The organism is Herbaspirillum robiniae, assembly GCF_002213415.1.
Classification (GTDB): Bacteria; Pseudomonadota; Gammaproteobacteria; order Burkholderiales; family Burkholderiaceae_D; genus Herbaspirillum; species Herbaspirillum robiniae.
In genome coordinates this window covers 1-56,887 of the sequence record NZ_NJGU01000007.1, presented here as the reverse complement: position 1 = coordinate 56,887, position 56,887 = coordinate 1, and the positions used below count along the sequence as shown (strand labels likewise).

Here is a 56,887-nt window from a genome sequence, read left to right as displayed (position 1 = left end):
AATTGGCGCAATGGCAACAGCAGCATCCCGAACGCAAGGTCGGCCCGATCGCGGTGAACCAGATCGTGCACCAGTCCAACGACCGCCTGGCGCAGGACGTCGCGGTGTGCGTGAAGCACCAGGTGCCCATCATCATCTCCAGCCTGCGTGCGCCGCCCAAGGAGATGCTGGACGCGGTGCACAGCTACGGCGGCATCGTGCTGCATGACGTGATCTCGCTGCGCCACGCCGAGAAGGCGCTGGAAGCCGGCGTGGACGGCCTGATCCTGGTGGCGGCCGGCGCCGGCGGCCATGCCGGCCCGCTGTCGCCGTTCGCGCTGGTGGGCGAGGTGCGCAAGATGTTCAAGGGCCCGCTGGTGCTGTCGGGCGCGATCGCCACCGGCGACGCCGTGCTGGGCGCGCAGGCCATGGGCGCCGACTTCGCCTACATCGGCTCGCGCTGGCTGGCGACCAAGGAGTCCAACGTCGACGAGGCCTACCGCCAGGCCATCGTCGAGTCGACCGCGGCCGACGTGGTCTACACCAACCTGTTCACCGGCGTGCACGGCAACTACCTGAAGAAGTCCATCGTCAACGCCGGCCTCGACCCCGACAACCTGCCCGAGGCCGACAAGACCAAGATGAATTTCGGCTCCGGCGGCACCACCAAGGCCAAGGCCTGGCGCGACATCTGGGGCGCCGGCCAGGGCGTGGGCCTGATGGACGACGTACCCACCGTGGCCGAGCTGGTGGACCGCCTGGAAGCGGAATACCGCGCGGCGCGCACGCGACTCTCGCTGTAAGGCCTCCCCGGACTGCGCAGTCCGGGCAGCGGGCTGCCAACAAAAAAAGACAAGGCGGATCACAGGTCCGCCTTTGTCTTTTCTTGCATACGCTTATGCGTGGACTGGAACCGCAAGGCCTAAGGCGACATCAAAGCGGTACAAACCCGCAGGATTTCGCTCCCCCTCCCCACTTCCTACCGCCGATGTGCGATTCGTCCGTCGGACAAATCCCCCATTTTTCACGCAAGTTGTAACGGTCGGCACTTCTTGTGCAGCGCCCGGTCGTATTTGTTCGCTTACACCTTCCGCACGGCGCGCGCAGTTCAACGATGGCGCCACGGGAGATCCGGCAACACCGGATCCTGCCGCGCACGGCGAAGGCGCAGAGCACCGACACTTGACGCGAGGAAAATATGACCAGCTTTCTCAGAACCAGAAAAGATCGTCATCCGAAACATGACAAACCGCGCCTGCCGCATGAGCACGATCAGAATTTCGATCGCCAGGATCCGGCGCGCAGCGGCCACAAGGTGGAGCGGCATGAAATCCGCCACGCCTACAACGACATCCGCGAGGGCCAGGTGGATACCGACCTGCGCGGCACCGGCGGCCTGGACGAGGCCAACAAGGGCCCGGGACGGCGCGCCGCCGGGGCGCCGCCGAAGGAGCCGGATGAAGGTTGAAGAAGAAGGAGCGGGACAAGTCCCGCTGCGGTAGCAGGCGGGCGGCCCGGTCCGCAAAGCCAGGGACAGGCAGCAGACATCAAGACAAAGCAAAAGGCGGCAGGAATTCTCCTGCCGCCTTTGTTTTTTGTGCAAGCGACGACGCCGCTATGGCGGCGGGTTCTACAAACCGGACTGCGCCAGCCAGTCGCCGATGATGCCGAACAGTTCGCCCGGCTTCTCCATCGGCGTCATGTGGCCGCAATCGGCCACGATCTCGAAGCGCGCCTGCGCGATCTGGCGCGCCATTTCCTCGGACTCTTCCACCGAGCGCAATTTGTCCTGGTCGCTGGCCACGATCAGCACCGGACAGCGCAACTGCTTCAGCACCTCGGCATTGCTGTCGCGCAGCGTCTGCAGCTGGCGCAGGAACACCTCCTTGCCGTTGGCCAGCGCCATCGCCTGCAGCCGGTCCAGCAGCGCGCGGTCGGTGCTGCGCGCCGGATGCAGCGACGACGCCAGCGCGCGCGACGTCAGCCCCTTGAAGGGCGTGCGCTGGGCGATATCGAGCTGGGCCTTGGTCGACACCGACTCCTGTTCGGTCTGCGGGCGCGAGGAGGTATTGAGCAAGGCCAGCCCCAGCACGCGCTCGGGCGCCTTCAACGCCACCGCCTGGGCGACGAAGCCGCCCATCGAGAAACCGAACAGCACGAACTGCTCCGGCGCCTGGCGCAGCACGGCGTCGGCCATGGCCTGGATGCCGATGTCCTGGCCCAGGTCGCCGAAGGTCAGCGCGCCCAGCGTGGCCAGGTCGCTTCGCATGTCGTCCCACAGGTGCTCGTTGAGCATGAAGCCTGGCAGCAGAACCAGGTTGCGCATGATATCCCTCCCTTGCCGCGCACCCGCCGTCCGTTCAGGAGCGGCGGGCAAAGCCGCTATTTTATTTCGATTTCATTTCTTTTCCGCGGCGGGCCTGGCGCGGCGCGGGCCGGCGCGGTGCTGCTCGAGGATCTTGTCCAGCTTCCAGCTGATGCTGCTGCCGTCGGCCGGCGGGTTGGCCACCGGCGTGCCGACGATGCGGATGCGATAGGCGGTGCCGGTCTTAAAGTGGAAGCCGTCGATGGGCGCATACCAGAGCTCCCACGGCCCCTTGGGCTCGCGCCGCACCTGCAGGCACTGCATGGGCGCCACGCCGGTGCAGCGCGCGCGCACGGGCGCCACGTACAGTTCGGCCACCTGCGCGTCCGGCGCGGTAGCAGGGCGCGCCGGAGCGGACTGCGGCTCTTCACCCGGCGCGCGATATTGCTGGACGTTGCCGGCCGCGTCACGCAGCGTCAGCACGCCCGCGCTGAGCTGATAGGCGCGCACCGCCAACAGCGAGGCGAGGTAGGCCGACTCGAATTGCATCAACGGCGGCAGGCAGGCCATGCGGGTGCTTGCGGCCCTGTCGAAGGCGATGCCGCCCGGCACGGTGAGCGCGTAGGCGGCGTTGAAACGGTTGCAGCCGGCGCGGCCGCTGACGTTGCCGCCGGCATTGCCGCTGCCGCCCTGGGCTGCGAAATGCAGCACCACGGGCTCGCCGCCGTTGTCCTGCGGCAGGCTGCCGCCGCTCCATTGCACCAGTTGCCAGTCGTTGGCCGTCAATGCGGGATCGCCCGCCGCCGGCTGTTGCGCGCCTGGCGATGACGCCGGCGCCTGTGCCGCGGCTTGCGGCGCGCCGCCGCCGGCCGGCGCGGCGCAGGCGCCCAGCAGGCAAAGCAGCGCCACGCCTGCCAGCGCGCGCGGGAGGAACTGCGGTAAGGAGAGGGAGCCGGGTTGCGAGGGCATGGTGTTCCTTTCGTTTTCTTGTCATGGAGCGCGTTCAGACTGCCGCCCCGAATAGCGCGTTCCGCCAAGTTTTTCGAGACTACACCAGTGGCGCCCGGTTCATTCCAGCCATTGCGCCCGGCTGCTGCACAGGGCGATGGCCAGGCACAGCGCGCCGAGGAAGGCCAGCCCCGCCTGCAGACCCCAGCCGTGCACCAGGAAACCGACCGCCGGCGGGCCGATCAGGCTGCCGCTGTAACCCAGCGTGGCCACCGCCGCCAGCGCGGTGGAACCGTGCCGGCCGGCGGCGCTGAAGACGAACGGGAACACCGCCGCCACGCCGGCGCCGGCGATCGCGAAGCCGAGGATGGCCACCCCCATCGACTGCGCCATCACCGCGATGCCGATGCCGACGGCCGCGCCCAGCGTGCCCAGCGCCACGATGCGGCGCGCGTGGTAGCGCTGCTTGAGGCGGTCGCCGACCATGCGGACCGACAGCATCATGCCGGCGAAGGCGGCATAGGCCAGCGGCGTGCCGCCGTCGGTGGCGTGGATGTGGTCCTTCATGTAGATGCCGCTCCAGTCGGCGACCGAGCCCTCGACGATGGCGCCGCAGAATCCGATCACGCCCAGCACCACCAGGTGTCCGTGCGGAATGGCGAAGATCTTGCGGTGCGGGTCGTGCTCGGGCTTGTCGTCGGGCATGGCCTGGTAGGCGGCATACAGCGGCCACAGGAACAGCGCCGACACCAGCAGGAAATGCCACACCGGCGCGATGCCCAGGCCGGCGATGCCGCTGGCGATCAGCGCGCCGGAGAAGGTGCCCACGCAGAACCAGCCGTGCAGCATCGACATGATGGGGCGCCCGGCGTCCTTCTCGGCCTGCGCGCCCAGCGCGTTGATGGCCACGTCGAAGCAGCTGGAGGCCGCGCCGTAGAACACGCTGACCGCCATCAGGCTCCACAGCCCCGGCGCCAGGCCCAGCAGCGGCAGCGACACCAGCAGCGCCAGCCCGGCATAGAGGGTACTGTGGCGCGCGCCGTAGTGCCCGGTCAGCCAGGCCGCCAGCGGAAACGAGCCGACCGCGCCGATGCCGCCGCACAGCAGCACCAGGGCCAGCGTGGCGGCGTCCAGCTGCAGGTGGTCGCGGATGGCGGGAATGCGCGCCGCCCAGCTGGCGAACACGATGCCCAGCAGCAGGAAGAACAGGGGAATGGCGATCTGGCGCCAGCGCGCCTGGCCGATCAGGCCGGCGCGCGAAGTGGAAAGCTTGGTTGTCATCGATACGTCATGAAGGTAAACTGCCTCGGCATTGCAGCCGCTATTATCCGACAACCGGGAAAGCTCCGAAAAAAGGAGTGTGGTCGGCCGGCGGCGAGGCTGCCGTCAGACGGCGGCAGCGCTCAGAGGTTCACGGCAGGCGCCGCGCATACTGCCACGCCACCCCAGCCGCTTCTGATCCTCGTGCCACAGGGCTCCACATCGGCTCCACATCGGCGCCGCACGGGCTCGCGCTGCAATCTTGCAGGGACAGGGATGCCAGTTTCAGAACCAAACCAGATTTACCAGGAAATCGTCGATGCGCTGATCGCCATGCATCGGCTCACCGACGGCTATACGCCGGGCCATGAAGACCGCACGGCCGAACTGTGCGTGAAGATCGCCGAACGCCTCGGCCTGCCGCGCGAACGCATCGACGTGCTGCACATGGCGGCTCAGGTGCACGACATCGGCAAGGCCAGGATCTCGCTGGAGCTGCTCAACAAACCCGGCCGCATCACCGACGAGGAATACGCCGTGCTCAAGACGCACGTGCAGATCGGCTACGACGTCTTGAGGCATATCAGCTTCCCGTTCAACCTGGCCGAGATCGTCTGGTGCCACCACGAGTACCTGGACGGCAGCGGCTATCCGCGCGGCGTGACGGCCGAGGCGATTCCGCTGGAGTCGCGCATCCTGACGGTGTCCGACATCGTCGAGTCGATCTCGGCCGACCGCCCCTACCGCAAGTCGCTGGGCATGCAGGTGGCGCTGGATGAAATCCGCCGCCTGCGCGGCACGCGCCTGGACCCGGTGGTGGTGGACGCCTGCCTCGAGGTGATCGACCTGAAACTGTGGCACGAAGGCGCCGCCTGAACTTCGCCTGCCGCATGTGAACGCGGCCGTTCGGCTACACTTGGGCCCACAAGAACGATACTGGCCCCGGAGACGCCGCCCCATGCCGACCACCAAGGAACCCGAGTCGCAGGACTTCATCCTGCGCCACCCCATCCTCACCGCCCTGGCCCTGTCATTGGGCACCGCCGTCGCGCTCGGCGTGGCGCGCTTTTCCTATGCGCTGCTGCTGGCGCCGATGCGCGCCGACCTCGGCTGGCCCTACCTGATCGCCGGCGGCATGAACACCGGCAACGCGCTGGGCTACCTGCTGGGCGCGCTGGTCACGCCGCTGCTGATGCGGCGCTACCGGGCTCATCGCGTGCTGGTGGCCGGCGCCTTCGGCACGGCGCTGCTGACCTTCGTCCCCGGCTTCGTCACCGACACCGCGACGCAACTGGCGCTGCGGGTGGCCACCGGCATCACCAGCGCCTTCATCTTCGTCTCCGGCGGCCTGCTGGTGAGTCGCCTGGCGGCGCTGCACGCGCAGCGCGCCGGCTTGCTGCTGGGCCTGTATTACGGCGGCACCGGCATCGGCATCGCGGTGGCTTCGCTGCTGGTGCCGCCGGTCATGCAGGCGGCCGCCGCGCACGGCGCGCCGCATCCCTGGCAATGGGCGTGGCTGCTGCTGGGCGCGCTGGCGCTGGTGGCCAGCGTGTTCATGGCGCTGCCGGTGCGGCATATCCCGTCGCCGCCGGCGCAGGCTTCGGCGCGCGGCGGCTTTCGCGCGCGCAGCCTGATGTTCGGCCTGCTGGGTTATCTGTTCTTCGGGCTCGGCTACATCGGCTACATGACCTTCGTCATCGCGCTGCTGAAGGAACAGGGCATGCCGCCCGAGCGCATCACGCTGTTCTTTGCGCTGCTGGGCGTGGCGACCTTCGCCTCCTCACGGATCTGGGCGCGCATGCTGGACCGCTTCCGCGGCGGCCAGTCGCTGGCCATCCTCAACAGCCTCTTGTGCGTGGCCACGCTGCTGCCGGCCTTCACGGCGGAACCTGCGGCGGTGTTCGCCTCGGGCATCCTGTTCGGCGCCTGCTTCCTGTCGGCGGTGGCCTCGACCACCGCGATGGTGCGCCACAACCTGCCGCAGGCCGACTGGCCGGCCGGCATCAGCGCCTTCACCATCATCTTCGCCGCCGGCCAGATCGTCGGCCCGACCATCGTCGGCTGGATCGCCGACGGCGCCGGCGGGCTGCAGCGCGGGCTGGTGTTCTCCGCGCTGACGCTGCTGACGGGCGCGGCGCTGGCGTGGCGGCAGCGGGCCCTGCCCAGCCCCGCCTGAACCGCGCCAGGTTCGAGGCAAAAAGAAAGCGGCCCGCGGGCCGCTTTTTCTTTTCGCATTACCGGCGCCGGATCAGGCCAGGTGCTTCTTCAGCGACGCCACCAGCGTGCCGCAAGCCTCGTCGGTGCCGATGGTGATGCGCAGGAACTGGTTGATGCGCGCGCTGGTGAAGTGACGCACGATGATGCCGTCGCCGCGCAGCGATGCCGCCAGTTTGGCCGCGTCATGTTGCGCATGGCGCGCGAACACGAAGTTGGCCGCCGAGGGCAGCACCTCGAAACCGAGTTGCGTGAGCGAGGCCACCAGCTTCTCGCGGCTGGCGACGACCATGCCGCAGGTCTTGCGGAAATATTCCTCGTCTTCGATGGCGGCGGTGGCGCCGGCGATCGCCGGGCGGTCCAGCGGATAGGAGTTGAAGCTGTTCTTGACGCGCTCCAGCGCGGCGATCAGGTCGGCATGGCCGATCGCGAAGCCCACGCGCATGCCGGCCAGCGCGCGCGACTTGGAGAAGGTCTGCACCACCAGCAGGTTGGGATAGCGCTGCACCAGCGGGATCGCGGTCTCGCCGCCGAAGTCGATGTAGGCCTCGTCGACCACCACCACGCGTTCCGGATTGCCCTGCAGGATGCGCTCGATCTCGGCCAGTCCCATCAGGCAGCCGGTGGGCGCGTTCGGGTTGGGGAAGATGATGCCGCCGATGGCCTCGCCATGGCCGAGATAATCGTCGGCGCGGATGGTGAAATCCGCAGCCAGCGGCACCGCGCGGTACTCGACCTGGTACAGGCCGGAGTAGGTCGGATAGAAGCTGTAGGTGATGTCCGGGAACAGGATGGGCTTGCCATGCTGCAGCAGCGCGTGGAAGGCATGCGCCAGCACCTCGTCGGAACCGTTGCCCACGAACACCTCGCGCGCCGTGATGCCGTCGGCGGCATGGCGCGCGGCGATGGCCAGCTTGAGCGGCTCGGCGTCCGGGTTGGGATACAGGCGCAGGCTGTCGCCCACCTCGCGCGCGATGGCCTCGAGCGCGCGCGGCGAGGGGCCGTAGGGGCTCTCGTTGGTGTTCAGCTTGACCAGGTTGGCGATCTTGGGCTGCTCGCCCGGCGTATAGGGCGTCAGGCGGCTGACGATGGGACTCCAGAACTTGCTCATGGGGAAATCGGCCCGCGCGGGGCGCTGCAAAATGAAGAATCGAAGAGGAAAGCGCAGATGGTAGCAAACTTGCGCCGCACGGGCGGCGCTCGCCTCAGAAATAGGGCCGGTAGCGCGGCCGGCGACCGGCGTCGGCGGCGCGTGCAGGAGCGCTTGGCGCGGGCGATGCGCTCAGCAGCGAAATGGCGCGCGCGGCCACCTCGGCCGGCAGGCCGATGACATCCTGGCAAGCCCGCGCCAGCGCCGTGGCCGAAGCGAAGCCGGCGTCGGCGAAGTCGGCCGCGGCGTCATCCATGCGCGCCAGCGCGGCCAGCGCCCAGGCCACGCGCTGCTCGCGCACCAGGCTGCGCAGCGACTCGCCCTCGGCGAACAGCAGCGCGCGCAGCCGGGCCGGCGTGAGCTGCCACAGCCGGGCGATGCGCGCGGCGCTCCAGTCGGCGGCGGGCTCGGCGAAGATGGCCGCGGCCAGCTTGCGCGTCCACGGCTTGCTGGCGTCGGCGGCGCGTTCCATCTCGGCGTTGGCATCGGGCTCCAGCGCCAGCGACCAGACCGCGGGCCGGGCCGCGCCCGGCGCCAGGCGCGGATGAGCGAGGCAGGAGAAACGCACGAAAGGCGGCACGGTAAAGCTCTCGCCCTCGCGCAGCTCGATGGCCACACCGCCGCTCTTGAGCGTGGCGCCGCCCTTCCACACCTTCACGCGCGCGGGCGCGGCAAAACGCAGTTCGCGCAGCTGCAGGTGGTGGTGGGTGACGATGGCCATGGCGTCAAGGAAATGGAAGAAATGGAAGCGTCAACGATGTTAAGCCAGGCGCGGCGCGCAGACTGTCGCCGCGGCGACCATGCATGTTCTCACAACGAGGCCATGCCGAAGGCGCGCAGGCCGTCGAGGTCGACCACGCGGATGCTCTGGTAGGAAATCTCCACCAACCCCAGCTCGGCCAGCCGGCGCATGGCCTGGTTCACGCGCTGGCGCGACAGCCCGGTCAACAGGCCGATCTCCTCCTGCGACAGCTCCAGCACCTTGGACGTGCGCGGATAGAGCATGGGATGGAACAGCTGGGCGATGGCCTGGGCCACGCGGGCATCGACGTCGAGCAGGCGTTCGTTTTGCACGGTGGCGATGAACTGGCCCATGCGCTCGTTCAACTGGCGGATCACGAAGGCGTTGAAGGGCAGGCTCTCGGCCATCAGGCGATGGAAGGTATCGGCCGGCACCAGCAGGATCTGCGAGGCGCGCACCGCGATCACGTCGTAGCGGCGCGGCTCGCGCTTGATGACGCTGCCCTCGCCGCACCAGCCGCCTTCGGGCACGCCGGACAAGGTGCTGCTGCGTCCGTCCACGTTGTAGACGGCGAGCTTGATCAGGCCCTCATGCACGCCCACCCAGTACTCGGACAGCTCGCCGCGCCGCGCGATAAACGAGTCGGCAAAAAAGCGCGCCAGCTGCGTGGTGGCGGCCGCCAATTTGCGGTGCTCGGGAGACAGGGCGTTGAACCAGTCGTGCTGCTGTAGATGTTGCTCCATCGCTTGCGCCATTGCTCGGGGGACGGCGGCCATTGTCGCACGGCCGCCTTGTCGTCGTGATGACAAAGCGCAAGCCGCCATCGGTGCTACCCTAGGGAAAACACAAGCGCGGCCGAAAAAAGACCGCGCGTGGCACGCCCCTTTCCAGAAGATTCAAGACACGCAGCAAGGAGACAAGCATGGCAGACTTCGACACCGGCCTCGGCCGCAACGCCGCCAATTACGCGGCGCTCACGCCCCTCGACTTCATCGCGCGCGCCGCCGAGGTGTACGGCGCGCGCACCGCCATCGTACATGGCGGGTTGCGCCAGGACTGGGCCGACACCTACCGCCGCACGCGCCGCCTGGCCAGCGCCCTGCGCAAGCTGGGCATCGGCAAGAACGACACGGTGTCGGCCATGCTGCCCAACACGCCGGCGATGGTGGAAGCGCACTTCGGCGTGCCGATGGCGGGCGCGGTGCTCAACGCGCTCAACATCCGCCTGGATACGGAATCGATCGCCTTCATGCTGCGCCATGGCGAAGCCAAGGTGCTGCTGATCGACAGCGAATTCGCCGCGATGGCGCGCCAGCTGAAGGAGCAACTGCCGGCGCTGAAGATCGTCGAGGTCTACGACGAGCTGGGCCCGCCGCCGGTGGCCGGCGAGCGCTTCGGCGAACTCGAGTACGAAACCCTGCTGGCCGGCGGCGACGAGAATTTCGCCTGGCAACTGCCGGCCGACGAGTGGGACGCGATCGCGCTCAACTACACCTCCGGCACCACCGGCGACCCCAAGGGCGTGGTCTATCACCATCGCGGCGCGGCCATCAACGCCATCTCCAACATCCTCGAATGGGACATGCCCAAGCACCCGGTCTACCTGTGGACGCTGCCCATGTTCCACTGCAACGGCTGGTGCTTCCCGTGGACGGTGGCCGCGCGCGCGGGCGTGAACGTGTGCCTGCGCAAGTTCGAGCCCAAGCTGGTGTTCGACCTGATCCGCGAGCATGGCGTCAGCCACTATTGCGCCGCGCCCATCGTGCACGCGGCGCTGGCCAATGCGCCGGAGAACTGGCGCGAAGGCATCCGCGGCCCGGTGCGCGGCATGGTGGCGGGCGCGCCGCCGCCGGCGGCGGTGCTGGCGAAGATGGAGGCGATGGATTTCGAACTGGCGCACGTCTACGGCCTGACCGAAGTCTACGGCCCGGCGGCGGTGTGCGCCGAGCAGGACGATTGGGCGGCGAAGTCGGTGGATGAGCGCGCGGTGCTGAAGTCGCGCCAGGGCGTGCGCTATCACCTGCAGAGCGGCGTCACCGTGCTCTCGCCCGAGACCATGGCGCCGGTCAGGGCCGACGGCGAAGAGATCGGCGAGATCATGTTCCGCGGGAACATCTGCATGAAGGGCTACCTGAAGAACGACAAGGCCACGCAGGAAGCCTTCGCCGGCGGCTGGTTCCACACCGGCGACCTAGGTGTGATGAGCGCCGACGGCTACATCAAGATCAAGGACCGCAGCAAGGACATCATCATCTCCGGCGGCGAGAACATCTCCAGCGTCGAGGTGGAAGACGTGCTGTACCGCCATCCCTCGGTGCTGGCCGCCGCCGTGGTGGCGCAGCCGGACGAGAAATGGGGCGAGACGCCGTGCGCCTTCGTCGAGCTGAAGGAAGGCGCGCAGGTGCAGGCGCAGGACCTGATCGATTTCTGCCGCAGCCACCTGGCCGCCTTCAAGGCGCCCAAGGCGGTCTACTTCGGACCGCTGCCCAAGACCTCCACCGGCAAGATCCAGAAGTTCGAGCTGCGCAAGCGGATGAAGTCCAACAGCGCGATCGACGTCTGAACTCCCGGACCCGTCGCGCGCCGCTCAGGCCTTGCGCACGGCGATGTGATAAATGCCCCAGGGGCACAGGCCGAAGCGTTCGGATACCGGACGCGCGGCCATGTCGGGGAAGGCGTCCGCCTCGTACACCGCCCATAGCGGGCCCAGACCGCCCAGCGGCATGGGCTTGCCGTCGAGATGGGTGGCGACGATGAAGCGGTACTTCAGCGCGTCCTCGCGCGACACCATCACCGCGTAGCCGTCGATGGCGCGCAGCACATAGCCTTCCGCCTTCGGATCGGCGCCGGCGGCGCGCATGACGTCGGCCAGCAGCGGACCGCGCAATGCGTGGCGCTTGCCGTCGTATTCCAGCGTGGGACGGATCTCGACTGCCGGCAATGCCGCCAGGGCGGCGAAGTCGAACGCGTGGGCGCGCTCGAACTCCAGTTTCTGCTTGTGCATCATCTGGTCCAGCGCGTGGTCGATCGGACCGCGGTTGGGCCGGGCGATCTCACCGGTCACGGTCAGCAGCACCGGGCCGGGCGAAACCGCCCGGGGCGCGGCCGCTGCCGGCAGGGCCGCCGTTGCGGCCAGCGCGGATGCGGCGGCGCGCAGGAAATTGCGTTTTGTCATCTCCAGGTTCCTCTCAATGGCGTGGCCCGGGCGTCCTGCCCGCCGGCTCACCGCATTGTAGGGCTTCCCGGGTTCGGCGTTGCGGCCTGCCCCGCTTCCGGCCGCTTGCGCGCCGGCGGCGGCTCTTCATAGGTCTGCAGCGGCACCCAGCGCTGGTCCTGCGCCTCGTAGACGGTGAACACCGGGCTGCGCGGATTGCCGACGGCGTCGAAGGCCACCGGCCCGGTCAGCCCGCGAAAGCTGATCTGGTGCAGGGTATCGACCAGCCTGCGCGGATTGGCGCTGCCGTTGTGGCGCATCGCCGCCACCAGCACCTGCGCGGCGTCGTAGGCGAAGGGCGTGAGCCCGTAGAGATACAGGCCGAAGCGCTGGTTGTACTCTTCCTCGAAGCGACGCCAGCCGGCCATGCCCGTCACCGGCGCCCCGGATTCGATGGCGATCACCTCGTTGGCGGCGGAACGCGCGGCGATCAGGAAGGTGGCGCCGACCACCCCGGCCGAGGCCATCATCAGGCGCAGCCCCCCGCCCTCCTGCTGGATGATCTGCGCCAGCAGCACGGCCTGCGCGCTGTAGCCGCCGAAGAACAGCGCCTCCGCGCCCTGCTGCTTCATGCGCCTGACCATCTGGCGCAGATCGGTGGTGTAGCTGACGCGCTCGCGCGCGACCACCCGCGCGCCGGCCTGGCGCGCCTGCTCGAAGAAGCTGGCGGCTACCGCCGTGCCATATACCGACCCGTTGTCGATCACGCCGAAGCGGCGCACGTTCATCACGCGCACCGTGTAGTCGGCCAGGTTGGCGCTGGCGCGGTCGTCGTGCCCGATCATGCGGAAAAATGAGGAATAGCCCTGTTCGGACAGCGTGGCGGCGCTGGCCGCCGGCGTGATCATGGCCACGCCGGCGTCGGAATAGATCTTCGCCACGGCCTGGGCGGTGCCGGAATGGGAGGTGCCGATCACCGCCACCACGCCGGCCTGCAGCAACTGCCGCGCGACGGTGGCCGAGGTCTGCGGGTCGTTGCGGTCGTCCTGGCGCAGCAGGCGGAAGAACACGCGCTGCCCGCCGAGCTTGGGATTTTGCCGGTTGATCTCGCCCAGCGCCATTTCGGCGGCATTGGCCAGGCTCTTGCCGAAGGCCTCCGACACGCCGCTCAGCGCGCCGGAAAAGCCGATCAGGATCGTCTTGACCGGCTCTTCCGGCTCGGCCGCGGCGCCGGCCGGCGACAGCGGCAGGCCGGCGAGCATGAGGATGAGGAGTTTCTTGTGGAAGCAATAGATGCCGGGCATGCGGACCTCCGAGACCCGGCCCAGGCGACGCGCCGCCGCATCTGCGACGACGGGCATGCGGACCGGAAAACCGAGAAAGGTAGCCGTTCCCGCAAGGCGATAAATCGTCCTGGCAAAAGATTCGAAAAATATCGAATTCAAACGAAGAAATTATTTCCGCATAACAAAAAAGCGGAGCCGAAGCTCCGCTTTTTGCTTGCCTGCGCGGCGCGACGCAGATCAGTCGCGCGGCGGGCGACCGCGCCAGTAACCGGCCAGCAGCGAACCCGAGAGGTTGTGCCAGACCGAGAACAGCGCGCCCGGCAGGGCCGCCACCGGCGTGAAGTACAGCTTGCCCAGCGCGGCGGCCAGGCCGGAGTTCTGCATGCCGACCTCGATGGCCAGCGTGCGGCACACGGCCTCGTCGAAGCCCAGCAGGCGACCGCCCCAGTAACCGCCCAGCAAACCCAGGCCGTTGTGCAGGATCACGCCCACCAGCACCACCAGGCCGACCGAAGCGATGCTGGCCTGGCTGCCGGCCACGACCGCGGCGATGATCAGCAGGATGGCGACCATCGACACCAGCGACAGGTAGGGTTCGATGCGACGGATGAAGCCGCCGGCGAAGATGTTCAGGATCAGGCCGACCACGATGGGCACCACCACGATCTGCACGATGGACATCAGCATGGCGTGGGCGTCGAAGTGGATCGATGCGTCCACATACAGCTCGGTCAGCATCGGCGTGGCGAACACCGACACCAGCGCCGACAGCGTGGAGATGGTGACCGACAGCGCGACGTCGCCGCGCGAGAGGTAGATCATCACGTTGGAGGCGGTGCCGGAGGCGACCGAGCCCACCAGCACCATGCCGGCGGTCAGGTCGGGCGGCATGCGCAGCACCTTGGCGATGACCCAGGCGGCCAGCGGCATGACCAGGTAGTGCAGGATGATGCCGGCGGCGACCGGCGCGGGGCGCTTGATGATGCGCTTGAAATCGTCGACGGTCAGCGTCACGCCCATGGTCAGCATGATCAGGGTCAGCAGCTGGGTGACGTATTTGCCGATCGGCGTAAAGGTGGGCGGCGTGAAGTAGGCGGCGGCGGAAAGCAGCAGCGCCCACACGGGGAACAGGCGGGTGATGGTGGCGAGCATGGTGGAAACCGGATGAGTGAGTACTGCCCCGCGCTTTCACTGAAAGGCACGGGAGGCGCGTTTAGTTATAGGAATGATCGCGGGTTGCGCGGACAACAGACTCGTAGGCTCTGCATCGCACCTATGCGGCGGCGGCCTCTTCTCGTTATGGCGCCTTGTGGGCGCAAGGGCGTGATTCTACCCGCCGCGCGCGATTCCTGCCGGGGCCGGCGCGATCGTCAGCCGGCGGGGTCGCATTTGAAGGTCAGCAGCGCCTTGGGCGGCAGCACCACCGGCAAGCCGTCGGAGCGCTCGCTGCCGACCACGCGCATGCGCCGGCCGAGGTTCTTGCAATAGGCATCGGCCTGCTGCAATCCCTGGATCGCCACGCCGTCATTGCCGCGCCACCTCGAGCTGGCGGTCAGCATGTAGGTGTCGCGGTCCAGCTGCGTGACGCCGCTGGAAGATGCGCACGCCGACAACACCATCGCCGCCGCGGCCGTCGCCAGATATCGTCCCTTCATTGCCGTTCCCCGCCGAGTTCTTGTCTGCGCCGATGTTAGCCGGGGGCGGCTGTGGCGTCATGTGTCCCTACAACTCTTTACATTGTGGTGGGTGTGGCGGGGCTGGCTGACGTCGGTAGATGCGGCTTCGCACGGGCGAGCTTCAGGGAAGCGCGACGAACGACACTGGATCCCGGCCTTCGCCGGGATGACGGAGAAGACAAGATAGCGAGCCACAAAATCGATGCCGCAGGCGAGCAGCAAGCACCGCGAGGCCGAAGGCGAGCCGGACACAAGGCAAAGCCGCAGGCGAGCCGGATTCGAAGTCCGCTTCTGCCCAGCCGCTGAACCGCACGGAAAAATGGATCAGAAAGGAGGCCGGAGCGTAGCGACTTGCCTCCTTTCCCATTTTTCCGTGCGGTTCAGCGGGCACCCCGAAGGGGCTGGGCGGTAGCGGCCGCCTTTCTTTGCTTACTTTCTTTGGCGGAGCAAAGAAAGTGAGCGGCTGCCGGGCCGCCCCCGGCGCTCCGTTTCGACCGGAGAAAGATAGGCATGGAGCCAGTACATCTGCAGGCAGCAAGACCAGACTACCCCGACGAACAACCGCATATACACTGACTTCGATACGCCGCATACGCGGCTACTCAGTCCGAACGGAGTTCTCGGAGGCGCGACGAACGACGCTGGATCCCGGCCTTCGCCGGGATGACGGATTACATGGGATAGCGAGCCTGCACATCGATGCCGCAGGCGAGACGAATTGAAAAAGGTCGCGAACCACAGACCCGATGCCGCAGGCGAGCAGCAAGCACCGCGAGGCCGCAGGCGAGCCGGATCGGAAGTCCGCTTCTGCCCAGCCGCTGAACCGCACGGAAAAATGGATCAGAAAGGAGGCCGGAGCGTAGCGACTTGCCTCCTTTCCCATTTTTCCGCGCGGTTCAGCGGGGACCCCGAAGGGGCTGGGCGGTAGCGGCCGCCTTTCTTTGCTTACTTTCTTTGGCGGAGCAAAGAAAGTGAGCGGCTGCCGGGCCGCCCCCGGCGCTCCCCTGCGACCGGAGAAAGATAGGCATAGAGCCAGTACACCGGCATCCAGCAAGACCAGACTACCCGAGCGTCAAACAACCGCATGCACGCTGACTTCGATACGCCGCGATGCGGCTACTCAGTCCGAACGGAGTTCTCGGAGGCGCGACGAACGACGCTGGATCCCGGCCTTCGCCGGGATGACGGATTACATGGGATAGCGAGCCTGTACATCGATGCCGCAGGCGAGACGAATTGAAAAAGGTCGCGAACCACAGACCCGATGCCGCAGGCGAGCAGCAAGCACCGCGAGGCCGAAGGCGAGCCGGATTGGAAGTCCGCTTCTGCCCAGCCGCTGAACCGTGCGGAAAAATGGATCAGAAAGGAGGCCGGAGCGTAGCGACTTGCCTCCTTTCCCATTTTTCCGCGCGGTTCAGCGGGGACCCCGAAGGGGCTGGGCGGTAGCGGCCGCCTTCTTTTGCTTACTTTTCTTGGCGGAGCAAGAAAAGTGAGCGGCTGCCGGGCCGCCCCCGGCGCTCCCCTGCGACCGGAGAAAGATAAGCATAGAGCCAGTACATCTGCATGCAGCAAGACCAGACTACCCGAGCGTCAAACAACCGTATGCACGCTGACTTCGATACGCCGCGATGCGGCTACTCAGTCCGAACGGAGTTCTCGGAGGCACGACGAACGACGCTGGATCCCGGCCTTCGCCGGGATGACGGATTGCATTGGATAGTGAGCCACTGCGCCTTGCACTTTGCACTTTGCGCTTTGCGCTTTGAGCCTTGAGCCTTGAGCTTTGAGCCACAGAGCCACTAAGCCACGACCCCGATGCCGCAAACAAACCTCAATCCCCCCAAAGACAAAGGCAAGAAAAATCAAAAGAGAGGGCAAAGAAAAAACCAGGCACCCACAAACCAGACAACATCAAACCGACAGCCCCCCCCACAACCCGCCCCCAAAAAAGAAAAACGCCGCTGAACCCTCCAGCGGCGTTTCCCCAGCAAGCAAAGAAGATCAGCGCGTAATCGGCTTATAACGAATCCGCTTCGGCTTGGCAGCCTCCTCACCCAGGCGCTTCTTCTTGTCAGCCTCATACTCCTGATAGTTGCCGTCAAAGAAAGTCACCTGCGAATCGCCCTCGAACGCGATGATGTGCGTCGCGATACGGTCCAGGAACCAGCGATCGTGGGAGATCACCAGCACGGTGCCGGCGAACTCCAGCAGCGCGTCTTCCAGCGCGCGCAGGGTTTCCACGTCCAGGTCGTTGGACGGTTCGTCCAGCAGCAGCACGTTGCCGCCCTGCAGCAGCGTCTTGGCCAGGTGCAGGCGGCCGCGTTCGCCGCCCGACAGGTTGCCGACGATCTTCTGCTGGTCGCCGCCCTTGAAGTTGAAGCGGCCCAGGTAGGCGCGCGACGGCATCTCGAAACGACCCACGGTCAGGATGTCGGCGCCGCCGGACACATCTTCGAACACGGTCTTCTTGTTGCCCAGGTCTTCGCGCGACTGATCCACCAGCGACACCTTGACGGTGGGGCCCAGCACCAGTTCGCCGGCGTCCGGCGTCTCGCGGCCGGCCAGCATGCGGAACAGGGTCGACTTACCGGCGCCGTTGGGACCGATGATGCCGACGATGGCGCCGGCGGGGATCTTGAAGTTCAGGTTGTCGATCAAGAGGCGATCGCCATAGCCCTTGGAGACGCCCTTGAACTCGATCACTTCATTGCCCAGGCGCTCGGCCACGGGAATGAAGATTTCCTGGGTCTCGTTGCGCTTCTGGTATTCGTATTCGGACAGTTCGTTGAAGCGGGCCAGACGCGCCTTGCTCTTGGCCTGGCGGCCCTTGGGGTTCTGGCGCACCCACTCCAGTTCCTTGGCGATGGTCTTCTGGCGCGCCGATTCGCTGGCCTCTTCCTGCTTCAGGCGGGCTTCCTTCTGCTCCAGCCAGGACGAGTAGTTGCCCTTCCAGGGAATGCCGTGGCCGCGGTCCAGTTCCAGGATCCACTCGGCGGCGTTGTCGAGGAAGTAGCGATCGTGGGTGATGGCCACCACGGTGCCGGGGAAGCGCTGCAGGAACTGCTCCAGCCAGTCCACCGATTCGGCGTCCAGGTGGTTGGTCGGCTCGTCCAGCAGCAGCATGTCGGGCTTGGACAGCAGCAGCTTGCACAGCGCCACGCGACGCTTCTCGCCGCCCGACAGCACGCCGATGACGGCATCCCACGGCGGCAGGCGCAGCGCGTCGGCGGCCATTTCCAGCTGCTGGTTCAGGCTGTTGCCGTCGGCGGCGGCGATGATCGCCTCCAGGCGCGCCTGCTCGGTGGCCAGCGCGTCGAAGTCGGCGTCTTCCTCGGCATAGGCGGCATACACCGCGTCCAGCTTGGCCTGGGCTTCGAACACTTCACCCAGCGCGCTTTCCACTTCCTGGCGCACGGTCTTCTCGGCGTCCAGCTGCGGCTCCTGCGGCAGGTAGCCGATGTTCAGGTTGGGCATCGGGATCGCTTCGCCTTCGATTTCCTTGTCGATGCCGGCCATGATCTTGAGCAGGGTCGACTTGCCCGAGCCGTTCAGGCCGAGCACGCCGATCTTGGCGCCGGGGAAGAAGGACAGGGAGATGTCCTTCAGGATCTGCCGCTTCGGCGGCACGATCTTGCCGACGCGGTTCATAGTGAATACGTATTGAGCCATGTTGTGTAGGGATGCCAGTAAGGGGAAAACGGTTGCCTGCGGTCGCTCAGGTGCTGCCGGCCGTGCTTTCGGCACGCGCGCGCCAGAAACGCCACAAGCCTTCGGCGGAGTATACCGCGAGCGCCAGCCAGATCACGCAAAAGCCGATGGCGCGGTTGCCGGTGAACGGCTCGTCGTACAGCAACACGCCGGTCAGCAGCTGGATGGTGGGCGAAATGTATTGCATCAAACCCAACATCGACAGCGGAATGCGGCGCGCGCCCTGGGCGAACAGCAGCAGCGGCACCGCCGTGATCGGCCCGGCCAGGGCCAGCAGCACCTGCACGCCGGCCGGGGCGCCGGTGAAACTGTTGCTGCCGCGCCAGCTGTCGACGCCCAGCACCAGCAGCACCAGCGGCAGCATCAGCAGGGTTTCCATCGACAGGCCCTCCAGCGCGCCCAGGTGGGCGATCTTGCGCAGCAGGCCATACAAGGCGAAGGTGGTGGCGATCACCAGCGAGATCCACGGCAGGCTGCCGTTGGCCACCGTCAGCCACAGCACCGCGCCCAGGGCCATGGACACCGCCAGCCACTGCAGCGGCCGCATGCGCTCCTTGAGGATCAGGTAGCCCATGAACACGCTCATCAGCGGGCTCATGAAGTAGCCCAGGCTGGTGTCGACGATGCGCCCGTCGTTGACCGCCCACACGTACAGCGTCCAGTTGCCCGAGAGCAGCAGCGCCGACAACAGGAAGCTCAGCACTACCAGCGGCCGGCGCAGCGCCTGCCCCAGCCATGCCCACTGGCGCCGCCACAGCAGCACCCCGGCCAGGAACACGAAGGACCAGAACAGCCGGTGGACGACGATATCGAAGGAGGGAATTTCCCTGAGCAACTTGAAGTACAGCGGAAACAGCCCCCACAGGACGGAGGCGGATACGGCGTAAAGCATGGCGGCGACAATGGATTCGGTGGGCGGCTGCCTGTGTTTTGCGGGCCGGCAGCGCAACTTGCGCAAGGACGTGCGGCCCAGGTTGTATGACAGCCCGGCGGAAGCGACATTATTGCAGGATTCCCCGCGGCCGGCTTGCGCCGCCTCAAGCGCGCCGCGCGGATTACTCCGGCAGGCGCACCGCGACGCGCGCGCGCAGCGCCACCACTTCGCAGTCCTCGTCGCGCGCGGCGCGCTCTATCACCAGGATGTCGGCGGCGCCGATGGTGATCAGCGGGTGGTGCCAGACCCCGCGCCTGAGCGTGACGCCCTGGCCCGGCTCGACGATGAAGGCGACGATCGCGGCCTCGTCGGGCGCGGCCCCGGCGCCGGCCAGCACCGCCAGGCAGCGCCCGGCGCCCAGCGGCACGAAGCTCTGGCTGCCCAGCAGGTGACGCTCGAAGGCGCGCAGCGGATAGGGCGCGCGGTGCGTGTGTTGGTCGGTGCGAAAGATCGCCACGCAGGCGCGCCCGTCGCCCTGCTCCACATCCAGGTGGGCGACGCCGTCGAAGCGGCGCGTGGTGCCGAAGTTGATGGCGCGCTCGTTTGCGCCCGGGGCGATCAGATCGCCGTAGGGCGCGAAAGCCTCGCGCGTGAGCGCTTGCGCCAGGACGATGCGCGCGGCCTCAGGCGCACTCATGCATCAGCCTCGCGGCGAAGCGGATCAGCGAACGGTCGCTGCCGGCCGGCGCGATCACCGAGAAGCCGAACGGCGCCTCGTCCAGGCGCATCAGCGGCAGGGAGATCTGCGGGAAGCCCGACAGGCCGGCCAGGCACAGCATGCGGATGGCCTGGTTGCGGTAGTTTTCCAGCGACTGCTCGGAATCGGTCAGCAGCGGCGCGATGTCGGGCACGGTGGGCATCAGCAGCACGCCATCGCGGCCGAGCAGGCGCGCGAAGTCCTCGCGGAAGGCGGCGCGCACCGCCGAGTGCTGCTGCATCTGCTGCGGCGTGATGGTGGCCGACCAGGCGAAACGCTCGGCCACGCCCGGGCCGAGCTGGAAGTCATGACGGCGGATGTTCTCGCCGTGGGTCTGCCACGCTTCATAACCCTGGATATGGCGGAAAGCCCAGTACAGCGCGTCGAAGGACGGGCTGGCGGTCTTCACCGGCAGCGGCGTGCCGATGGCGCCGGCCAGGCGGTCCAGCGTCTCCGAGAACACGCCCTGCACGCGCGGCTCCAGCAGCGCCAGCACGTCGGCCGCCACCAGGACGCGCGGCGTCTCGGGCAGCGGCGCGCTGTCGGCGCCCAGCAGCACGTCGCCCACGCGCGAGAAGGCGTCCATGTCGCGCGCGAACCAGCCGCAGGTGTCAAAGCCGGGCGCCAGGTCCATCACGCCGGCCAGCGATACGCGCGCGTGCGTGGGACGCAGGCCGATCAGGCCGCAGTGGCTGGCCGGGGCGCGCACCGAACCGCCGGTGTCGGTGCCCAGCGCGATATCGGCCAGGCCGTTGGACACCGCCGAGGCCGAACCGGAACTGGAGCCTCCGGGGATGCGGTCGGGCGCGCCGCCGTTGCGCGGCGTGCCGAAGTGGGCGTTCTTGCCGTTCATCGAGAAGGCCAGCTCGTCGGTGCAGACCTTGCCGGCAAAGCGCGCGCCGGCCTGCGCCAGCGCCTGCACCGCCGCCGCCGACTGCGTCTTCACGCCCGACAGCGCCAGCATGTGCGGATTGCCGCAGCCGGTCGGATAGCCGGCGACGTCGAAGATGTCTTTCACCGCCAGGCGCAATCCGGCCAGCGGGCCGCTGCCGGAAGAGGCCACCGGAACGAAGGGATAGGGAACGAAACAGCGGGCGGAAGATGCGTCGGCGGTCATGCGGATTCCTTATGCGGATGGTCGGTGGAAGACGGTGCGCTCGATGCGGCCCGGCGCGGCGGATACGGATCAGGCGGGCGCAAACTGCAGCTCCTGCGCGCGCAGGCAGCGCACAGTATGCGCCGGCCCCAGCGTTTGTTCCGGCGGCTGCCGGTTGCGGCAGTCGGCGGCGGCATGCGCGCAGCGTTCGGCGAAGGCGCAGCCCGGCGGCAGGTTGGCCAGGTCAGGCGGCGAGCCGGGAATGGTCTGCAGGCGCTGGCCCTTTTGCATCGCGCCGTGGCTGCGGCTTTGCAGCAGCGCCATGGTGTAGGGATGGCGCGGCTGCGTGAGCAGCTCGGCCGCCGGCCCCTGTTCGACGATGCGCCCGGCGTACATCACCGCGATGCGGTCAGCCACTTCCACCGCCGCCCCGATGTCGTGCGTGACGAAGATGATCGACAGGCCCAGCTCGCGCTGCAGTTCGCGCAACAGCAGCAGGATCTGGATCTGCACCGTGGCGTCGAGCGCGGTGGTGGGCTCGTCGGCCAGCAGCACCCTGGGCGCGCACGACAGCGCCAGGGCGATCATCGCGCGCTGGCGCATGCCGCCGGACATCTCGTGCGGATAGGCGTCCAGCCGGCGCTCGGGACTGGGGATGCGCACCTTCTCGAACAGCGCCAGCGCCTGCGCGCGGGCCTCGGTGGCGGACACCTTCTTGTGGCGGCGGATGGTCTCGACGATTTGGCGACCGACGGTGTAGACCGGATCCAGCGCCAGGAGCGGCTCCTGGAAGATCATCGCCACGGTGTCGCCGCGCAGGTCGGACAGCGCGCGCTGCGACATCTTCAGCACGTCCTGCCCGGCCACTTCAAGCGCGCCTTCCAGCGTGGTGCGGCGCTCCGGATGCAGGCGCATGATGGAGCGCAGCGTGACGCTCTTGCCCGAGCCCGACTCGCCGATCAGCGCCACCACCTCGCCTTCGCCCACCTCCAGGTCGACGCCGCTGACGGCGCGGATGGTCTTGCCGGGCGCCTTGAAGGTCACGCGCAGGTCGCGCAGGCTGACCATGCTCCTGGTCTCAGCCATGGGAGGCCTCCTTGTCTTGTGCATGCATCGCCATGCCGGCATCGAAGGCGCCGGCGTCGTAACCGCTGCCCGGCTCGTAGCGCAGGCAGGCCACGCCGTGGCCGTCCCCGCCCTCGACGAAGGCGGGAGCGCGCAGCTTGCAGACTTCCTGCGCGAACTGGCAGCGCGTATGGAAGCGGCAGCCCGGCGGCGGGTTGATCGGGTTGGGCGGGTCGCCCGCCAGCGGCGCCTCTTCGGTGCGGCGCGTCGGGTCCATGCTGGGCATGGAACGCAGCAGCGCGCGCGTGTAGGGATGCCTGGGCGCGTCGAACACCTGGTCGGCCGGGCCGACCTCGACCACCTGACCGAGATACATCACCAGCACGCGGTCGGAGATGAAGCGCACCACGTTGAGGTCGTGGCTGATGAAGAGATAAGTCAGGCCGAACTCCTGCTTCAGGTCCAGCAGCAGGTTCAGCACCTGGGCCTCGACCGACTTGTCCAGCGCCGACACCGCCTCGTCCAGGATCACCAGGCGCGGCTCCAGCGCCAGGGCGCGCGCGATATTGACGCGCTGGCGCTGGCCGCCCGAGAGCTCGTGCGGATAGCGTCCGGCGAAGCGTTCCGGCTGCAGGCCCACGCGCGCCAGCAGGTCGCGCGCGCGGGTGATAGCGTCGCGCGCCGGCAAGCCGTGCACGATGGGCGCGAAGGCGATCGAATCCTCGATCGTCATGCGCGGGTTGAGCGAGGAGTAACTGTCCTGGAACACCATCTGCGCCTGGCGCCGGAACTGACGCAGCGGCATGGCGCGCGAGCCGACGGTGCGGCCGTCGAACACCAGCTCGCCGCTGTCCTGCCCGATCAGCTGCATCAGCACCCGCGCGGTGGTGGACTTGCCGCAACCGGACTCGCCGACCACGCCCAGGGTCTCGCCCTTCATGATGTCGAAGCTCACGCCGTCGACAGCGCGCACGGCGGCCGCAGCAGTGCCCGAAAACGGCAGGCCCTTGTTCTTCAGCGGGAAATGCTTGAGCAGCTTGCGCACGCCCAGCAGGGGCTGGCGCGGGCCGCCGACGTCGCGCTGGTCGGCGTCGTTCATCAGGTGTGCAGTCAGGCTCATTGCTTGACCTCCATGGCCGAGCGCAGGCCGTCGGACAGCATGTTGAAGGAAATCGAGGTGACGAAGATGAAGGCGCCCGGCAGCGCCGCCACCCAGGGCTGGGTGTAGATGGCGGTGCGCAGGGTGTTCAACATCAGGCCCCACTCCGGCTCGGGCGGCTTCACGCCCAGGCCGAGGAAGGACAGGCCCGAGGCCAGGATCATCGACACCGAGATCAGGCTGGTGGAATACACGAAGATCGGCCCCAGCACATTGCCCAGCACATGCGCGCGCACGATGGTGAAGGCGCCGGCGCCGGAAGCGCGCGCCGCATCCACGTAGTCGCTGCGCCGCACCTGGGTGGTCACGCTCTCGGCGATGCGCGCGATCTGCGGCACGAAGACGATGGTCAGCGAGGTCAGCGCGTTGAAGATGCCGGCGCCCAGGGCGCCCGACAGCGCGATGGCCAGCAGCACCGAAGGGAACGCGTACAGGATGTCGATGGTGCGCATGATCACGGTGTTGGTGAAGCCGCCCGCATAGCCGGCCAGGATGCCCAGCCCGCTGCCGATCACGAAGGCCAGCAGCACCGGCGTGATGCCCATGAACAGCGACAGCCGCCCGCCCAGGATCAGGCGCGAGAACAGGTCGCGCCCGAGCTCGTCGGTGCCCAGCAGGTGGCCGGCGGTACCGATCGGTTTCAGGCGCGCGAACATCGAGGTGGCGAAGGGATCGGACGGCATCAGCCAGGGCGCGGCGACGGCCATGACGATCAGCGCCAGCAATACGGCGCCGGCGATCATCGCCGCCGGATTGCGCACCAGGCGCGCGCCGACGTTGGCCCAGTGGCCGCGCGAGCGGCGATAGGCGGCCGCCGGCGCGGCGGGGGCGACGGAAGAGGCGGGGGATGAAGAAGTGGCGGACAGGTCCATGTCAGGCTCGCTCGATGCGTGGGTCGAAGATGGTCTGCAGGATGTCGACCAGCAGGTTGAGGCCGACGAAGAACAGCGCCAGCACCAGGATGGTTCCCTGCAGCAGCGGCAGGTCGCGCTGGAAGATCGCCTGGTTGAGCAGGAAGCCGGTGCCGGGCCAGGAAAACACGGTTTCGATCAGGATCGAGCCGCCCAGCAGGTAGCCCAGTTGCAGACCCATGACCGCCAGCGCGGTGGGCGCGGCGTTCTTGACCACGTGGCGGAACACGCCGAACTCCGACAGGCCGCGCGCCTTCAGGCCGACCACGAACTCCTGCGACAGGATGTCGGCCACCAGCGCGCGCACGGTGCGCGCGATGATGCCCATGGGGATGAAGGACATGGTCACGGCCGGCATGACCAGGTATTTCATGTGCTCAAGATCCCAGATCCAGGCGCCGGAACCGTCCGGCCCCGCGCCGGTGGCCGGCAGCCACATCAGCTTGGACGAGAAGACGATCACCAGCACCATGCCCAGCCAGTAGTGCGGCACCGACACGCCGATCACCGAGATGAAGGAGGCCGCGCGGTCGATCCACGAGTTGCGGAAGTAACCCGCCACGAAGCCGAACAACGAACCGAAGACGAAGCCGATCACGGTGGCCATGGCAGCCAGCATGAAGGTGTTGCCGACCGCCTTCCACACTTCGGCGGCCACCGGGCGGCCGGTGGCGATCGAGCTGCCGAGGTCGCCGTGCAGCGCGCGCCAGACCCAGCTGAAGAATTGTTCGGGGTAGCTGCGGTTGAAGCCGTACAGCTCCATCAGCTGCTTTTGCAGGTCGACCGAGGCATCCGGCGGCAGGATCGACACCAGCGGATCGCCAGGCGCGATATGGACCAGCATGAAGCACAGGAAGGCCACGCCCAGCATGATGGGCAAGGCGTACAGCACGCGGCGGATCAGATAGGAAATCATGATGGCTCTTGCCTGCCGCCGGCGCCGTTGCCGGCATCGGCGGCTTGGGTAGAAAGGGATTGCTGCTTTTTTTCTGCGCTGTTGCTGCTCGCCTGCTCGCGCCGCCGGCACCGATGCCGGCGGCGCGGGAGCGTCAGTCCATGCTCATGGTGGCGATGTCGATGAACCAGCTCTGCGGCTGCACCACGCCCTTGACCTTGGCCGAGATGGCGCGCGGACCGGTGTCGTGGGCCACCCAGACGAACGGCGCCTCGTCGACGATCTTGGCGTGCAGCTGGGCCAGCAGGGCGTCACGCTGCTTGGGCTCGAAGGTGGTGCGGGCCTTGGCGATCAGCGCGTCCACCTCGGGGTTGCTGTAGAAGCCCCAGTTGTTGGAGGTCGGCGGCGCGGCCTTGGTGTCGACGAAGCGCACCATCGCGAAGAACGGATCCATCGACGCGAAGCTGACGTTGGTCGCGTTGGCGCCGTGCGCGCTCGGGTCCTTGGCGCCGATGCGCCAGTTGGTGTAGAGCGTGTTCCACTCGATCACGTCGAACTGAACGTCGAAGAAGCATTCCTTCAGGTTCTGCTGCATGAACTCGTTCATCGGCAGCGGCTGCATCTGGCCCGAGCCGGACGCCGAGATCTGCACCTTCACGCTCAGCGGCTTGGCCGCGGAGTAGCCGGCCTCGGTCATCAGCTTCTTGGCCGCGGCCGGGTCGTACTTGATCTGGAAGGTGGGGTTGCCGCGCCACGGGTGGCCGGGCTCCACGGTGCCGGTGGCCTCGCCCATCAGGCCGCCCAGCAGCTGCTTCATCGCGGGGCGGTTGATGCACAGGTTGGCGGCGTAGCGCACGCGCTTGTCCAGCCAGGGCGAGCCGGGCACGAAGGACAGCTGCCACGGCCACACGTGCGGCTGCGGATTGGAATAGACCTTGAAGCCGCGGCCCTTGATGGCGTCCAGCGCATCCGGCGCCGGCGCCTCGATCCAGTCGACCTGGCCCGACATCAGCGCGGCGGTGCGCGAGTTCGCTTCAGGCAGCGGCAGCATCACCACGCGATCGATCTTGGGACGACGGTGCGCGTCCCAGTAGCCGTCGTTCTTGACCACTTCGAGGCGCTCGCGCGGCACGAACTTGGCCATCTTGAACGGACCGGTGCCGGAAGCGTCGGCGGCAAACGCGGCCCAGGCCTGCTTGCTGCGCTCGGCCTTGTCGGCGACCGAAGCCGGCACGGCGGCCAGCTTCTTCTCCCACTGCGCGGGCGAAGCCATGAACAGGTTGGTCAGGTTGATCGGCAGGAAGGAGTCCGGCTCGGAGGTGGTCAGCTCGACGGTCATGTCGTCGATCTTCTTCGCCGAGCGCAGCGTGGGCATGCGCGATGCGGTCACGCCGACCTGGCTCGGGTCGAACTGCACGGCGTTCTTGTCGAGCACCTTGTTGACGTTCCACACCACGGCGTCGGCGTTGAAGGCCGAGCCGTCATGGAACTTCACGCCGGGACGCAGCTTGAAGATCCACTTGGTCTTGTCCTTGGCGTCCACCGCCCACGACAGCGCGAGATCGGGGATCAGCTCACTGGCCTTGTCGGCCTTGGAGAGATCCCATTGCGTGAGGCCGTCGTACATCGGGATGCCGGTGAAGCGATTGCCCTCGAAGCCCTGGTCGGGCTGGCCCAGCGTACGCGGGATGTCGCCGGCGGTCATGGCGATGCGCAGCACCTTCTCGGCATGCGCCGGCAGCGAGGCGAAGGCGCCGAAAGCCAGGGTACAGGCCAGCGTCAGGGTTGCGGTTTGCGGGAATTTCATATCAGTGCTTTCCTTTGTTGGGATGACGGTGGAAACGACGACAGATGAAACGAACGGCGGATGCGGGTGACGCGTGAAACCGGTACGAACTCTTCAGGGCAAGGCGAACTCCAGCCCGACGCGCGCGGCGGCGTTGACCAGGTGCTGCTGCATGGCGCGACGCCCACCCTCGGCATCGCAGGCGGAAATGGCGGCGGCAACAGAGCGGTGCTCAATGGCCGGCGCCCAGATGCGCTCGCGGTCGGCGAAGGGCACGCGCAGGCTGTGGCTGATCGGGCTTTCGAACTGGCGCACCACCTGCGCGAAGCCCGGATTGCCGGAGAGCTCGGCGATGAGCTGGTGGAATTCGAGATCGGCGTGCGAAGCGCTGACCAGGTCGAGGTTCTTCAGCGCCTCTTCAAAGCGCGCCTGTATGCCCCACAGCCGCGGCGTGGCCTGCGGCGTCAGATTGCGCGCGGCGAGCGCGGCCGAGGCCGGCTCCAGCACATAGCGCAGCTGGAAGATCGCCGCCAGCTCCAGCCCGGCCGCATCGCCTTCGGCTGCGACCTGCAATGGCGGCGGCGCCACCCGCCCCGCCTGGCGCTCGGCCACCAGCGTGCCCTTGCCCGGCACGGAGCGGATAAAACCCAGCGCCTCCAGCATCGACAAGGCCTCGCGCAGCGACGCCCGGCTGATGCCCATGGACTCCGACAATTCACGCTGGCTGGGCAGCATCTCGCCCGGCTGGTAAGTGCCGGACAGGATCTGCCGCTGCAAGGTCTGCGCTGCGATGTTGGGCATGCTCATGATGCAATCCTCTGTTTGGCCTGACTGGTCAGACCGCCGACGAGGGATCAGCAATTAGCGTGCCAAACGCGGATGTGCCATGGAGCGGGAAAAACGCGAGGAGGCAATGCGTGGCGCCGGCTGTTCAGCGCCAAGAATGTGCGTGGGGCGGATTACGTGCGCCAAGTTGGCGATGTGAATGTTCGGTGTCTGTGGTGTATGCCGGTACATCGGCATGCGACAGGAGCAGACCCGCTTGGGGACAAGCCCATGCACGCCGGCTCCGATACGCCGCAAGGCGGCTACTCCACCCGGGCGGGGTTCTCGGAGGCGCGACGAACGACACTGGATCCCGGCCTTCGCCGGGATGACGGATTAAATAAGATAGCGAGCCTGCACGTGAAAGCCGAAGACAGGTGCAAGCGCCGACGACGCCGAAGGCGAGGCAGATTGAAAGAGATAGCGAACTACAACCTCGATGCCGCAGGCGAGCAGCAAGCACCGCGAGGCCGCAGGCGAGCCGTCAACGAAGTCCGCTTCTGCCCAGCCGCTGAACCGCACGGAAAAATGGATCAGAAAGGAGGCCGGAGCGAAGCGACTTGCCTCCTTTCCCATTTTTCCGTGCGGTTCAGCGGGCACCCCGAAGGGGCTGGGCGGTAGCGGCCGCCTTCTTTTGCTTACTTTTCTTGGCGGAGCGAGAAAAGTGAGCGGCTGCCGGGCCGCCCCCGGCGCTCCCCTGCGACCGGAGAAAGATAGGCATAGAGCCAGTACATCTGCAGGCAGCAAGACCAGACTACCCGAGCGTCAAACAACCGCATGCACGCTGACTTCGATACGCCGCATACGCGGCTACTCAGTCCGAACGGGATTCGGAGAAGCGCAACGAACGACGCTGGATCCCGGCCTTCGCCGGGATGACGGAGAAGGCGAGGTAGCGAGTCACGAAATCGATGCCGCAGGCGAGTGGCGGGCAGCAAGCACTGCGAAGGCGGGGGCGAGAGCTAAAGCGAAGGCAAAGGCAAAGGCAAAGGCAAAGGCAAAGGCAAAGGCCAGAAATATTAAAAGAGAGAACAAGCAACAAACCAAGCAACTTCAAACCAGCCGCCCCCACACTCCCCCCAAATCCAACACCAAAAAAACAAAACGCCGCTGAACCTCCAGCGGCGTCTCCAACCTCAGACAAACAAAAATTACTGCTGCGCCACCACAGGCACCGCCCCCTCATGCTTGGCCACCAGGTGATAAAGCAGAAAAGCCGCCACCCCGCAAATGGCCATCACCGCCACCAGCGGCAAGGCCGTCCCGTCATGCCAGACGCTCATCACCACGCCCGACAGCACCCCCATCCCGAACTGCAGCGTCCCCATCAGGGCCGCGGCAGTGCCGGCCTGCCGTCCCTGGTGTTTCAGGGCGATGGCCGTGGCGTTGGGACCGGTGAAACCGTAGGCGGTCAGGAAACCGAAGAAGCCGATCAGCAGCAGCGGCAGGCTCTCCAGCCCCGCCAGCACCATCAGCAGCACGAACAGCGACAAACCCGCCGGCACCCACAGCACCTTGCCCAGCACGCGTTCGGCCGAACGCTTCACCACCAGCCGCGCATTGACCTGCGAGGCGGCGATCAGGCCGATGGCGTTGGAGGCGAACACGAAGCCGAAGTACTGCGGCTTGATGCCATGCAGCTCGATGACGACGAACGGGCCGCCGGCGATGTAGGCGAACATGCCCGCCTGCACCAGGCCGCCGCACAGCACATAGGACATGAACTGCTTGTGGCGCAGCAGCCCCCAGTACTGCCGCAGCGTGCGGCCGATATGCAGCGGCTCGGCCTGGCTGGCGTCCACCGTCTCGGTCAGGAAGCGGCGCGTGCCCAGGAAGCACAGCAGGCCGAAGATCGTCAGCACCACGAAGATGCCGCGCCAGCTGGCGAACACCAGCATCAGGCCGCCGATGAAGGGCGCCAGGATCGGCGCCAGGCCGAACACCAGCATCAGCATCGAGAAGGCCTTGGCCGAACCTTCGGCGCCCATGCGGTCGCGCACCATGGCGCGCGGGATCACCATGCCGGCGCTGCCGCCCAGGCCCTGGAACAGGCGCAGCACGATCAGCGTCTCGATGTTCTGCGCGAAGATGCACAGCAACGAGCTGGCGAAGTACAGGGCGATGCCGAAGAACAGCGGCGGCTTGCGACCGAAGCGGTCCGACAGCGGGCCGTAGAACATCTGGCCCACCGCCAGGCCGACCAGGAAGGCCGCCAGCGTCAGCTGGATCAGGTTGGTGCCCACATCAAGGTCGCGCGCGATCGCGGTGAAGCTGGGCAGGTACATGTCGATGGCCAGCGCGCCCATCGCGGTGAGGCCGGCCAGCACGGCCAGCCATGGGGGAAATTTGCCCGTCGAGAGCGAGGTATCGTTGTTGTGCATGTGGAAATTCTTGGGACGGCCGCTGGCTGCGGCCGATGGAGTGAGGACCGACATTATAAATCGGCAGGCGCTTTCGTTCAGGCGACGCGGCGCGCGCCTTGATCCACAGCAACGGGGCGCTGTGGCAAAAGCTGACGACGCGCAAGGAATGCCGACAAGTCTCGTGCACATTGTTGCAAAAACTGGCACACTCCCTGTGACAGTTCTCATTGGCCGGGATGCATGGCGATGGGAAGCGGGAATAAGCTGAAACTCGCCGGCTGCGCCTGTTCGGGCATGCCAGGCACCAAGCGAACGACAGAAGCTACAAGCATATTGCCGCAGGGGAAGGGAATGATCGCGCGATTTTCGCCATCAGCGAAAAAACAGCCGGAGGACGCCCGCGCCAGGAGCGCAGCGTCGCCGGACATGAACCGTGGCCGCCGGGGGGTGCTGACGGCAGGCATGGCTGTAGCTGCCGCCGCGCTGCTGGGCGGCTGCGGCAAACGGGAAGACGCCGCCGGCCAGCCGCCTGCGGCCGCCGCCGAGCCCATCGTGCTGACCGCGCTGGTATGGGCGCCGGACTGGGCCGAAGAAATGCATCGGGTGGCCGACACCTTCATGCGCGAGCATCCCGATGTGCGGATCAACCTGCAGTTCATGATCGGCAACTCGGTCGAGGAAAACCTCAAACCCAAGGCCGCCACCGACAGCCTGCCCGACATCATCTCGGTCAATCCCAATCCCTATACGCAGGCGCTGGCCGACCAGGGCCTGCTGGCCGACATGGGCGACACCGCCGCGTGGGACAACACGCTGGAGATCCTGCAGCGCGAATGGACCTCGCCCGGCCGGCGCCGCTTCGGCATTCCCGGCGGGCTGGCCACCACGCTCATCTATTACAACCGCGACATGTTCGAGCGCGCCGGCATCCAGAAGCCGCCGGCCGACTTCGACGAATTCATCGCCGCGGCCGGCGCGCTGAAGAAGGCCGGCTTCACGCCGCTGACCCTGTCGGGCGCCTTTCCCAACATGCTGGGCAACGGCCCGTTCAGCTACGGCTTCGCCAACGGCGTGGTGCCGCACGTGCCCGACTGGCGCGCGCGCATCGCCGACGGCACGCTGGCGCTGAACAACGCCCAGGGCGCGGGCTTGTTCACCAAGCTCAAAGTGCTGGCCGACAAGAAGCTGCTGCCGTCCGACTGCATGCGCACCGGCTACGACGACACGCTGCGCCAGTTCACCGAAGGCCGCGTGGCCATGACCTTCCAGGGCACCTGGGCGGCCGGCACGCTGATGCACGGCCGCGACATGCGCGTGGGCGTGTTTCCTCCGCCGTGGAACGACAAGGGCCATGCGCTCACGCCGGTGATCGGCAGCGAGACCGGTTTCGCCGTCGCGCAGCGCAGCAGCGAGCGCAACCGCAAGGCGGCCAAGCAGTTCATCGATTTCCTGTACGGCCCCGGCATGCCGATCTGGCAGAGCAAGCGCCAGAACATTCCGCCGTTCAAGAAAGTCTCGGAAGACATGGCCGGCGACCGCGTGCTGTTCTCGCTGGTGGAGCGCATGGAACATGCCGCGCTTGAAAGCGGCGCGCCCGGACTCTACTATTCCTACCTGCCGGCCAACACCATCGAGGTGTTGCACGGCTTGCTGCAAGCCGTGTTGTCCGGCCGCAAGTCGCCCGAAGATGCGGCGCGCGCGCTGCAGGCGTCGATCCGCGACCAGGCCCGCGCCGGCAGCAAATGATGCGATAGCCAAAGAGGCCCCATGCGCAAAAGGCTCGATTTCCTCTCGCTGAACTTCCTGCGGAAGATCGAGATCCGCTATCGCCTGATCAATTGCTTCATCCTGGTCTCGCTGCTGCCGCTGCTGATCTCGGGCTTGCTGGCCTACGGCGAGACCAGCAGCGCCACGCAGGAAAAGGTGCGCGTGTATTCGATGCAGGTGGTCAAGCAGATCTCGCAGAACCTGCTGCTGCGCATGGAAAAGATCGAGGACACCAGCGAAGAGCTGGCGCTGTCGGACCGCCTGCAAAACCTGCTGACCGACTACTACGGCAGCGACGAGGCCGCCAGCGCGCAGGCGCGCAGCGGCATCAGCAAGGTGCTGCTGGACAGCTACGGCTCCTTCCCCTACGTCAACCAGAAGTACATCCTCGACCGCAAGCGCCAGGTGATCGATCCGCAGATCTTCGCGCCGCTGGCCAACAGCGTGGCGCGCCTGGCCGAGGAAGCGCCCGACCTCAACGGCCGCCCCTGGTGGACGCTCTACAACGCCGGCCATGGCCAGAGAAGCCTGGCGATGCTGCGCGAGATCCGCTTCACCGGCAACAACCGCAGCGCCGGCCTGCTGTTCGTGGGCGTGCGCCCGAGCTATTTCTTCCGCATCTTCGAAGGCATCGACCTCGGCTACGACTCCAGCATCTTCATCGTCGACGCCAACGACGGCGCCATCGTCGTGCAAAACCGCGAGACCGGCCCGGGCAACGCCGATCCGGCCTTGCAGCAGGGCATCGCCGCCAGCCTGGCGCAAAAGCGCGACGCCGATTTCATCGCCTACACCGGCGCCGACAAGATGCCCTACTACGCGGCCATCGCGCGCGTGCCGCATACCTCGTGGCTGGTGGTCAGCGCCACGCCCAGCGACAAGCTCAACGCCGACACGCGCTCGGTGCGCAACAAGATCCTGGGCATCGGCCTACTGTGCTTCGCGGTATCGCTGCTGCTGTCGGCGATCATCGCGCGCAGCATCACGCAGCCGCTCAAGCGCCTGGTGATGGTGATGAAGGAAACCGAGAGCGGCAACTCGCGCATCCGCGTCGAGCAGGCCGGCAGCGACGAGATCGCCGTGCTGGCGCGCAAGTTCAACGAGATGGCCAGCAAGCTGCACCAGAACAAGGAACAACTGGAAGACCAGGTGGCGGTGCGCACGCGCGAACTGGAGCGCGCCAACCGCAAGCTGGAGGCGCTGTCGGCCACCGACGGCCTGACCGGCGTGGCCAACCGCCGCCGCTTCGACGAGGCGCTGGCCACCGAGCTGCGCCGCGCGGCGCGCTCCAACAAGCCGCTGGCGCTGCTGATGCTGGACGTCGACTATTTCAAGAAATACAACGACCGTTACGGCCATCAGGCCGGCGACGAATGCCTGCGCATCGTGGCGCGCGTGCTGCAGAAGAGCTCGCGCCGCGCCACCGACCTGGTGGCGCGCTACGGCGGCGAAGAGTTCATCATCGTGGTCGCCGAAAGCGATCCCGGCGGCGCCATCCAGCAGGCCGAGAACATCTGCGACGCCATCTTCGAACTGAAGATCCCGCACGCCGACTCGCCGTTCGGCTACATCACCGCCAGCATCGGCGTGGCCGCCCTGCAGCCGGACGACCACACCGCGCCCGAGCGCGTGCTGCGCATCGCCGACCAGGCGCTGTACCACGCCAAATACCAGGGCCGCAACCGCGTGGTGCTGGGCAGCGACACCGTGCACACGCTCTGATCCCCTTCCCCGCACCTCCCCGCCCATGCCCTGCGGCAACGGCTTGCCGGTCCGCTGTCAGCGCCAGTCTGGCAAAGCGCTGACAGCAGGCTGACGGCGCGCGCGCCGGATGCAAAGTTTGGTCAAGGTCGCAGCGCCGGGCCTGAACCAAAGTTGGCGCGCTGCATCATATCTGTATGCCAACCACCGCAAGGGAACAGCAGATGACGCCGAGCAGGGAAGAAAAAAAACATTGGGCCGTCGAGGATATCGACTTCACATGCATCGACGTCGAACGCGTGCGCAAGGATGAAGACCTGTTCTACCTGGTCGCCTGCGCCTCCTTCATCGAGAGCGGCTCCGACCTTTATACGCACAACCTGGTGGAGTACTACCGCGGCGACGCCGAAGTCGAAGGCTGGCTGCGCGGCCAGTGGGAACGGGAAGAGCTGCAGCATGGCGCCGCGCTGCGCGCCTATGTCCTGCACGTGTGGCCCGAGTTCGACTGGGAACGCGCCTACCGCGGTTTCCTCGACGAGTACTCCGGCTATTGCAAGGTGGAACTGCTGGAACCCACGCGCGCCCAGGAGCTGGCCGCGCGCTGCGTGGTCGAGACCGGGACCTCGGCCTACTACCGCGCGCTGGCGCGCGCCACCGACGAGCCGGTGCTCAAGCACCTGGCCGGCCTGATCGCCAACGACGAGGTCAACCATTACAAGCACTTCTATAAATACTTCCGCCGTTACCGCAGCCAGGAAAACATCGGTCGCTCGCGCGTGCTGGGCACGCTGGGACGGCGCACGCTGGAACTGCGCAACGAGGACGCCGACTGCGCCATCCGCCATGTGGTGCAGGTCTACAAGCCCGAGCTGGCGGCCGACCCGGCGCGCGTACGCGAGCTGGCCTCGCGCATGAGCCGCACCGTGCGCGTGAACCTCAAACCCGAGACCACCATCAAGATGATCATGCGGCCGCTGGAGCTGCCGGCGGCGCTGCAGGCGATGATCGAATTCCCGATCCGGCAGTTCATGCAGCGCGTGATCCTGCGTTAAGGACAGCGCAGCGAACGCATCGTCGCCGCCGGCGACAACGATTGCCGGCTGCGATCGTCGACAATCCGTGCCCCTGCATTGCCCGCCACCATCCCCGCGCGGCGCGGCCGCATGCCCCATGACGGCGCGCCCCAACATCGGGCAAGGATGAGCTCCAGCTTGGTGAAAGTTGCCTTGCCGCCATCCCGCTGTCGACAAAACTTCCCATGTTTGGTGCGCAAAATTGGCCGCTTTGGCAACATGCCGCCCCTCCCCCGTCTCACGCACGCCCCGCTTTGATGCACGCGCTTGCGGGCTCCCCGTCCATTGGCACGCATTCTGCTATGAGCCAAGGGCAGTGAAAAAAAACCATCCAAACTTTTTTCTCGAGGGAGCAAACATGTCACGTCGTTCCGTACTGAAAGCAACTGCACTTGGCGCATTCGCCCTGGCCGCATCCTCCTGGCTGCCTTCCGCCTTCGCCGCGGACACCATCAAGGTCGGCATCCTGCACTCCCTCTCCGGCACCATGGCCATCTCCGAAACGTCGCTCAAGGACGTGGCCCTGATGACCATCGATGAAATCAACGCCAAGGGCGGCGTGATGGGCAAGAAGCTGGAACCGGTGGTGGTCGACCCGGCCTCCAACTGGCCGCTGTTCGCCGAAAAGGCCCGCCAGCTGATCTCGCAGGACAAGGTCTCGGTGGTGTTCGGCTGCTGGACCTCGGTGTCGCGCAAGTCGGTGCTGCCGGTGTTCAAGGAATTGAACAGCCTGCTGTTCTACCCGGTCCAGTATGAAGGCGAAGAGCTCGAGAAGAACGTCTTCTACACGGGCGCGGCGCCCAACCAGCAAGCCATCCCCGCCGTCGAATACCTGATGTCCAAGGAAGGCGGCGGCGCCAAGCGCTTCGTCCTGCTGGGCACCGACTACGTCTATCCGCGCACCACCAACAAGATCCTGCGCGCCTTCCTGCACAGCAAGGGCGTGAAGGATTCGGACATCGACGAGGTCTACACCCCGTTCGGCCACTCCGACTACCAGACCATCGTCGCCAACATCAAGAAGTTCTCGGCCGGCGGCAAGACTGCCGTGATCTCGACCATCAACGGCGACTCCAACGTGCCCTTCTACAAGGAACTGGGCAACGCCGGCCTGAAGGCGACCGACGTGCCGGTGGTGGCGTTCTCGGTGGGTGAAGAAGAACTGCGCGGCGTGGACACCAAGCCGCTGGTCGGCCACCTGGCCGCCTGGAACTACTTCGAGTCGGTGAAGAACCCGGTCAACACCGCCTTCATCAAGAAGTGGAAGGAATACGCCAAGGCCAAGAACCTGCCCAACGCCGACACCGTCGTGACCAACGACCCGATGGAAGCCACCTACGTCGGCATCCACATGTGGGCGCAGGCCGTGGAGAAGGCCAAGTCGACCGACACCGACAAGGTGATCGCGGCCATGGCCGGCCAGACCTTCAAGGCGCCGTCGGGCTACACGCTGGAAATGGACAAGACCAACCACCACCTGCACAAGCCGGTGATGATCGGCGAAATCAAGGCCGACGGTCAGTTCAACGTGGTCAACAAGACCAAGACCACCATCCGCGCGCAACCGTGGAGCCCGTACATCCCGGGTAACGAAAGCAAGCAGAAGATGTAATTGCAGCAAGGCGCGCCATTGGGTGCGCCTTCGCTACGCGGCTGCGCCGCTACCCAGTCCGAACGGCCTCTCATCACATGCCGTTCGGACCAAGTAGCCGCAGTGCGGCGTATCGAAGACGCGCCGCCAGGCCCCCGGCAACACCCACCACGACCCGACAGCCGCGTCCCGATCCGTCCGCCGTCCGGCATTTGCCCGACGCGACCCGGGCGCCTGGGAACACCCAAAAATGAAAACAGCCATCAAGCTTTTACGCGCCTCGCTCGCGATGTGGCTCTGCGCGCACGCGTTCGCCGCCAGCGCAGCCATCGATCCGGCACTGCTCAAGCCGCTTGGCGGAGACGACCCTGACGCGCGCATCGAAGCCGTCAGCAAGATTGCGGCGCTGGCCAACGACGACGCCGTCAAGATCCTCAACGCATTGACCAGCGACGCGCTGTACGCCACGCCGGCCGGCGACGTGCTCATCGTCGACGACGCCGGCAATGCCTACAACCCGGCCACCGGCCAGAGCGGCCCGGCTCCCGACGACGCCGAAGGCGTGACCGTCAACAACCGCCTGCGCGGCGCGGTGGAAGGCGCGATGTCGGGCCTGAAGCTGTTGTCCCAGGATCGCAACGTGCGCGTCGCCGCCGCGGCCGACCTGCTCAAGAACGCCGACCCGGCGCAACTGCCGCTGATCGAAAAGGCGCTGACCAAGGAAAGCGATCCCCAGATCAAGGAAATCCTGCAGCAGGTGCAGGCCACCGCCAACCTGCACGCCGCCGACCCGGCCGCGCGCCACGCGGCGGTGAAGACCCTGGGCGACACCACCAATGCATCGCTCAAACCGGTGCTGGAACAGATGCTGGCCAAGAACCCCGACGGCAGCTACGTCGAGCCTGACGAAGGCGTGCGGGTGGAAGCCGTGCGCACGCTGTCGGCGCTGGAGCGCCACCTGTCCATCGTCGACTTCGCCGGCAAGCTGTTCTACGGTGTCTCGCTGGGCAGCGTGCTGCTGCTGGCGGCGCTGGGCCTGGCCATCACCTTCGGCCTGATGGGCATCATCAACATGGCGCACGGCGAGCTGCTGATGATCGGCGCCTACACCACCTACGTCTGCCAGCTGGTGTTCCGCAAGTTCTTCCCGGGCGCAATCGACGCCTACCTCGTCGTCGCGCTGCCGGCCGCCTTCATCGTCGCCGCCGCCGTGGGCATCGCGCTGGAGCGCCTGGTGATCCGCTGGCTCTATGGCCGGCCGCTGGAGACGCTACTGTGCACCTGGGGCATCAGCCTGATGCTGATGCAATGCGTGCGCTCCATCTTCGGCGCACAGAACGTCGAAGTGGCCAACCCCAGCTGGATGTCGGGCGGCGTGACCGTGCTGGGCTCGCTGGTGCTCTCCTACAACCGCATCGTGATCGTGTTCTTCGCGCTGTTCGTGGTGTTCGCGGTGTGGCTGATCCTGAACAAGACCCGCCTGGGCCTGTTCGTGCGCGCCGTCACCCAGAACCGCCGCATGGCCGACTGCGTGGGCGTGTCCACCGGCAAGATCGACATGATGACCTTTGGTCTGGGCTGCGGCATCGCAGGCCTTGGCGGCGTGGCGCTCTCGCAGCTGGGCAACGTCGGCCCCGACCTCGGCCAGGGCTACATCGTCGACTCCTTCATGGTGGTGGTGCTGGGCGGCGTAGGCCAGCTGGCGGGCACCGTGATCGCCGCCTTCGGCCTGGGCGAAGTCAACAAGTTCCTGGAGCCGATGGCCGGCGCGGTGCTGGCCAAGATCGCCATCCTGGTGTTCATCATCGTCTTCATCCAGAAGCGTCCGCAAGGCCTCTTCGCACTCAAGGGAAGGAGCGTGGAATGAACACCATGATCATGCGACCCTCGCTGTTTTCCAAACCGGCCTGGACCGGCATCGTGGTCTGCACGGTGTTGCTGGCGCTGCTGCCGATCTGCAACCTGGTCTTCCCGGAGGGCAGCGCGCTGCATATCTCCAGCTATACCGTCGCGCTGGTGGGCAAGTTCATGTGCTACGCCATGGCGGCGCTGGCGCTGGACCTGGTGTGGGGCTATACCGGCATCCTGTCGCTGGGCCACGGCGTGTTCTTCGCGCTGGGCGGCTATGCGCACGGCATGTACCTGATGCGCGCCATCGGCCGCGACGGCGTGTACCAGAGCGACCTGCCGGACTTCATGGTGTTCCTGAACTGGAAGGCCTATCCGTGGTACTGGTGGATGACCGAGCACTTCTGGTTCGCCATGCTGCTGGTGGTGCTGGTGCCGGGGGCGCTGGCCTTCGTGTTCGGCTACTTCGCGTTCCGCTCGCGCATCAAGGGGGTGTACTTCTCCATCATCACGCAGGCGATGACCTTCGCGTTCATGCTGCTGTTCTTCCGCAACGACACCGGCTTCGGCGGCAACAACGGCTTCACCGACTTCAAGCGCATCCTCGGCTTCAACATCACCGCGCCCGGCACCAAGGCGGCGCTCTACCTGGTGACGCTGGCGCTGCTGTTCGGCGCGCTGTTCGTGTGCCGCATGATCGTCACCTCCAAGCTCGGCCGCGTGCTGCAGGGCGTGCGCGACTCCGAGTCGCGCCTGATGTTCATCGGCTACAACCCGCTGTGGTTCAAGCTCTTCGTGTGGACGCTGTCGGCCGTGATCTGCGGCATCGCCGGCGCCCTCTACGTGCCGCAGGTGGGCATCATCAATCCGTCCGAGATGTCGCCGGGCAACTCCATCGAGATGGTGATCTGGGCGGCGGTCGGCGGTCGCGGCACCCTGCTGGGACCGATCATCGGCGCCTTCACCGTCAATGGCCTCAAGAGCTGGTTCACCGCGGCCTTCCCCGATCTCTGGCTGTACGCGCTGGGCCTGATCTTCATCCTGGTCACGCTGTTCATGCCGCAGGGCATCCTGGGGCTGGTCCACAAACTGAAGAAACGCGATGCCGCTCCCGCAGCGGGCGAAACGGCATCCAAGGAGGCGGCATGAGCGACATGGAAACCGGCAGGGCGCCGGTGGGCATCGGCGGACTGGGCGGCAACGTCGACACGCCGCACGCCGACCACGGCGCATCCTACGAGCGCATCAAGCCCGAAGGCGTGGACACCACGCACGGCGCCATTCTCTACCTGGAAAACATCACGGTCTCGTTCGACGGCTTCAAGGCCATCAACAACCTGAACCTGGACATCTCGGTGGGCGAGCTGCGCTGCATCATCGGCCCCAACGGCGCCGGCAAGACCACCATGATGGACGTGATCACCGGCAAGACGCGACCGACCGCCGGCACCGCCTTCTTCGGCCAGACCATCGACCTGACCAAGATGACCGAGTACGAGATCGCGCACGCCGGCATCGGCCGCAAGTTCCAGCGCCCGACCGTGTTCGAGCAGCACACCGTGTTCGAGAACCTGGAACTGGCGATGAAGATGGACAAGCGCGTCAAGACCACGCTGTTTGCGCGCCTGTCGTCGGAGCAGATCGGCAAGATCGAGGAGATCCTCAAACTGATCCGCCTCCACGGCCAGGAAAACCGCATGGCCGGCCTGCTCTCGCACGGCCAGAAGCAATGGCTGGAGATCGGCATGCTGCTGATGCAGGAGCCGCAGCTGCTGCTGCTGGACGAACCGGTGGCCGGCATGTCCGACGCCGAGACCGCGCGCACCGCCGAGCTGTTGAACGAGCTGCGCGGCAAGCATTCGATCATGGTGGTGGAGCACGACATGGGTTTCGTCGAGGAGATCGCGCAAGGCGGCAAGGTCACGGTGCTGCACGAAGGCTCGGTGCTGGCCGAAGGCAACATGCAGCAAGTGCAATCCAACGAGCGCGTGATCGAAGTCTACCTGGGGCGATAACACCATGCTGCAAGTCAACCAACTGAACCAGTACTACGGCGCCGCGCACACGCTGCGCGGCGTGTCGCTCGATGTCCAGAAGGGCAAGTGCCTGTCGCTCCTGGGCCGCAACGGCGTGGGCAAGACCACGCTGCTGAAGTGCCTGATGGGCGTGCTGCCGGTGGCCAAGGGCAACGTCATGTTCGAAGGCCACGACATCACCAAGCTCAAGCCGCACCAGCGCGCCAGGCTGGGCATCGCCTACGTGCCGCAGGGCCGCGAGATCTTCGCGCGCCTGACGGTGGAAGAGAACATGCTCATGGGCATGGCCACCATGTCGGGCCGCAAGGCGTCGAGCATCAAGGGCGAGGTCTACGAGCTGTTCCCGGTCCTGAAGGAAATGCTGCATCGTCGCGGCGGCGACCTCTCTGGCGGCCAGCAGCAGCAGCTGGCGATCGCGCGCGCGTTGCTGGCCGAGCCCAAGCTGATCATCCTGGACGAACCGACCGAAGGCATCCAGCCATCCATCATCAAGGACATCGGCCGCGTCATCAGCCTGCTGCGCCAGCGCGGCGACATCGGCATCCTGCTGTGCGAGCAGTACTTCGACTTCGCGCGCGAGCTGGCCGACACCTTCGTGGTCATGTCGCGCGGCGAGGTGGTGGCCGCCGGCACCCAGGACCAGATGGACGGCGACGACGTCAAGAAGCACCTGGCGGTCTGAGCCGGCGCCGCAGCTCGCTCCCCCCCGGGCCAGGCGCGCCCTGTTGACGGACTTTCAACGGCCGCTCGCCGCAGAGCATGCGCTTTTGCGGCGGGTCTGCTATAAAGTCGCTGGATCGGCGACAGGCACGGCAGCCGATGCGCGAGGCCATCCGCAGGCGAGCCATTCCAACGAGACAAGAACAAGGTATGAAAAGAATCACCGGCCATTCCGATCCCGCCAGCGCCCCGGCCGCCGCGCCGCGCGCCGAGCAGCGGCACGCGCCGGACCATGCCCGGCTGGCGCTGGGATTCGCCGACGACGCCGGCACCACGCGCCTGGTGCGGCGCCAGCATTTCGGCCCGCTGCGGGTGCAAAAACCGCTCTATCCCGAACATCCGTCGGTCTGCCACGCCATCATCGTGCACCCGCCCGGCGGCATCGTCGGCGGCGACCAGCTGGCCATCACGGCCGAGGTCGGCGCCGGCGCGCACGCGCTGCTGACCACGCCGGGCGCCGGCAAGTGGTACCGCGCCAACGGCGGCCACTCGCGCCAGTCCGTGAGCTTGCGCGCCGAGGCCGGCGCCACGCTGGAATGGCTGCCGCAGGAAACCATCTTCTTCGACGCCGCCGACGTGCGCATGGAGCACGAGGTCGAACTGGCCGCCGACGCCGCCTATATCGGCGCCGAAATCCTGTGCTTCGGCCGCACCGCCTCGGGCGAGCGCTTCAACAGCGGCGCGGTGGCGCAACGCACCTCGATCCGCCGCGGCGGCAAGCTGGTCTGGTTCGAGCAGGGCCGGCTGCAAGCCGCCGCCATGCACAGCCCGCTGGCGCTGGACGGCCAGACCGTATGCGGCACGCTGATCGCCGTGGGCGACGGCCTGGACAATGCGCTGCTGGGCACGCTGCGCGACGCCGTCGGCGCGCTGGGCCTGGAAGGCCGCAGCGGCGCCACGCTGATGAAGCAAGTGCTGGTGGCGCGCTACATGGGCCACTCCAGCCTGGCGGCGCGGCACTGGCTGCACACCGCCTGGGGCGTGCTGCGCCCGGCGGCGGCGAAACGAACGGCAGCGATCCCGCGCATCTGGAATACCTGAGCTGCCTGAACCGACACAAACGACTGCACGACATCCGTAGAACCTGAAGGCCGCACGCCGGCCAGGAGCCAACATGGAACTGACACCGAGGGAAAAAGACAAGCTGCTGATCTTCACCGCCGCGCTGCTGGCCGAGCGCCGCCGCGCGCGCGGCCTGAAGCTCAACTATCCGGAGGCGGTGGCGCTGATCACCGCCGCCATCATGGAAGGGGCGCGCGACGGCAAGACCGTGGCCGAGCTGATGTCCAAGGGCACCACCATCCTCACCCGCGCCGACGTCATGGAAGGCGTGCCGGAGATGATCCCCGACATCCAGGTCGAAGCCACCTTCCCGGACGGCAGCAAGCTGGTCACCGTCCACCATCCGATTCCCTGAAGTCCAGATACAGGAGCACGCCATGATCCCAGGAGAGATGCTGGTCGAACCCGGCGACATCGAACTCAATGTCGGCCGCGCCACCGCCACCGTCACGGTCGCCAACAGCGGCGACCGCCCGATCCAGGTCGGTTCGCACTTTCATTTCTATGAAACCAACCCGGCCCTGAAATTCGAACGCCAGGCCGCCTACGGCATGCGCCTGAACATCGCCGCCGGCACCGCGGTGCGTTTCGAGCCGGGCCAGGAGCGCACGGTGGAGCTGGTGGCGCTGGCCGGGGACCGTCGCGTCTACGGCTTCAACGCGCTGGTGATGGGCAAGCTGAAAGCGCAGGACAAACTGAGCGGAAAGGGCCAGTGAGATGAGCAAGATTTCCCGTTCGGCCTATGCCGAGATGTTCGGCCCCACCACCGGCGACCGCGTTCGACTGGCCGATACCGAGCTCTTCATCGAAGTCGAGAAGGACTACACGATCTACGGCGAGGAAGTGAAATTCGGCGGCGGCAAAGTGATCCGCGACGGCATGGGCCAGTCGCAGCGCGCGCATGCCGACGTCATGGATACCGTGATCACCAACGCGCTGATCATCGACCACTGGGGCATCGTCAAGGCCGACATCGGCATCAAGAGCGGCAAGATCGCCGGCATCGGCAAGGCCGGCAATCCCGACATCCAGCCGGGCGTGACCATGGCCATTGGCGGCGGCACCGAGATCATCGCCGGCGAAGGCATGATCGTCACCGCCGGCGGCATCGACAGCCACATCCACTTCATCTGCCCGCAGCAGATCGAGGAGGCGCTGATGAGCGGCGTGACCACCATGATCGGCGGCGGCACGGGTCCTGCGGTCGGCACCGCGGCCACCACCTGCACGCCGGGTCCGTGGCACATCCATTCGATGCTGGCCGCGGCCGACGCCTTCCCGATGAACCTGGGCTTCCTCGGCAAGGGCAACGTCAGCCTGCCGCTGCCGCTGGAAGAGCAGATCCGCGCCGGCGCCATCGGCCTGAAGCTGCACGAGGACTGGGGCTCGACCCCGGCCGCCATCGACAACTGCCTGACGGTGGCCGACCGCATGGACATCCAGGTGGCGATCCACACCGACACCCTGAACGAAGGCGGCTTCCTGGAACACACGCTGGCCGCGTTCAAGGACCGCACCATCCACACCTTCCACACCGAAGGCGCCGGCGGCGGCCACGCGCCCGACATCATCGCGGCGGTGGGCGAAGGCAATGTGCTGCCCTCCTCCACCAACCCGACGCGCCCGTTCACCGTCAACACGCTGGACGAACACCTCGACATGCTGATGGTGTGCCACCACCTGGACCCGGCGATCGCCGAAGACATCGCCTTCGCCGAATCGCGCATCCGCCGCGAGACGATCGCCGCCGAAGACATCCTGCACGACATCGGCGCGATCTCGATGATGTCGTCCGACTCGCAGGCCATGGGCCGCGTGGGCGAGGTGATCATGCGCACCTGGCAGACCGCGCACAAGATGAAGGTGCAGCGCGGCTCGCTGAAAGAAGACTCCTCGCGCAACGACAACTTCCGCATCAAGCGCTACATCGCCAAGTACACCATCAACCCGGCCATCACCCACGGCATCTCGCACGTGGTGGGTTCGCTGGAGATCGGCAAGATCGCCGACATCGTGCTGTGGAAGCCGGCCTTCTTCGGCGCCAAGCCGTCGATGATCCTCAAGAGCGGCATGATCGCCGCAGCGCAGATGGGCGACCCCAACGCCTCCATCCCGACGCCGCAGCCGGTGCACTACCGCATGATGTTCGGCGCCTACGGCGGCGGGCTGAAGACCTCGATGACCTTCGTCTCGCAGGCCGCCTTCGACGCCGGCATCGGCGAGCAGCTCAAGCTCAACAAGCCGGTGGTGGCGGTGAAGAACATGCGCAACCTGAGAAAGCGCGACATGATCCACAACGGCGCCACGCCGAAGATGGAAGTCGATTCCGAAACCTATGAAGTGCGCGCCGACGGCGAACTGCTGGTGTGCGAACCGGCCAAGTCGCTGCCGCTGGCGCAACGCTATTTCCTGTTCTGATTCATCCACGAAGACACATGCTCACACTCAACACCAAGGTCGAACAGGCCGACAAGATCGACGGCGAACTCGTGCTGCCGTATGACCAGCGCGAGAAGAGCCGCCTGCGCGCCACCCTGACGTCGGGCGAAGACGTGGCGGTGTTCACGCTGCGCGGCACGGTGCTGCGCGACGGCGACCTGCTGCGCGGCGACGACGGCCGCGTGGTGAAGATCACCGCCGCCGCCGAAGCCACCTACCGGGTCGACGCCGCCGATGCGCACCTGCTGCTGCGCTGCGCCTTCCACCTGGGCAACCGCCACACGCAGGCGCACATCGGCCATGCCGGCGGCGCCGGCTTCCTGCGTATCCGCAAGGACCCGGTGCTCAAGGAAATGCTGGAAGGCCTGGGTGCGCGCGTGTCCGAAGAACAGGCCGCCTTCGAGCCGGAAGCCGGCGCCTACGGCGGCGGTCATCACCATCACGGCGACGACCACCATCACAATCCGCTGGCGCCGATCCCGCTGCGCCAGAAGATCCATCGCCCCAGCGATCCGAAGGAGTCGTAAGCGCATGCAAGCCGCCGCCCTGCTCCACCTGCTGCAGCTGTCCAGCCCGTCGCTGCCGATCGGCGCGTACAGCTATTCGCAGGGCCTGGAGGCCGCCATCGAGAACGGCAGCGTGGCCAGCGAAGCGGCCGCGCGCGCGTGGATCGCCAACGCCCTGCATGAAGTGGTGGCGCGCTTCGAGGCGCCGATCTTCGCGCGCCTGGTGGACGCGTTCACCGGGCGCGACGCCGCCGCGGTGGCGCTGTGGACCGAGCGCTTCGTGGCCGCGCGCGACACCTCGGAGTTTCGCGCCGAGACCATCCAGATGGGTTACTCGCTGGGCCGGCTTGCCGCCGACCTGAAGCTGGCCGACGACGCGCTGCTGGCGATCCTGCAGGCGCAGCCGGAAGTGCCGCTGCCCACCGCGCTGGCCTTCGCCACGGTGGCGCTGCAGGTGCCGCGCGACGAGGCGGTGCTGGGCATGATGTTTTCCTGGGCCGAGAACCAGGTGCTGGCGTGCGTGAAGACGGTGCCGCTGGGCCAGGTCGCCGGCCAGCGCATGCTGCTGTCGCTGCGCCCCGAGCTGGAACGCGCGGCGGCCACCGCGCTGGCGCTACCGGACGACGAGCTGTCGAACTGGTCGCCCGGGCTGTCGCTGCTGTCGATGCAGCATGAGGTGCAGTACAGCCGCATCTATCGCTCCTGAGCCCGCCCGCCGTCCCGCAGACTGACGAGAACCTGGAACCAAACTTAACTGACATCGAGAGACAGAACATGAGCAATGCAAACCCCAATCCGCTGCGCGTAGGCATCGGCGGCCCGGTCGGCTCCGGCAAGACGGCGCTGTGCGAAATGTTGTGCAAGAAGATGCGCGACCATTACGACATGGCCGTCATCACCAACGACATCTACACCAAGGAAGACATGGAGATCCTGCTGCGCGCCGACGCGCTGCCGGCCGAGCGCCTGATGGGCGTGGAGACCGGCGGCTGCCCGCACACGGCGATCCGCGAAGATGCCTCGATCAACCTGGAGGCGATCGCGCGCATGAGCGCCGACTTCCCCGACCTCGACCTGATCCTGGTGGAGTCCGGCGGCGACAACCTGGCGGCGACCTTCAGCCCGGAGCTGTCGGACCTGACCATCTACGTGATCGACGTGGCCGGCGGCGAGAAGATCCCGCGCAAGGGCGGCCCCGGCATCACCCGCTCGGACCTGCTGATCATCAACAAGACCGATCTGGCGCCCTACGTCGGCGCAAATCTGGATATCATGGCGGCCGATGCCAAGCGCATGCGCGGCGACCGTCCTTTCGTCTTCACCAACCTGCGCAGCGGCGACGGTGTGGAGAAGGTGATCGAGTACATCCGCAAGCAGGGCCTGCTGGACGAAAAACCGAAGCATTGAGCGGCGCGCCGTTGCAGCGGACGCCACCCACCGACATTCCCAGATTTCCAAAGGAGAAAAACATGTTCGCAATTTCCACCAAGACCCGCGCACGCATCGGCGTGCTGGCCGTGGCGGCGCTGGCCGCCGGTTCGGCTTTCGCCCACCCCGGCCATCCCGGCTCGCACATGGACGCTTCGGCCAGCTTCATGAGCGGCTTCGCGCATCCGTTCTCGGGCATCGATCACCTGCTGGCGATGCTGGCCGTGGGCCTGTGGGCGGCGCAGAACAAGCAGCGCGCCCTGTGGGTGCTGCCGCTGGCGTTCCCGCTGATGATGGTGGTGGGTGCGTTGATGGCCATCGGCGGCCTGAGCGTGCCGGCCGTTGAGACCGGCATTGCCGCCTCGGTGGCGGTGATGGGCCTGCTGATCGCCTTCGCGGTGCGCATGCCGCTGTGGGCCAGCGCGTCGGTGGTGTCGCTGTTTGCGCTGTTCCACGGCTACGCGCACGGCGCGGAACTGCCGCACGGCTCCTCGGCCGCGCTGTACGGCGCCGGCTTTATCCTGGCCACCGCCATCCTGCATGCGACCGGCCTGATCGTGGGCATGGTGGCCGGCCAGAAGATGGCCGACCGCGTGGTGCGCATCGGCGGCGTGGGCATCGCCGCCGTGGGCACTTACCTGCTGGCCGCCTGAAGCTCGGGCTGGTCTGAGCGCTGGCCGCCGCGCGCGGCCAGCCATGCATCCAGCACGGCCTCGCTGCCCTTGGGGAAATGCAGGCCGAGCTTGGAGCGGCGCCACAGGATGTCGGCGGCGCAGGTTGCCCACTCATGGCGCAACAGGTAGTCCACCTCGGAGGCGTACAGCCCGGCGAGGATTTCCTCTCCCATGTCTTCCACGTTGTTCTTTCCTTTCAGCAGCGCATGCGCGCGGCTGCCGTAGGCGCGCGCGTAGCGATGCAAGAGTTGCGGCGCGAGCCAGGCGTATTGCTGCTGCAGTCCATGCACGAAGCTGTCGAATTCCCGCACCGAGCGGTTCTGCGGCGTCGGTGCGAACAGGTCGCCGCCGGGCATGCAGGCGTTGGCCGTCCACGCGCCGCGGCTGTTGCCCAGCGCCGGCGCGATCAGGTCCACCGCCTCTTCGGCCAGCTTGCGGAAGGTGGTGATCTTGCCGCCGAACACCGACAGCAGCGGCGCGCCCTCGGTGTTGAGGTCGAGCTGGTAGTCGCGCGTGACGGCCGAGGCGTCGGCGGCCGCGTCTTCCAGCAGCGGACGCACGCCGGCGTACGACCACACCACGTCGGCCGGTGCGATGGGCTTGCTGAAATAGCGGTTGCAGAGCGTGCAGAGATAATCGATCTCGTCCTGCGAGATGGCGACGCTGTCGGTGGCGCCCTTGTATTCGACGTCGGTGGTGCCGATCAGCGTGAAGTCGCGCTCATAGGGAATGGCGAACACGATGCGGCCGTCGGCGTTCTGGAAGATGTAGGCGTGGTCGTGATCGAACAACTTCTTCACCACGATGTGGCTGCCCTTGACCAGGCGCACCGATTTGCTGGAACGCACATGGGCCGACTCGCCCAGGAACTGCGCCACCCACGGGCCGGCGGCGTTGACCACGCAGCGCGCGCGCACCTGCAGCGCGTAACCGTCCTGGCGACGCAAGGTGGCGTTCCAGCGATCGCCCTGGCGGCCGAGCGACTCGCAGCGGGTGCGGGTGTGGATCTGCGCGCCCTTCTCGGCGGCATCCATCGCGTTCAACACCACCAGGCGGGCGTCGTCGACCCAGCCGTCGGAGTAGACGAAGCCGCGCGTGAAATCGGCCTTGAGCGGCGCGCCCGAGGGATGGCGGCGCAAGTCCAGGCCGCGCGAACCGGGCAACAGCTCGCGCCGCGCCAGGTGGTCGTACAGGAACATGCCCAGGCGGATCAGCCAGGCCGGGCGCTGTCCACGGTCGTGCGGCATGACGAAGCGCAGCGGCCACATGATGTGCGGCGCGCTGCGCAGCAGCACCTCGCGCTCGATCAGCGCCTTGCGCACCAGGCCGAACTCGTAGTGCTCGAGGTAGCGCAGGCCGCCGTGGATCAGCTTGGACGAGGATGACGAGGTGTGCGCGGCCAGGTCGTGCTGTTCGCACAGCACCACCGACAGGCCGCGGCCGGCCGCGTCGCGCGCGATGCCGGCGCCGTTGATGCCGCCGCCGACCACCAGGACGTCGCATTCCAGCGGGAAGGACACCGATTGCTTGCTATGTGCTTGCATGCCGTATGCCCTTTACAGGACGCGCTTGCGGATCTGCGTCACCACCACCTCGGTGACGATCACGATGGCGAAGATGGAGACCAGCACGGTGGCCACGCGCGGCCACTGGAACAGGTTCAGCGCGGTGTCGAGCACCATGCCCACGCCGCCGGCGCCGACGATGCCCAGCACCGCCGATTCGCGCACGTTGATGTCCCAGCGCAGCAGCACGATGGACATGAAGGCGGGCTTCAACTGCGGCCAGTAGCCGTACCAGATCTCGGAGAACTTGCTCGCGCCCGAGGCTTGCAGCGCCTCGATCGGGCCGCGCGGCATCTGCTCGATGGTTTCGCCGGCCATCTTGCCGACGAAACCGATGGAGCGGAAGGCGATGGCCAGCGTGCCGGCCAGCGGGCCGGGTCCGAAGATGGCCAGGAACAACAGCGCCCACACCAGCGAGTTCACCGAGCGGCTGGCCACCAGCACGATGCGGGCGAACAGGTTCAGGCCGCGATGGCGCGTCAGGTTGGGCGCCACCAAGAGGCCGAACGGGATCGCCAGCACGATGGACAGCAGCGTGCCCAGGGTGGCGATGTGCAGGGTTTCGATCAGGCCGGCCTTCACATCGCTGCCGAAGTAGGCCCAATCGATCGGCCACATGCGGCCGAGCATGTCGCTCATCTGTTCCGGCGCGTCGTAGAGGAACTCGGGGATGATCTCGATGTAGCGCAGCGACTGCACCACCGCCAGCGCGATGACCAGCCAGACGGTGAAGCGCAGCACGCGCTGCAGCGGCGTGTGGCGCTGCCATTCGCGCTCGGCCGGATTGCCCATGGCCTGCGGGTTGCGGAGTGCGGTATCAGACATTGAAGACCTTCTTGACCGAGTTCGCCAGCAGTTCGCCGACGACGATGATGGTGATGATGGTGACCAGGATGGTGAACACGAAGTCGTAGTCGAAGCGCTGGAAGGCGGAGAACAGCACGCCGCCCACGCCGCCGGCGCCGACGATGCCGACCATGGTCGAGTTGCGCAGGTTGGAGTCGAGCTGGTAGGTGGAGAAGCCGACGAAGCGCGACAGCACCTGCGGCAACACGCCGAACAGGATCACGTTCATGAACGAGGCGCCGGTGGCGCGGATGGCTTCGACCTGCTTGATCGAGATCTCTTCGATGGCTTCGGCAAACAGCTTGCCGATGAAGCCGATCGAGGCGACGATCAGCGCCAGCACGCCGGCCAGGGCGCCGAAGCCGACCGCCTTGACGAACAGGATGGCGACGATCACCGGGTGCAGCGAGCGGCACACCGAGACCAGCGCGCGCGCGGGCCAGGAGATCCAGGCCGGCATCAGGTTGCGCGCGCCCATCAAGCCGATGGGCAGCGAGAACAGGATGCCGAACAGCGAGGCCAGCACGGCGATCTGCAGGGTTTCCTTGATGCCGTCCCACAGGATGTCGCCCTTGCTGACGTCAGGCGGGAACATGCGGCCGAGGAACCGGGCGCCGTTGCCCAGGCCGGAGGAGAAGCGCTCCCACGAGAAGCCCAGCTGGGTGGCGGCGTAGACCGCGTACAGCAGGATCAGCCAGATCGCGAGGCGGGTGGCCAGCTGCGGTTTGAACGCCAGGCTCACGCGAGGGGTGTTGGTGGTCGCGTTCATGCCAGCCAGTCCTCGCCGCCGTAGATCTGCTTCAAGAAATCGTCGGACAGGTTTTCGGCATTGCCGTCATACACCACGTGGCCGCCGGACATGCCGATGATGCGGTCGGCGTAGCGCTTGGCCAGTTCGACGTCGTGGATGTTGACGATCACGGGGATCTTCTGCGCGCGGCCCTGTTCCTTGAGCAGCGAGATGATCTCGAAGGAAGTCTTCGGGTCCAGCGAGGAAGTCGGTTCATCGGCCAGCAGCAGGCGCGGACGTTGCATCAGCGCGCGCGCGATGCCAACGCGCTGGCGCTGGCCGCCCGACAGCGCGTCGGCGCGCTGGTTGGCGAAGTTGCCCAGGCCCACCGTCTCCAGCAGTTCGAAAGCGTGGGCGATGTCTTCCTTGGCGAAGTTGCGGCGCCATGCGGTCCAGGCGTTGACGTAGCCCAGGCGGCCGCACAGCAGGTTTTCCATCACCGACAGGCGTTCCACCAGGTTGTACTCCTGGAACACCATGCCGATGTGACGGCGGCTTTCGCGCAGGGCGCGGCCGCGCAGCTCGGCCAGGTTCACACGACGGCCTTCGCTCTCGAACCAGATGGCGCCGCGGCTGGGATCGACCAGGCGGTTGATGCAGCGGATCAGGGTCGACTTGCCGGTGCCCGAGGGGCCGATGATGGCGACCAGGCCGGCGTCGCCGATCTTCAGGTCGATGCCTTTGAGGATGGGGTGGCCGGGCTTGTATTCCTTGACCAGGCCCTGGATTTCGATGGCGTGTGACATGGGCGGAGCTTTCTATCTGTGTTCGCGACGCGGCTGCGGGATGCAGTCGGCCGCGGCCCGGGATCGCTCCCGGGCCGGTGTTGCGTCAATCGGTGTGTTGCGTTTGCTGTGGAGCCCGCGCCGTGGCGGGCGCGGGCGGGGGACGCAAAGGCGGCGGCTTACTTCTTGCCGGCGTTCTGCTTGTCGTAGGCGGCGCGGTTGAAGGACTCGCCGGCGGAGTGGGCGACGAAGCGCACCATCTCGAAGTCCTTCTTGTAGTTGATCGGGTAGAAGCGGTCGGCGCCGGCGAAGGCCTTCTTCAGCTCATCGGTGAAGCGGTAGTCGTAGAAGCATTGCAGCATCTTGTCGCGGAACTTGGGCTCCAGGTCGTGCGCATAGGCGAAGTCCTGGGTCGGGAATTTCTCGCTGCGCCAGATCACGCGGAAGTTCTCGGCCTTGATCACGCCGCGCTCGACCATGCGGTCGAACACGTCGGAGGCGATCGCGGCGGCGTCGTAGTCGCCCGAGTTCACGCCCAGGATGGACTGGTCATGCTTGCCGGAGAAGATGACCTTGTAGTCCTTGTCCGGAGTCACGCCCAGCTTGGGGAACAGGGCCATCGGCGCCATGTGGCCGGAGTTCGACGAGGGCGCGGTGTGGGCGACCTTCTTGCCCTTCAAGTCGGTCATCTTCTGGATGGGGCTGTCCTTGCGCACGATCACGTTCAGCGTGTAACCCTGGTAACCCTTGGCGTCGCCGATGACGGCGAAGGGCACGGCGCCGGCGATGTTCACGGCGAAGTTGGTCGGGCCGGGAGAGAAGCCGCCGACGTGCAGGCGGCCGGAGCGCATGGCTTCGATTTCAGCGGCGTTGGACTGCACCTGGAAGAACACCACCTTCTTGGCGGTGCATTGCGACAGGTAGTCGGTGAAGGGCTTGAAGATCTTGTCGTAGACCGCCGGGTCTTCCACCGGGGTGAAGGTGAACACCAGGGTGTTGGGGGTCTTCAGCTTCTTGGGATCGGTCGGGGTGTCGGCCGTCAGGTCGTTGTTGGCGTCGCAATACTGCTGGTCGAGGTCGCCGCGGTTGGGGCAGGTGTCCTGCGCGAAGGCGATCGCCGGAATGGCGAGCGCCAGGGCGAGCAGGGTCTTGATCAGACGCTGGGTCATGCTGTCTCCTGGAGATGGTTTGTAATCATGATCCGACCGCAGCAAGGCTGGCGTGCCGGAGGATTGGCGGGAGTGTAGGCGAGCGCCGGGGCTTTTGCCACCGCGCGGGGGGCGAAAGCGACAGTTTCCTTGCAGCCGCCTTTCCGGCGGCTTTCAATCTGCTTTCAAGCGCGGCCGTGGTGTCCAAGTGACGGACGTTTCCGGGGCTCGCGCGGCGCGCGGTTTGGCGGTATAAAGGCGGCTTGGCAACGATAACGACACCGGAGAACATGCATATCCTGCTGGTAGAGGACGACATCGACATGTCGCGCGCCTTGCTGAGGGCACTGGAACGCCGCGGCTTCCAGGTCACGCATTGCGCCGACGGCATCAGCGCGCTGTCGCACATCAAGGATGGCATCGGCGACCTGGTGGTGCTGGACCTGAACATTCCGGGCCTGGATGGCCTGCACCTGCTGCAGCGCATCCGCTCGCAGGAGATCGATACCCCGGTGATCGTGCTGACCGCGCGCGGCGCGGTGGGCGACCGCGTGGTCGGCCTGAACGCCGGCGCCGACGATTACCTGGCCAAGCCGTTCGACCTGGACGAGCTGGACGCGCGCATCCGCGCGCTGCTGCGACGCCGGACCAATGCCGACGACGGCACGCAGCGCTGCGGCCGGCTGCGCTTCGACCGCGGCTCGGGCGCCTTCTATTGCGACGACGCCGCGCTGGAGCTCACCCCGCGCGAACATACGCTGCTCAAGGCGCTGATCGCCAAGCCCGGCCACGCGGTGACCAAGGAGCGGCTGTTCCGGCTGGTGTTCCCGATGGAAGACAACACCCAGATCGAGGCCATCGAGGTGGTGGTGCACCGGGTGCGCAAGAAGCTGATGGACACCGGCGCCGAGATCATGACCCTGCGCGGCCTGGGATATCTGCTGCGCGCCCGCCAGGGCGGCGGCGAAGGCTGAGCGATGGCGCATCCGTTTTCGCGCCGGCGCTCGGTGCGCACCTATCTGCTGGCGTGGATCATCTCGCCGATCGCGCTGTTCATCGTCATCGATTCCTTTTCCTTGTACCGCAACACGCTGGAGTCGGTGAACACCGCCTACGACCGCATGCTGATCGCGTCGGTGCATTCCATCGGCGACCTGTTGCGCATCGAGAACGGCGAGCTCAAGGCTTCGCTGCCGTATGCAGCGCTGGAAATCTACGAGGCGGATTATTCCAGCCGCATGATCTACCGCATCAACGATCTCGACGGCGCGTTCTTCGACGGCGACGAGGACTTGCCCGCCTACCGCGGCAAGGCCGACAAGGAGGCGATCTATCCGTCGCTGGCGCACATCTATGAAGACACCTACAACGGCGTGCCGGTGCGGGTGGCGGCGCTGTTCCAGCCGGTGGTGACCAACGGCCCGCACGGCGCGGCGCTGGTGCAGGTGGCCGAGACGATGGAAAACCGCAGCGCGCTGGCGCGCAAGATCTTCTGGGAAACATTGATCCGGCAGGCGGCCTTGCTGGTGGTGATCGTGTCGGTGACCTTGTACGTAGTCTCGCGCGCGCTGCAGCCGGTCGATGCCTTGCGGCGCCAGCTGGACGAACGTCCCGCCGACGATCTCTCGCCGGTCGCGCCACCGATGGCGCCCAGGGAATTGCAACCCTTCATCAATGCGCTCAACCAGCTGATGTCGCGCTTGCGGAGATTGCTCGATCACCAGCAGCGCTTCGTGGCCAATGCCTCTCACCAGCTGCGCACGCCGCTGGCGGTGCTGAAGACGCAATTGCAATCCGGACTGCGCGGAGATGCGCCGCCGCAGGTGATCCTGGGCGAGATGTCCGACACCGTGGAGCGCGCCACCAATCTGGCCAACCAGCTGCTGTCGCTGGCCAAGGTGGAACAGCTGCGCGGACGCGGCGCGCAGGAGGTGTGCGACCTGAGCATGCTGGCGCGCGAGACCGCCGTGGATCTGTCGCCGCTGATTGCCGAGAAGAACCTGGACTTCGAACTGGATGCGCAGAAGGCCTTCGTGATGGGCCATCCGTGGATGGTGAGCGAGCTGATCTCCAACCTGCTCCACAACGCCATCCGGCATACGGCCGAAGGCGGCAAGCTGGGCGTGCGCATCCGCGGCACGGACGGACAGGCCGAACTGCTGGTATGGGACAGCGGGCCGGGCATTGCCGCCGATGCGATGGATAACGTCTTCAAGGCGTTCTCGTCCGGCGGTTCTTCGTCGGGCGGGCTGGGACTGACCATCTGCGGCGAGATCGTCGATTCGATGAATGCCTCCATCCGCCTGCGCAACCGCTTCGATGGCGATGGCGTGCATTGCATCGGGCTGGATGCGGCCGTGGCTTTCCGCGCTGTGCCCGGTTCCTGACGCGTTGATGGCGGCGGGCCGGCCGCCGGATTTCACCGGCGCCCGCCGGGTGGCAGGTGGTCCTTGCTACACTGTGTCCCGATCGTCATTTTCAGTCCTGCTCATGTCCGTTTCTCCCACTTCCACCATCGTGCTCGGCGCATCGGGCTCATCCGATGCGCAACTCTCCAGGGAGCAGCAAACCTTCAACACGCTGGTCGGCCAGATCGGCCAGCGGCGTGAAGTATTGCTGGCATGGGAACGCGTCGTGCCCGACTTCCAGCAGGCCTTTTCGGGACAGCTGTTGCCGCTGCGCGAGGCCGCGGATGCGCTGTCACGCCGCCTGATCCTGGCGCTTGATGCGCAGTTCGACAATGCGGCGCTCTCTTCCGCGGATCGACGCACGGTGTCTTCGCTGGTTGCGTCCCTGGCAGGCGAACGGGGAGATTTGTCGGACGACGAGGCGCTGAAAACGGCATTCAATCGGCACAGCGCATCGGACTACGACGAAGACGCCGCCGAGGAAGTAGCGACCATGAAGGCCGAGCTGGAGGAGCTGCTTGGACAGTCCTTGGGCCGGGATGAAGACTTCCGCTCGACCGGGGAATTGTTGCGCCACGCCAGGCGCCTGTGGACAAATCAACAGATGCAGGAAGCGGCGCGCAAAGAGGCGCGGGCCGAACGGCGCGCCGAGCGGGCGAAGGCGAAGAAGCCCGCCGCCTCATTGCAGCGGCGCGAGGCCCTGCAGGCGGAGCTGAACCAGTCCCTGCGCGAGATCTACAGGAAGCTCGCCAGCGCCCTGCACCCCGATCGCGAACAGGATCCGGAGTTGAAGCTGCGCAAGACGGCGATGTTGCAGGCGGTGAACCAGGCGTATGACAAACAGGATCTGCTGCATTTGCTGGAGGTGCAGATCGAGTTGCAGCAACTGGATCGCAATGGCCTGAACGACCTTGGCGATGATCGCCTTCGTCACTACAACAAGCTGCTGAGAGAACAGTTGGAGGAACTGGAACAGGAGGTGGCCCAGGCGGAAGGGCAGTTTGCAAACGGCTACGGCATCCGGCCGCTGCAGAGGCTGACGCCGGAGACGGCGCTTGCGCTGCTCAGGCAGGAGATCGCCAGGCAGGCCGGCAACAATTCCGCCATCGAGTTCGATCTGGCGCAGCTTGGGAATATCAAGTTGTTCAAGCAGTGGCTGAAGGAGAAGAAGCGCAGGATGAAAGACGCCGGGCGTGAGCGGTGGGAGCTTGACGCGGGGTCTGCTTACTGAGTTTGGTTGGGTGTTGCAGTGTTGGTATTCTTCAGCCGCTTGTCGATGAGAAGGCTTGTGTGCTCTGATTTTTGAGAGCCTGTGGATAAGAAGATTTTTGTTCTGTTTGGACGTCAGCAGATTGAGCTGTGTATATCTTCGATTTGACGTTGGTTGGGTGTGTGGCTGACTCTACGGACATATCGGCAAATCAAGTATCGATGTACGACGGGATAGATGGGCAGATAGGTAGAAAGATAGAAGCTGAGGATGTATCTGAGAGCCGGCGCTTGCGCCGGCTCTTTGTTTTTGTTCTTTGGTCTTTTCTCGCTTTATGCCGTCGTTGCTTCTCCGTGGATCGCATTCAGGCACCTGACTGCAAATACGCTATTGCCACCGGTCGGTAGGTAGCCCTGTTGGCACCGATCTGCTGCTGGCAGCCTGTGCATAAAACAACGTCAGGAGATGCGGGCGTTGGGCTGTGCATAAATCACTCCCATTGAATTGCAAATTCGAGCTGTGCATAAAAGAACGCTGCCGAGGAGTCGTGCATTGGGTTTTAGCGCCGGCGTTGATCAGGCTAGATTGCCGAGCATTGCTGCGACGCTCTCAGGAGCAAATACCTAATACGAGCAGACGAGGTCGCACTTTCGTGTAAAAACAGGCGAGCCACCGGCCTGTTTTTGTCCAGTGGATAAGTTTTCTTTGGCGTGGACTGGGACACCCTGGCCTTGAGTCACCGACGACGCTATTTAGCAGAGTACCGCAGCGATTGAATTGCTTAAATACTGAGCATCCAGCGCTAAGAAACTGTTCACAAGTGGGCTCTTTTCACTGTGGATAAAAGAAGAGCCGCGAGCAGAGAACTAGAGACGATGAGATTCGCTTAAATATTAAGCAGCTGAATGTGCCTGGCGCGTCGATGCGACGGTGTGAGGTACGGAATTTCCTTGGAATCGGAAGAGAAACCGAGGAGAACAGAAGAGAAATGGGGGGAAGGTTCGAAGAAGCGCCGACTAAAAAAGGGGCTTAACGGCTAATACCTGATCGTACGGCGTGGAATTTCAGGTTCAAGTTAGCGCCGAGAATCCGGCGAGGCCCCCCAACCGCGCAGCGAGGCGTATGGGCAGGTTTGTTGGAAGTGATCGCGCAAAGCAAAAAGCCCTCGTTACTGAGTAACGAGGGCTATTGCGTATA

General features: G+C 66.3%; 51 protein-coding genes (1 of these 51 cut by a window edge). 24 read left to right on the top strand and 27 right to left on the bottom strand.

The window, feature by feature from the left end; genetic code table 11:
• Positions 1-782, top strand: the 3' portion of a protein-coding gene (locus CEJ42_RS13940; RefSeq protein WP_088751486.1) for an NAD(P)H-dependent flavin oxidoreductase. 190 nt of this gene lie to the left of the window's left edge; the window shows 782 of its 972 coding nt (coding positions 191-972); its start codon lies beyond the left edge, outside the window; it ends in the stop codon at positions 780-782.
• A gap of 395 nt (positions 783-1,177) precedes the next feature.
• Positions 1,178-1,447, top strand: a complete 270-nt coding sequence (locus CEJ42_RS13935) for a hypothetical protein (RefSeq protein ID WP_079217547.1) — start codon at positions 1,178-1,180, stop codon at positions 1,445-1,447.
• A gap of 162 nt (positions 1,448-1,609) precedes the next feature.
• Here CEJ42_RS13935 and CEJ42_RS13930 read toward each other — a convergent pair whose 3' ends face one another.
• The 3 genes from CEJ42_RS13930 to CEJ42_RS13920 all read right to left on the bottom strand — a co-directional run bounded on the left by CEJ42_RS13930 (position 1,610) and on the right by CEJ42_RS13920 (position 4,513).
• Entirely contained in the window at positions 1,610-2,305 is a 696-nt protein-coding gene (locus tag CEJ42_RS13930; protein WP_088751485.1) for an alpha/beta fold hydrolase, read from the bottom strand.
• A 72-nt stretch (positions 2,306-2,377) separates the two neighbouring features.
• Positions 2,378-3,253, bottom strand: a complete 876-nt coding sequence (locus CEJ42_RS13925) for an META and DUF4377 domain-containing protein (protein WP_088751484.1) — start codon at positions 3,251-3,253, stop codon at positions 2,378-2,380.
• 99 nt (positions 3,254-3,352) lie between these two features.
• Positions 3,353-4,513, bottom strand: a complete 1,161-nt coding sequence (locus CEJ42_RS13920) for an MFS transporter (RefSeq protein WP_079217544.1) — start codon at positions 4,511-4,513, stop codon at positions 3,353-3,355.
• A 255-nt stretch (positions 4,514-4,768) separates the two neighbouring features.
• Between CEJ42_RS13920 and CEJ42_RS13915 the strand changes: the two genes are divergently transcribed.
• Entirely contained in the window at positions 4,769-5,368 is a 600-nt protein-coding gene (locus CEJ42_RS13915) for an HD-GYP domain-containing protein (protein WP_088751483.1), read from the top strand.
• Positions 5,369-5,450: 82 nt separating this feature from the next.
• Positions 5,451-6,668 carry a YbfB/YjiJ family MFS transporter gene (locus tag CEJ42_RS13910; RefSeq protein WP_088751482.1) on the top strand — a complete coding sequence of 406 codons (1,218 nt, stop codon included), beginning with the start codon at positions 5,451-5,453 and terminating at the stop codon, positions 6,666-6,668.
• Positions 6,669-6,740: 72 nt separating this feature from the next.
• On the opposite strand, the gene hisC is transcribed toward CEJ42_RS13910, so the two are convergent.
• The 3 genes from hisC to CEJ42_RS13895 form a co-directional block, all read right to left on the bottom strand.
• Positions 6,741-7,817, bottom strand: coding sequence for a histidinol-phosphate transaminase (hisC, locus tag CEJ42_RS13905; RefSeq protein ID WP_088751481.1), 1,077 nt, complete (start codon positions 7,815-7,817; stop codon positions 6,741-6,743).
• Positions 7,818-7,911: 94 nt separating this feature from the next.
• Entirely contained in the window at positions 7,912-8,577 is a 666-nt protein-coding gene (locus CEJ42_RS13900; RefSeq protein WP_088751480.1) for a hypothetical protein, read from the bottom strand.
• A gap of 89 nt (positions 8,578-8,666) precedes the next feature.
• Positions 8,667-9,341 (bottom strand): Crp/Fnr family transcriptional regulator, encoded by a 675-nt coding sequence (locus CEJ42_RS13895; RefSeq protein ID WP_088751479.1) that lies wholly within the window; start codon positions 9,339-9,341, stop codon positions 8,667-8,669.
• A gap of 179 nt (positions 9,342-9,520) precedes the next feature.
• On the opposite strand from CEJ42_RS13895, the gene CEJ42_RS13890 reads away from it, so the two are divergent.
• Positions 9,521-11,161 (top strand): acyl-CoA synthetase, encoded by a 1,641-nt coding sequence (locus CEJ42_RS13890; protein ID WP_088751478.1) that lies wholly within the window; start codon positions 9,521-9,523, stop codon positions 11,159-11,161.
• Positions 11,162-11,185: 24 nt separating this feature from the next.
• Here CEJ42_RS13890 and CEJ42_RS13885 read toward each other — a convergent pair whose 3' ends face one another.
• The 16 genes from CEJ42_RS13885 to CEJ42_RS13810 form a co-directional block, all read right to left on the bottom strand.
• Positions 11,186-11,773, bottom strand: coding sequence for a putative pterin-binding protein (locus CEJ42_RS13885; protein WP_088751477.1), 588 nt, complete (start codon positions 11,771-11,773; stop codon positions 11,186-11,188).
• A 47-nt stretch (positions 11,774-11,820) separates the two neighbouring features.
• Positions 11,821-13,056 carry a branched-chain amino acid ABC transporter substrate-binding protein gene (locus tag CEJ42_RS13880; RefSeq protein ID WP_088751656.1) on the bottom strand — a complete coding sequence of 412 codons (1,236 nt, stop codon included), beginning with the start codon at positions 13,054-13,056 and terminating at the stop codon, positions 11,821-11,823.
• A gap of 219 nt (positions 13,057-13,275) precedes the next feature.
• Complete coding sequence (gene panS, locus CEJ42_RS13875; protein WP_079217536.1) at positions 13,276-14,190, bottom strand: ketopantoate/pantoate/pantothenate transporter PanS; 915 nt, start codon at positions 14,188-14,190, stop codon at positions 13,276-13,278.
• Between the two features lie 218 nt (positions 14,191-14,408).
• Entirely contained in the window at positions 14,409-14,693 is a 285-nt protein-coding gene (locus tag CEJ42_RS13870) for a hypothetical protein (RefSeq protein WP_088751476.1), read from the bottom strand.
• Between the two features lie 2,022 nt (positions 14,694-16,715).
• Entirely contained in the window at positions 16,716-18,383 is a 1,668-nt protein-coding gene (gene ettA, locus CEJ42_RS13865; protein ID WP_088751475.1) for an energy-dependent translational throttle protein EttA, read from the bottom strand.
• A 46-nt stretch (positions 18,384-18,429) separates the two neighbouring features.
• Complete coding sequence (gene rarD, locus CEJ42_RS13860) at positions 18,430-19,314, bottom strand: EamA family transporter RarD (RefSeq protein WP_088751474.1); 885 nt, start codon at positions 19,312-19,314, stop codon at positions 18,430-18,432.
• Positions 19,315-19,477: 163 nt separating this feature from the next.
• Positions 19,478-19,993, bottom strand: coding sequence for an ureidoglycolate lyase (locus tag CEJ42_RS13855; RefSeq protein WP_175354979.1), 516 nt, complete (start codon positions 19,991-19,993; stop codon positions 19,478-19,480).
• Positions 19,980-21,170 carry an amidase gene (locus CEJ42_RS13850; protein WP_079217532.1) on the bottom strand — a complete coding sequence of 397 codons (1,191 nt, stop codon included), beginning with the start codon at positions 21,168-21,170 and terminating at the stop codon, positions 19,980-19,982. Before CEJ42_RS13850 ends, CEJ42_RS13855 begins: the two co-directional genes overlap by 14 nt.
• A gap of 69 nt (positions 21,171-21,239) precedes the next feature.
• Complete coding sequence (locus tag CEJ42_RS13845) at positions 21,240-22,235, bottom strand: ABC transporter ATP-binding protein (RefSeq protein WP_088751473.1); 996 nt, start codon at positions 22,233-22,235, stop codon at positions 21,240-21,242.
• The gene (locus CEJ42_RS13840; protein ID WP_088751472.1) at positions 22,228-23,334 is read right to left on the bottom strand and encodes an ABC transporter ATP-binding protein; all 1,107 of its coding nucleotides are present in this window, start codon (positions 23,332-23,334) and stop codon (positions 22,228-22,230) included. The genes CEJ42_RS13845 and CEJ42_RS13840 overlap by 8 nt, the downstream gene beginning before the upstream one ends.
• A complete protein-coding gene (locus CEJ42_RS13835; RefSeq protein WP_088751471.1) occupies positions 23,331-24,245 on the bottom strand; it encodes an ABC transporter permease in 915 nt (304 codons plus the stop codon). The genes CEJ42_RS13840 and CEJ42_RS13835 overlap by 4 nt, the downstream gene beginning before the upstream one ends.
• 1 nt (position 24,246) lies before the next feature.
• Positions 24,247-25,200 carry an ABC transporter permease gene (locus tag CEJ42_RS13830; RefSeq protein ID WP_088751470.1) on the bottom strand — a complete coding sequence of 318 codons (954 nt, stop codon included), beginning with the start codon at positions 25,198-25,200 and terminating at the stop codon, positions 24,247-24,249.
• A gap of 133 nt (positions 25,201-25,333) precedes the next feature.
• Complete coding sequence (locus tag CEJ42_RS13825; RefSeq protein WP_079217527.1) at positions 25,334-26,986, bottom strand: ABC transporter substrate-binding protein; 1,653 nt, start codon at positions 26,984-26,986, stop codon at positions 25,334-25,336.
• Between the two features lie 93 nt (positions 26,987-27,079).
• On the bottom strand, positions 27,080-27,772 hold the full coding sequence (locus tag CEJ42_RS13820) for a FadR/GntR family transcriptional regulator (RefSeq protein WP_088751469.1): 693 nt from the start codon (positions 27,770-27,772) through the stop codon (positions 27,080-27,082).
• A gap of 354 nt (positions 27,773-28,126) precedes the next feature.
• Positions 28,127-28,366 carry a hypothetical protein gene (locus CEJ42_RS13815; protein WP_088751468.1) on the bottom strand — a complete coding sequence of 80 codons (240 nt, stop codon included), beginning with the start codon at positions 28,364-28,366 and terminating at the stop codon, positions 28,127-28,129.
• 575 nt (positions 28,367-28,941) lie between these two features.
• Positions 28,942-30,171 carry a Bcr/CflA family multidrug efflux MFS transporter gene (locus CEJ42_RS13810; RefSeq protein WP_088751467.1) on the bottom strand — a complete coding sequence of 410 codons (1,230 nt, stop codon included), beginning with the start codon at positions 30,169-30,171 and terminating at the stop codon, positions 28,942-28,944.
• Between the two features lie 444 nt (positions 30,172-30,615).
• Between CEJ42_RS13810 and CEJ42_RS13800 the strand changes: the two genes are divergently transcribed.
• From CEJ42_RS13800 to CEJ42_RS13725, 16 genes are all read left to right on the top strand, one after another.
• Positions 30,616-31,899 (top strand): ABC transporter substrate-binding protein, encoded by a 1,284-nt coding sequence (locus CEJ42_RS13800; RefSeq protein ID WP_237772397.1) that lies wholly within the window; start codon positions 30,616-30,618, stop codon positions 31,897-31,899.
• Between the two features lie 21 nt (positions 31,900-31,920).
• Positions 31,921-33,642 (top strand): sensor domain-containing diguanylate cyclase, encoded by a 1,722-nt coding sequence (locus CEJ42_RS13795; protein ID WP_079217522.1) that lies wholly within the window; start codon positions 31,921-31,923, stop codon positions 33,640-33,642.
• Between the two features lie 203 nt (positions 33,643-33,845).
• Positions 33,846-34,673 carry a ferritin-like domain-containing protein gene (locus tag CEJ42_RS13790; RefSeq protein ID WP_079217521.1) on the top strand — a complete coding sequence of 276 codons (828 nt, stop codon included), beginning with the start codon at positions 33,846-33,848 and terminating at the stop codon, positions 34,671-34,673.
• 379 nt (positions 34,674-35,052) lie between these two features.
• Positions 35,053-36,306 carry an urea ABC transporter substrate-binding protein gene (gene urtA, locus CEJ42_RS13785; protein WP_079217520.1) on the top strand — a complete coding sequence of 418 codons (1,254 nt, stop codon included), beginning with the start codon at positions 35,053-35,055 and terminating at the stop codon, positions 36,304-36,306.
• A 229-nt stretch (positions 36,307-36,535) separates the two neighbouring features.
• On the top strand, positions 36,536-38,152 hold the full coding sequence (gene urtB, locus CEJ42_RS13780; protein WP_088751466.1) for an urea ABC transporter permease subunit UrtB: 1,617 nt from the start codon (positions 36,536-36,538) through the stop codon (positions 38,150-38,152).
• Positions 38,149-39,282, top strand: a complete 1,134-nt coding sequence (gene urtC / locus CEJ42_RS13775) for an urea ABC transporter permease subunit UrtC (protein ID WP_079217518.1) — start codon at positions 38,149-38,151, stop codon at positions 39,280-39,282. Before urtB ends, urtC begins: the two co-directional genes overlap by 4 nt.
• Before the next feature lie 5 nt (positions 39,283-39,287).
• A complete protein-coding gene (gene urtD, locus CEJ42_RS13770) occupies positions 39,288-40,148 on the top strand; it encodes an urea ABC transporter ATP-binding protein UrtD (RefSeq protein ID WP_420809801.1) in 861 nt (286 codons plus the stop codon).
• Between the two features lie 4 nt (positions 40,149-40,152).
• Complete coding sequence (gene urtE / locus CEJ42_RS13765; protein ID WP_088751465.1) at positions 40,153-40,851, top strand: urea ABC transporter ATP-binding subunit UrtE; 699 nt, start codon at positions 40,153-40,155, stop codon at positions 40,849-40,851.
• Between the two features lie 188 nt (positions 40,852-41,039).
• Positions 41,040-41,930, top strand: coding sequence for an urease accessory protein UreD (locus CEJ42_RS13760; protein ID WP_088751464.1), 891 nt, complete (start codon positions 41,040-41,042; stop codon positions 41,928-41,930).
• A 73-nt stretch (positions 41,931-42,003) separates the two neighbouring features.
• Positions 42,004-42,306 carry an urease subunit gamma gene (locus CEJ42_RS13755; RefSeq protein WP_088751463.1) on the top strand — a complete coding sequence of 101 codons (303 nt, stop codon included), beginning with the start codon at positions 42,004-42,006 and terminating at the stop codon, positions 42,304-42,306.
• Positions 42,307-42,328: 22 nt separating this feature from the next.
• Positions 42,329-42,667 carry an urease subunit beta gene (locus CEJ42_RS13750; protein WP_088751462.1) on the top strand — a complete coding sequence of 113 codons (339 nt, stop codon included), beginning with the start codon at positions 42,329-42,331 and terminating at the stop codon, positions 42,665-42,667.
• Position 42,668: 1 nt separating this feature from the next.
• Entirely contained in the window at positions 42,669-44,369 is a 1,701-nt protein-coding gene (ureC, locus tag CEJ42_RS13745; protein WP_088751461.1) for an urease subunit alpha, read from the top strand.
• A gap of 17 nt (positions 44,370-44,386) precedes the next feature.
• Positions 44,387-44,917 (top strand): urease accessory protein UreE, encoded by a 531-nt coding sequence (gene ureE, locus CEJ42_RS13740; protein WP_079217511.1) that lies wholly within the window; start codon positions 44,387-44,389, stop codon positions 44,915-44,917.
• Between the two features lie 4 nt (positions 44,918-44,921).
• Positions 44,922-45,602, top strand: coding sequence for an urease accessory protein UreF (locus tag CEJ42_RS13735; protein WP_079217510.1), 681 nt, complete (start codon positions 44,922-44,924; stop codon positions 45,600-45,602).
• A gap of 68 nt (positions 45,603-45,670) precedes the next feature.
• Positions 45,671-46,303: an urease accessory protein UreG gene (gene ureG / locus CEJ42_RS13730; RefSeq protein WP_079217509.1), complete on the top strand. Its 633-nt coding sequence runs from the start codon at positions 45,671-45,673 to the stop codon at positions 46,301-46,303.
• Positions 46,304-46,365: 62 nt separating this feature from the next.
• Positions 46,366-46,977, top strand: a complete 612-nt coding sequence (locus tag CEJ42_RS13725) for a HupE/UreJ family protein (protein WP_088751460.1) — start codon at positions 46,366-46,368, stop codon at positions 46,975-46,977.
• On the opposite strand, the gene glpD is transcribed toward CEJ42_RS13725, so the two are convergent.
• The 5 genes from glpD to phnD form a co-directional block, all read right to left on the bottom strand.
• On the bottom strand, positions 46,959-48,542 hold the full coding sequence (glpD, locus tag CEJ42_RS13720; protein WP_088751459.1) for a glycerol-3-phosphate dehydrogenase: 1,584 nt from the start codon (positions 48,540-48,542) through the stop codon (positions 46,959-46,961). The two genes, CEJ42_RS13725 and glpD, sit on opposite strands and share 19 nt — an antisense overlap.
• Positions 48,543-48,554: 12 nt before the next feature.
• Positions 48,555-49,388 (bottom strand): phosphonate ABC transporter, permease protein PhnE, encoded by an 834-nt coding sequence (gene phnE / locus CEJ42_RS13715; protein WP_079217506.1) that lies wholly within the window; start codon positions 49,386-49,388, stop codon positions 48,555-48,557.
• Complete coding sequence (phnE, locus tag CEJ42_RS13710; protein WP_079217505.1) at positions 49,381-50,178, bottom strand: phosphonate ABC transporter, permease protein PhnE; 798 nt, start codon at positions 50,176-50,178, stop codon at positions 49,381-49,383. Before phnE (CEJ42_RS13710) ends, phnE (CEJ42_RS13715) begins: the two co-directional genes overlap by 8 nt.
• Positions 50,175-50,945 carry a phosphonate ABC transporter ATP-binding protein gene (gene phnC, locus CEJ42_RS13705; RefSeq protein ID WP_088751458.1) on the bottom strand — a complete coding sequence of 257 codons (771 nt, stop codon included), beginning with the start codon at positions 50,943-50,945 and terminating at the stop codon, positions 50,175-50,177. Before phnC ends, phnE (CEJ42_RS13710) begins: the two co-directional genes overlap by 4 nt.
• A gap of 158 nt (positions 50,946-51,103) precedes the next feature.
• Positions 51,104-52,093 (bottom strand): phosphate/phosphite/phosphonate ABC transporter substrate-binding protein, encoded by a 990-nt coding sequence (phnD, locus tag CEJ42_RS13700; protein ID WP_079217503.1) that lies wholly within the window; start codon positions 52,091-52,093, stop codon positions 51,104-51,106.
• Positions 52,094-52,362: 269 nt separating this feature from the next.
• On the opposite strand from phnD, the gene CEJ42_RS13695 reads away from it, so the two are divergent.
• The 3 genes from CEJ42_RS13695 (at position 52,363) to CEJ42_RS13685 (ending at position 55,711) form a co-directional block, all read left to right on the top strand.
• A complete protein-coding gene (locus CEJ42_RS13695) occupies positions 52,363-53,046 on the top strand; it encodes a response regulator transcription factor (RefSeq protein WP_079217502.1) in 684 nt (227 codons plus the stop codon).
• A gap of 3 nt (positions 53,047-53,049) precedes the next feature.
• Positions 53,050-54,459, top strand: coding sequence for a sensor histidine kinase (locus CEJ42_RS13690; protein ID WP_088751457.1), 1,410 nt, complete (start codon positions 53,050-53,052; stop codon positions 54,457-54,459).
• Between the two features lie 103 nt (positions 54,460-54,562).
• Positions 54,563-55,711: a J domain-containing protein gene (locus CEJ42_RS13685; protein WP_088751456.1), complete on the top strand. Its 1,149-nt coding sequence runs from the start codon at positions 54,563-54,565 to the stop codon at positions 55,709-55,711.
• Positions 55,712-56,887 lie beyond the last annotated feature (1,176 nt).

Coding starts and splice junctions, on each gene's coding strand:
- CEJ42_RS13935 (WP_079217547.1), top strand. CDS start 1,178: ATGACCAGCTTTCTCAGAACCAGAAAAGATCGTCATCCGAAACATGAC.
- CEJ42_RS13930 (WP_088751485.1), bottom strand. CDS start 2,305: ATGCGCAACCTGGTTCTGCTGCCAGGCTTCATGCTCAACGAGCACCTG.
- CEJ42_RS13925 (WP_088751484.1), bottom strand. CDS start 3,253: ATGCCCTCGCAACCCGGCTCCCTCTCCTTACCGCAGTTCCTCCCGCGC.
- CEJ42_RS13920 (WP_079217544.1), bottom strand. CDS start 4,513: ATGACAACCAAGCTTTCCACTTCGCGCGCCGGCCTGATCGGCCAGGCG.
- CEJ42_RS13915 (WP_088751483.1), top strand. CDS start 4,769: ATGCCAGTTTCAGAACCAAACCAGATTTACCAGGAAATCGTCGATGCG.
- CEJ42_RS13910 (WP_088751482.1), top strand. CDS start 5,451: ATGCCGACCACCAAGGAACCCGAGTCGCAGGACTTCATCCTGCGCCAC.
- hisC (WP_088751481.1), bottom strand. CDS start 7,817: ATGAGCAAGTTCTGGAGTCCCATCGTCAGCCGCCTGACGCCCTATACG.
- CEJ42_RS13900 (WP_088751480.1), bottom strand. CDS start 8,577: ATGGCCATCGTCACCCACCACCACCTGCAGCTGCGCGAACTGCGTTTT.
- CEJ42_RS13895 (WP_088751479.1), bottom strand. CDS start 9,341: ATGGAGCAACATCTACAGCAGCACGACTGGTTCAACGCCCTGTCTCCC.
- CEJ42_RS13890 (WP_088751478.1), top strand. CDS start 9,521: ATGGCAGACTTCGACACCGGCCTCGGCCGCAACGCCGCCAATTACGCG.
- CEJ42_RS13885 (WP_088751477.1), bottom strand. CDS start 11,773: ATGACAAAACGCAATTTCCTGCGCGCCGCCGCATCCGCGCTGGCCGCA.
- CEJ42_RS13880 (WP_088751656.1), bottom strand. CDS start 13,056: ATGCCCGGCATCTATTGCTTCCACAAGAAACTCCTCATCCTCATGCTC.
- panS (WP_079217536.1), bottom strand. CDS start 14,190: ATGCTCGCCACCATCACCCGCCTGTTCCCCGTGTGGGCGCTGCTGCTT.
- CEJ42_RS13870 (WP_088751476.1), bottom strand. CDS start 14,693: ATGAAGGGACGATATCTGGCGACGGCCGCGGCGGCGATGGTGTTGTCG.
- ettA (WP_088751475.1), bottom strand. CDS start 18,383: ATGGCTCAATACGTATTCACTATGAACCGCGTCGGCAAGATCGTGCCG.
- rarD (WP_088751474.1), bottom strand. CDS start 19,314: ATGCTTTACGCCGTATCCGCCTCCGTCCTGTGGGGGCTGTTTCCGCTG.
- CEJ42_RS13855 (WP_175354979.1), bottom strand. CDS start 19,993: ATGAGTGCGCCTGAGGCCGCGCGCATCGTCCTGGCGCAAGCGCTCACG.
- CEJ42_RS13850 (WP_079217532.1), bottom strand. CDS start 21,170: ATGACCGCCGACGCATCTTCCGCCCGCTGTTTCGTTCCCTATCCCTTC.
- CEJ42_RS13845 (WP_088751473.1), bottom strand. CDS start 22,235: ATGGCTGAGACCAGGAGCATGGTCAGCCTGCGCGACCTGCGCGTGACC.
- CEJ42_RS13840 (WP_088751472.1), bottom strand. CDS start 23,334: ATGAGCCTGACTGCACACCTGATGAACGACGCCGACCAGCGCGACGTC.
- CEJ42_RS13835 (WP_088751471.1), bottom strand. CDS start 24,245: ATGGACCTGTCCGCCACTTCTTCATCCCCCGCCTCTTCCGTCGCCCCC.
- CEJ42_RS13830 (WP_088751470.1), bottom strand. CDS start 25,200: ATGATTTCCTATCTGATCCGCCGCGTGCTGTACGCCTTGCCCATCATG.
- CEJ42_RS13825 (WP_079217527.1), bottom strand. CDS start 26,986: ATGAAATTCCCGCAAACCGCAACCCTGACGCTGGCCTGTACCCTGGCT.
- CEJ42_RS13820 (WP_088751469.1), bottom strand. CDS start 27,772: ATGAGCATGCCCAACATCGCAGCGCAGACCTTGCAGCGGCAGATCCTG.
- CEJ42_RS13815 (WP_088751468.1), bottom strand. CDS start 28,366: ATGGGAAAGGAGGCAAGTCGCTTCGCTCCGGCCTCCTTTCTGATCCAT.
- CEJ42_RS13810 (WP_088751467.1), bottom strand. CDS start 30,171: ATGCACAACAACGATACCTCGCTCTCGACGGGCAAATTTCCCCCATGG.
- CEJ42_RS13800 (WP_237772397.1), top strand. CDS start 30,616: ATGGCTGTAGCTGCCGCCGCGCTGCTGGGCGGCTGCGGCAAACGGGAA.
- CEJ42_RS13795 (WP_079217522.1), top strand. CDS start 31,921: ATGCGCAAAAGGCTCGATTTCCTCTCGCTGAACTTCCTGCGGAAGATC.
- CEJ42_RS13790 (WP_079217521.1), top strand. CDS start 33,846: ATGACGCCGAGCAGGGAAGAAAAAAAACATTGGGCCGTCGAGGATATC.
- urtA (WP_079217520.1), top strand. CDS start 35,053: ATGTCACGTCGTTCCGTACTGAAAGCAACTGCACTTGGCGCATTCGCC.
- urtB (WP_088751466.1), top strand. CDS start 36,536: ATGAAAACAGCCATCAAGCTTTTACGCGCCTCGCTCGCGATGTGGCTC.
- urtC (WP_079217518.1), top strand. CDS start 38,149: ATGAACACCATGATCATGCGACCCTCGCTGTTTTCCAAACCGGCCTGG.
- urtD (WP_420809801.1), top strand. CDS start 39,288: ATGGAAACCGGCAGGGCGCCGGTGGGCATCGGCGGACTGGGCGGCAAC.
- urtE (WP_088751465.1), top strand. CDS start 40,153: ATGCTGCAAGTCAACCAACTGAACCAGTACTACGGCGCCGCGCACACG.
- CEJ42_RS13760 (WP_088751464.1), top strand. CDS start 41,040: ATGAAAAGAATCACCGGCCATTCCGATCCCGCCAGCGCCCCGGCCGCC.
- CEJ42_RS13755 (WP_088751463.1), top strand. CDS start 42,004: ATGGAACTGACACCGAGGGAAAAAGACAAGCTGCTGATCTTCACCGCC.
- CEJ42_RS13750 (WP_088751462.1), top strand. CDS start 42,329: ATGATCCCAGGAGAGATGCTGGTCGAACCCGGCGACATCGAACTCAAT.
- ureC (WP_088751461.1), top strand. CDS start 42,669: ATGAGCAAGATTTCCCGTTCGGCCTATGCCGAGATGTTCGGCCCCACC.
- ureE (WP_079217511.1), top strand. CDS start 44,387: ATGCTCACACTCAACACCAAGGTCGAACAGGCCGACAAGATCGACGGC.
- CEJ42_RS13735 (WP_079217510.1), top strand. CDS start 44,922: ATGCAAGCCGCCGCCCTGCTCCACCTGCTGCAGCTGTCCAGCCCGTCG.
- ureG (WP_079217509.1), top strand. CDS start 45,671: ATGAGCAATGCAAACCCCAATCCGCTGCGCGTAGGCATCGGCGGCCCG.
- CEJ42_RS13725 (WP_088751460.1), top strand. CDS start 46,366: ATGTTCGCAATTTCCACCAAGACCCGCGCACGCATCGGCGTGCTGGCC.
- glpD (WP_088751459.1), bottom strand. CDS start 48,542: ATGCAAGCACATAGCAAGCAATCGGTGTCCTTCCCGCTGGAATGCGAC.
- phnE (WP_079217506.1), bottom strand. CDS start 49,388: ATGTCTGATACCGCACTCCGCAACCCGCAGGCCATGGGCAATCCGGCC.
- phnE (WP_079217505.1), bottom strand. CDS start 50,178: ATGAACGCGACCACCAACACCCCTCGCGTGAGCCTGGCGTTCAAACCG.
- phnC (WP_088751458.1), bottom strand. CDS start 50,945: ATGTCACACGCCATCGAAATCCAGGGCCTGGTCAAGGAATACAAGCCC.
- phnD (WP_079217503.1), bottom strand. CDS start 52,093: ATGACCCAGCGTCTGATCAAGACCCTGCTCGCCCTGGCGCTCGCCATT.
- CEJ42_RS13695 (WP_079217502.1), top strand. CDS start 52,363: ATGCATATCCTGCTGGTAGAGGACGACATCGACATGTCGCGCGCCTTG.
- CEJ42_RS13690 (WP_088751457.1), top strand. CDS start 53,050: ATGGCGCATCCGTTTTCGCGCCGGCGCTCGGTGCGCACCTATCTGCTG.
- CEJ42_RS13685 (WP_088751456.1), top strand. CDS start 54,563: ATGTCCGTTTCTCCCACTTCCACCATCGTGCTCGGCGCATCGGGCTCA.